At 72.1% G+C, this 57671-nt stretch carries 46 protein-coding genes and 1 riboswitch (1 of these 47 running past the window's edge); of the genes, 31 read left to right on the top strand and 15 right to left on the bottom strand.

Translation table 11 applies throughout. From position 1 onward, the window contains the following. Nucleotides 1-158, top strand: the 3' portion of a protein-coding gene (gene nrdR / locus AB0K80_RS23810; protein ID WP_365672791.1) for a transcriptional regulator NrdR. 403 nt of this gene lie to the left of the window's left edge; only the last 158 of its 561 coding nucleotides appear in the window; its start codon lies off the left edge, out of view; the stop codon is at nt 156-158. A gap of 166 nt (nt 159-324) precedes the next feature. Next, nucleotides 325-3216: a vitamin B12-dependent ribonucleotide reductase gene (locus AB0K80_RS23805; protein WP_365672789.1), complete on the top strand. Its 2892-nt coding sequence runs from the start codon at nt 325-327 to the stop codon at nt 3214-3216. Between the two features lie 115 nt (nt 3217-3331). Here AB0K80_RS23805 and AB0K80_RS23800 read toward each other — a convergent pair whose 3' ends face one another. Continuing rightward, nucleotides 3332-3862 (bottom strand): TerD family protein, encoded by a 531-nt coding sequence (locus AB0K80_RS23800; RefSeq protein ID WP_365672787.1) that lies wholly within the window; start codon nt 3860-3862, stop codon nt 3332-3334. Between the two features lie 154 nt (nt 3863-4016). On the opposite strand from AB0K80_RS23800, the gene AB0K80_RS23795 reads away from it, so the two are divergent. Together AB0K80_RS23795 and AB0K80_RS23790 are read left to right on the top strand one after the other, a co-directional pair. Beyond that, nucleotides 4017-4622 carry a YdbC family protein gene (locus AB0K80_RS23795; protein ID WP_365672785.1) on the top strand — a complete coding sequence of 202 codons (606 nt, stop codon included), beginning with the start codon at nt 4017-4019 and terminating at the stop codon, nt 4620-4622. A gap of 106 nt (nt 4623-4728) precedes the next feature. Further along, nucleotides 4729-5388 (top strand): histidine phosphatase family protein, encoded by a 660-nt coding sequence (locus AB0K80_RS23790; RefSeq protein WP_365672783.1) that lies wholly within the window; start codon nt 4729-4731, stop codon nt 5386-5388. Between the two features lie 47 nt (nt 5389-5435). On the opposite strand, the gene AB0K80_RS23785 is transcribed toward AB0K80_RS23790, so the two are convergent. Then, nucleotides 5436-5732 (bottom strand): hypothetical protein, encoded by a 297-nt coding sequence (locus AB0K80_RS23785; RefSeq protein WP_365672781.1) that lies wholly within the window; start codon nt 5730-5732, stop codon nt 5436-5438. A 158-nt stretch (nt 5733-5890) separates the two neighbouring features. Between AB0K80_RS23785 and AB0K80_RS23780 the strand changes: the two genes are divergently transcribed. Next, nucleotides 5891-6799, top strand: a complete 909-nt coding sequence (locus AB0K80_RS23780; protein WP_365672779.1) for an ADP-ribosylglycohydrolase family protein — start codon at nt 5891-5893, stop codon at nt 6797-6799. A gap of 330 nt (nt 6800-7129) precedes the next feature. Here the strand turns inward: AB0K80_RS23780 and AB0K80_RS23775 are convergent, their stop codons facing one another. Continuing rightward, the gene (locus tag AB0K80_RS23775; RefSeq protein ID WP_365672777.1) at nt 7130-8677 is read right to left on the bottom strand and encodes an MFS transporter; all 1548 of its coding nucleotides are present in this window, start codon (nt 8675-8677) and stop codon (nt 7130-7132) included. Between the two features lie 181 nt (nt 8678-8858). Here AB0K80_RS23775 and AB0K80_RS23770 point away from each other — a divergent pair, with 181 nt between their 5' ends. The 3 genes from AB0K80_RS23770 to AB0K80_RS23760 all read left to right on the top strand — a co-directional run bounded on the left by AB0K80_RS23770 (nt 8859) and on the right by AB0K80_RS23760 (nt 10967). Beyond that, the gene (locus tag AB0K80_RS23770) at nt 8859-9482 is read left to right on the top strand and encodes a TetR/AcrR family transcriptional regulator (protein WP_365672775.1); all 624 of its coding nucleotides are present in this window, start codon (nt 8859-8861) and stop codon (nt 9480-9482) included. Between the two features lie 82 nt (nt 9483-9564). Next, on the top strand, nt 9565-10266 hold the full coding sequence (locus AB0K80_RS23765) for a ribonuclease HII (protein ID WP_365672773.1): 702 nt from the start codon (nt 9565-9567) through the stop codon (nt 10264-10266). A 68-nt stretch (nt 10267-10334) separates the two neighbouring features. Then, nucleotides 10335-10967 carry a hypothetical protein gene (locus AB0K80_RS23760; RefSeq protein ID WP_365672772.1) on the top strand — a complete coding sequence of 211 codons (633 nt, stop codon included), beginning with the start codon at nt 10335-10337 and terminating at the stop codon, nt 10965-10967. A gap of 259 nt (nt 10968-11226) precedes the next feature. Here the strand turns inward: AB0K80_RS23760 and AB0K80_RS23755 are convergent, their stop codons facing one another. Beyond that, nucleotides 11227-11841, bottom strand: coding sequence for a hypothetical protein (locus AB0K80_RS23755; RefSeq protein WP_365672770.1), 615 nt, complete (start codon nt 11839-11841; stop codon nt 11227-11229). A gap of 344 nt (nt 11842-12185) precedes the next feature. Continuing rightward, nucleotides 12186-14363, bottom strand: a complete 2178-nt coding sequence (locus AB0K80_RS23750) for a RecQ family ATP-dependent DNA helicase (RefSeq protein WP_365672768.1) — start codon at nt 14361-14363, stop codon at nt 12186-12188. A gap of 141 nt (nt 14364-14504) precedes the next feature. Here AB0K80_RS23750 and AB0K80_RS23745 point away from each other — a divergent pair, with 141 nt between their 5' ends. The 6 genes from AB0K80_RS23745 to AB0K80_RS23720 all read left to right on the top strand — a co-directional run bounded on the left by AB0K80_RS23745 (nt 14505) and on the right by AB0K80_RS23720 (nt 24976). Beyond that, nucleotides 14505-16529, top strand: a complete 2025-nt coding sequence (locus AB0K80_RS23745) for a DUF4192 family protein (protein WP_365672766.1) — start codon at nt 14505-14507, stop codon at nt 16527-16529. A gap of 635 nt (nt 16530-17164) precedes the next feature. Beyond that, nucleotides 17165-19084 carry a glycogen debranching N-terminal domain-containing protein gene (locus tag AB0K80_RS23740; protein WP_365672764.1) on the top strand — a complete coding sequence of 640 codons (1920 nt, stop codon included), beginning with the start codon at nt 17165-17167 and terminating at the stop codon, nt 19082-19084. Nucleotides 19085-19226: 142 nt separating this feature from the next. Further along, nucleotides 19227-19985: an NUDIX hydrolase gene (locus tag AB0K80_RS23735; RefSeq protein WP_365672762.1), complete on the top strand. Its 759-nt coding sequence runs from the start codon at nt 19227-19229 to the stop codon at nt 19983-19985. Between the two features lie 91 nt (nt 19986-20076). Beyond that, on the top strand, nt 20077-21963 hold the full coding sequence (locus AB0K80_RS23730) for an ATP-binding cassette domain-containing protein (protein WP_365672760.1): 1887 nt from the start codon (nt 20077-20079) through the stop codon (nt 21961-21963). A 162-nt stretch (nt 21964-22125) separates the two neighbouring features. Next, nucleotides 22126-23013 carry a FadR/GntR family transcriptional regulator gene (locus tag AB0K80_RS23725; RefSeq protein WP_365672758.1) on the top strand — a complete coding sequence of 296 codons (888 nt, stop codon included), beginning with the start codon at nt 22126-22128 and terminating at the stop codon, nt 23011-23013. 427 nt (nt 23014-23440) lie between these two features. Next, the gene (locus AB0K80_RS23720; RefSeq protein WP_365672756.1) at nt 23441-24976 is read left to right on the top strand and encodes an RNA polymerase sigma factor; all 1536 of its coding nucleotides are present in this window, start codon (nt 23441-23443) and stop codon (nt 24974-24976) included. Between the two features lie 66 nt (nt 24977-25042). On the opposite strand, the gene AB0K80_RS23715 is transcribed toward AB0K80_RS23720, so the two are convergent. Then, nucleotides 25043-25237, bottom strand: coding sequence for a hypothetical protein (locus AB0K80_RS23715; protein ID WP_365672754.1), 195 nt, complete (start codon nt 25235-25237; stop codon nt 25043-25045). Between the two features lie 180 nt (nt 25238-25417). On the opposite strand from AB0K80_RS23715, the gene AB0K80_RS23710 reads away from it, so the two are divergent. Continuing rightward, entirely contained in the window at nt 25418-26323 is a 906-nt protein-coding gene (locus tag AB0K80_RS23710; protein WP_365672752.1) for a serine protease, read from the top strand. A 126-nt stretch (nt 26324-26449) separates the two neighbouring features. On the opposite strand, the gene AB0K80_RS23705 is transcribed toward AB0K80_RS23710, so the two are convergent. After that, nucleotides 26450-26680, bottom strand: a complete 231-nt coding sequence (locus tag AB0K80_RS23705) for a hypothetical protein (protein WP_365672750.1) — start codon at nt 26678-26680, stop codon at nt 26450-26452. Between the two features lie 442 nt (nt 26681-27122). Here AB0K80_RS23705 and AB0K80_RS23700 point away from each other — a divergent pair, with 442 nt between their 5' ends. The 3 genes from AB0K80_RS23700 (at nt 27123) to AB0K80_RS23690 (ending at nt 31482) form a co-directional block, all read left to right on the top strand. After that, nucleotides 27123-29246, top strand: coding sequence for a DNA topoisomerase IV subunit B (locus tag AB0K80_RS23700; RefSeq protein WP_365672748.1), 2124 nt, complete (start codon nt 27123-27125; stop codon nt 29244-29246). 101 nt (nt 29247-29347) lie between these two features. Continuing rightward, complete coding sequence (locus AB0K80_RS23695) at nt 29348-29893, top strand: DUF485 domain-containing protein (protein WP_365672746.1); 546 nt, start codon at nt 29348-29350, stop codon at nt 29891-29893. After that, on the top strand, nt 29890-31482 hold the full coding sequence (locus AB0K80_RS23690; RefSeq protein WP_365672744.1) for a cation acetate symporter: 1593 nt from the start codon (nt 29890-29892) through the stop codon (nt 31480-31482). Before AB0K80_RS23695 ends, AB0K80_RS23690 begins: the two co-directional genes overlap by 4 nt. 298 nt (nt 31483-31780) lie before the next feature. Here AB0K80_RS23690 and AB0K80_RS23685 read toward each other — a convergent pair whose 3' ends face one another. Continuing rightward, nucleotides 31781-32476, bottom strand: a complete 696-nt coding sequence (locus tag AB0K80_RS23685; protein ID WP_365672742.1) for a response regulator — start codon at nt 32474-32476, stop codon at nt 31781-31783. Nucleotides 32477-32636: 160 nt separating this feature from the next. On the opposite strand from AB0K80_RS23685, the gene AB0K80_RS23680 reads away from it, so the two are divergent. The 3 genes from AB0K80_RS23680 to AB0K80_RS23670 are packed head-to-tail and all read left to right on the top strand — an operon-like array spanning nt 32637 to nt 35428. Then, nucleotides 32637-33452, top strand: a complete 816-nt coding sequence (locus AB0K80_RS23680) for an ABC transporter ATP-binding protein (protein WP_365672740.1) — start codon at nt 32637-32639, stop codon at nt 33450-33452. Beyond that, nucleotides 33442-34311 (top strand): ABC transporter permease, encoded by an 870-nt coding sequence (locus AB0K80_RS23675; protein ID WP_365672737.1) that lies wholly within the window; start codon nt 33442-33444, stop codon nt 34309-34311. The genes AB0K80_RS23680 and AB0K80_RS23675 overlap by 11 nt, the downstream gene beginning before the upstream one ends. Before the next feature lie 58 nt (nt 34312-34369). Next, complete coding sequence (locus tag AB0K80_RS23670) at nt 34370-35428, top strand: ABC transporter substrate-binding protein (protein ID WP_365672736.1); 1059 nt, start codon at nt 34370-34372, stop codon at nt 35426-35428. A gap of 16 nt (nt 35429-35444) precedes the next feature. On the opposite strand, the gene AB0K80_RS23665 is transcribed toward AB0K80_RS23670, so the two are convergent. From AB0K80_RS23665 to AB0K80_RS23655, 3 genes are all read right to left on the bottom strand, one after another. Further along, nucleotides 35445-36125, bottom strand: coding sequence for a response regulator (locus tag AB0K80_RS23665; protein WP_365672888.1), 681 nt, complete (start codon nt 36123-36125; stop codon nt 35445-35447). Then, nucleotides 36125-37795: a sensor histidine kinase gene (locus AB0K80_RS23660; RefSeq protein ID WP_365672734.1), complete on the bottom strand. Its 1671-nt coding sequence runs from the start codon at nt 37793-37795 to the stop codon at nt 36125-36127. The genes AB0K80_RS23665 and AB0K80_RS23660 overlap by 1 nt, the downstream gene beginning before the upstream one ends. 111 nt (nt 37796-37906) lie before the next feature. Next, a complete protein-coding gene (locus tag AB0K80_RS23655) occupies nt 37907-38848 on the bottom strand; it encodes a sucrase ferredoxin (protein ID WP_365672732.1) in 942 nt (313 codons plus the stop codon). Between the two features lie 295 nt (nt 38849-39143). Between AB0K80_RS23655 and AB0K80_RS23650 the strand changes: the two genes are divergently transcribed. Beyond that, nucleotides 39144-40232, top strand: a complete 1089-nt coding sequence (locus tag AB0K80_RS23650; RefSeq protein WP_365672886.1) for a GTP-binding protein — start codon at nt 39144-39146, stop codon at nt 40230-40232. 72 nt (nt 40233-40304) lie between these two features. Here AB0K80_RS23650 and AB0K80_RS23645 read toward each other — a convergent pair whose 3' ends face one another. Continuing rightward, nucleotides 40305-42761: a DNA topoisomerase IV subunit A gene (locus AB0K80_RS23645; protein WP_365672730.1), complete on the bottom strand. Its 2457-nt coding sequence runs from the start codon at nt 42759-42761 to the stop codon at nt 40305-40307. Between the two features lie 268 nt (nt 42762-43029). On the opposite strand from AB0K80_RS23645, the gene AB0K80_RS23640 reads away from it, so the two are divergent. The 4 genes from AB0K80_RS23640 (at nt 43030) to AB0K80_RS23625 (ending at nt 47841) form a co-directional block, all read left to right on the top strand. Continuing rightward, entirely contained in the window at nt 43030-44424 is a 1395-nt protein-coding gene (locus AB0K80_RS23640) for a pitrilysin family protein (protein WP_365672885.1), read from the top strand. Further along, nucleotides 44421-45809, top strand: coding sequence for a pitrilysin family protein (locus AB0K80_RS23635; RefSeq protein WP_365672729.1), 1389 nt, complete (start codon nt 44421-44423; stop codon nt 45807-45809). The genes AB0K80_RS23640 and AB0K80_RS23635 overlap by 4 nt, the downstream gene beginning before the upstream one ends. Nucleotides 45810-46000: 191 nt before the next feature. Then, nucleotides 46001-46164: riboswitch (cyclic di-AMP (ydaO/yuaA leader) on the top strand. Nucleotides 46165-46177: 13 nt separating this feature from the next. Then, nucleotides 46178-46954 carry a M23 family metallopeptidase gene (locus AB0K80_RS23630; protein WP_365672728.1) on the top strand — a complete coding sequence of 259 codons (777 nt, stop codon included), beginning with the start codon at nt 46178-46180 and terminating at the stop codon, nt 46952-46954. A gap of 200 nt (nt 46955-47154) precedes the next feature. Beyond that, on the top strand, nt 47155-47841 hold the full coding sequence (locus tag AB0K80_RS23625) for a GntR family transcriptional regulator (protein ID WP_365672726.1): 687 nt from the start codon (nt 47155-47157) through the stop codon (nt 47839-47841). 206 nt (nt 47842-48047) lie between these two features. Here the strand turns inward: AB0K80_RS23625 and AB0K80_RS23620 are convergent, their stop codons facing one another. Beyond that, the gene (locus AB0K80_RS23620; protein ID WP_030235221.1) at nt 48048-48329 is read right to left on the bottom strand and encodes an HPr family phosphocarrier protein; all 282 of its coding nucleotides are present in this window, start codon (nt 48327-48329) and stop codon (nt 48048-48050) included. 177 nt (nt 48330-48506) lie between these two features. Between AB0K80_RS23620 and AB0K80_RS23615 the strand changes: the two genes are divergently transcribed. The 4 genes from AB0K80_RS23615 (at nt 48507) to AB0K80_RS23600 (ending at nt 53866) form a co-directional block, all read left to right on the top strand. After that, nucleotides 48507-51323 carry a GNAT family N-acetyltransferase gene (locus tag AB0K80_RS23615; protein ID WP_365672723.1) on the top strand — a complete coding sequence of 939 codons (2817 nt, stop codon included), beginning with the start codon at nt 48507-48509 and terminating at the stop codon, nt 51321-51323. A 62-nt stretch (nt 51324-51385) separates the two neighbouring features. After that, entirely contained in the window at nt 51386-51982 is a 597-nt protein-coding gene (locus AB0K80_RS23610; protein ID WP_365672883.1) for a DUF5998 family protein, read from the top strand. Beyond that, nucleotides 51982-53175 (top strand): nucleotide pyrophosphatase/phosphodiesterase family protein, encoded by a 1194-nt coding sequence (locus tag AB0K80_RS23605; RefSeq protein WP_365672721.1) that lies wholly within the window; start codon nt 51982-51984, stop codon nt 53173-53175. The genes AB0K80_RS23610 and AB0K80_RS23605 overlap by 1 nt, the downstream gene beginning before the upstream one ends. 43 nt (nt 53176-53218) lie before the next feature. Further along, complete coding sequence (locus tag AB0K80_RS23600) at nt 53219-53866, top strand: thymidine kinase (protein ID WP_365672719.1); 648 nt, start codon at nt 53219-53221, stop codon at nt 53864-53866. Nucleotides 53867-54374: 508 nt separating this feature from the next. On the opposite strand, the gene AB0K80_RS23595 is transcribed toward AB0K80_RS23600, so the two are convergent. Next, the gene (locus tag AB0K80_RS23595) at nt 54375-55886 is read right to left on the bottom strand and encodes an MFS transporter (RefSeq protein WP_365672717.1); all 1512 of its coding nucleotides are present in this window, start codon (nt 55884-55886) and stop codon (nt 54375-54377) included. A gap of 73 nt (nt 55887-55959) precedes the next feature. After that, nucleotides 55960-56364: a DUF3291 domain-containing protein gene (locus tag AB0K80_RS23590; RefSeq protein WP_365672881.1), complete on the bottom strand. Its 405-nt coding sequence runs from the start codon at nt 56362-56364 to the stop codon at nt 55960-55962. Between the two features lie 159 nt (nt 56365-56523). On the opposite strand from AB0K80_RS23590, the gene AB0K80_RS23585 reads away from it, so the two are divergent. Further along, nucleotides 56524-57144, top strand: a complete 621-nt coding sequence (locus AB0K80_RS23585; RefSeq protein WP_365672715.1) for a MerR family transcriptional regulator — start codon at nt 56524-56526, stop codon at nt 57142-57144. Nucleotides 57145-57671: the final 527 nt, after the last annotated feature.

The raw sequence follows: 57671 nt of genomic DNA, 5'->3' as shown, positions 1-57671 counted from the left end.
AGGACTTCGAGGCGGCCATCGCGGAGCTGAGGGAACAGACGGGACGCGCCGACGCGGACGAAGGCGACCGCGAGGACGCGGGTGCGGGGAGCCAGGAAGACGATCGCGGGTCCCAGGGGGCGGCTCAGGTCCCCGAGCCCGCAGGCGCCGCCGACTGACAGGCGGGCCGGACCCGGACGGCGATGCCCGGGACCGGCCGGTCGGCGGCGATGAGGAAGGACCTGTTGCGGGCGATGCGTGTGGGTGCCCGCAACACCAGACAGAACGCGTGCCACGGGAACAACGGGGCACTTCAGGGCGTTTTCGCCCGTACAGGGAGGCGGCATGACAGAGACGGCGAGCGGTCCGGCACGCAGTAGCCGAGCCAAGAGCACGAAGGCCGGCAAGGGACTGCGCATCGAGCGCATCCACACCACCCCTGGGGTCCACCCCTACGACGAGGTGGCCTGGGAGCGCCGTGACGTCGTCATGACCAACTGGCGCGACGGCTCGGTCAACTTCGAGCAGCGCGGCGTGGAGTTCCCCGACTTCTGGTCGGTGAACGCGGTCAACATCGTCACCAGCAAGTACTTCCGCGGTGCCGTCGGCACCCCGCAGCGCGAGACCAGCCTCAAGCAGCTGATCGACCGCATCGTGAAGACGTACCGGAAGGCCGGTGAGGACCACAAGTACTTCGCCTCGCCCGCCGACGCCGAGATCTTCGAGCACGAGCTGGCGTACGCCCTCCTGCACCAGATCTTCAGCTTCAACAGCCCCGTCTGGTTCAACGTCGGCACGGCCCAGCCGCAGCAGGTCTCCGCCTGCTTCATCCTGTCCGTCGACGACTCCATGGAGTCGATCCTCGACTGGTACAAGGAAGAGGGCATGATCTTCAAGGGCGGCTCCGGCGCCGGCCTGAACCTCTCCCGCATCCGCTCCTCCAAGGAGCTGCTGTCCTCCGGCGGCAACGCCTCCGGTCCGGTCTCCTTCATGCGCGGCGCCGACGCCTCCGCCGGAACGATCAAGTCCGGCGGTGCCACCCGCCGGGCCGCCAAGATGGTCGTCCTCGACGTGGACCACCCGGACATCGAGGACTTCATCGAGACCAAGGTCAAGGAAGAGGAGAAGATCCGCGTCCTGCGCGACGCGGGCTTCGACATGGACCTGGGCGGCGAGGACATCACCTCCGTCCAGTACCAGAACGCCAACAACTCGGTCCGCGTGAACGACGAGTTCATGAAGGCCGTGGAGAACGGCGGCAAGTTCGGCCTGCGCGCCCGGATGACCGGCGAGGTCATCGAGGAGGTCGACGCCAAGGGCCTGTTCCGCAAGATCGCCGAGGCCGCCTGGGCCTGCGCCGACCCGGGTATCCAGTACGACGACACCATCAACAACTGGCACACCTGCCCCGAGTCCGGCCGGATCACCGCGTCGAACCCGTGCAGCGAGTACATGCACCTGGACAACACGTCCTGCAACCTGGCCTCGCTGAACCTGATGAAGTTCCTGAAGGACGACGGCAAGGGCAACCAGTCCTTCGAGACCGAGCGCTTCCAGAAGGTCGTCGAGCTGGTCATCACCGCGATGGACATCTCGATCTGCTTCGCGGACTTCCCGACCCAGAAGATCGGCGAGAACACCCGCGCGTTCCGCCAGCTCGGCATCGGCTACGCCAACCTCGGCGCCCTGCTGATGGCCACCGGCCACGCCTACGACTCCGACGGCGGCCGCGCGCTGGCCGGCGCCATCACCTCCCTGATGACGGGTACGGCCTACCGCCGCTCGGCGGAGCTCGCCGCGGTCGTCGGCCCGTACGACGGCTACGCCCGCAACGCGGACGCCCACAAGCGCGTCATGAAGCAGCACGCCGACGCCAACACCACGGCCGTGCGCATGGACGACCTGGACACCCCGGTGTGGGCCGCGGCCACCGAGGCCTGGCAGGACGTGCTGCGTCTCGGCGAGAAGAACGGTTTCCGTAACTCCCAGGCCTCCGTGCTCGCCCCGACCGGCACCATCGGCCTCGCCATGGGCTGCGACACCACCGGTGTCGAGCCGGACCTGGCGCTGGTGAAGTTCAAGAAGCTGGTCGGCGGCGGCTCGATGCAGATCGTCAACGGCACCGTCCCGCAGGCCCTGCGCCGCCTGGGCTACCAGGAGGAGCAGATCGAGGCGATCGTCGCCCACATCGCCGAGCACGGCAACGTGATCGACGCGCCCGGCCTCAAGCCCGAGCACTACGAGGTCTTCGACTGCGCCATGGGCGAGCGGGCCATCTCCCCGATGGGCCACGTGCGCATGATGGCGGCGATCCAGCCGTGGATCTCCGGCGCCATCTCCAAGACGGTCAACATGCCGGAGACGGCGACCGTCGAGGAGGTCGAGGAAATCTACTTCGAGGCCTGGAAGATGGGCGTCAAGGCGCTCGCCATCTACCGCGACAACTGCAAGGTCGGCCAGCCGCTCTCCGCCAAGAAGAAGGACTCCGCGGACGAGAAGAAGGCCGAGGAGCCCGCGGCGGCCGAGCCCAAGGTCGAGAAGGTCGTCGAGTACCGCCCGGTCCGCAAGCGCCTCCCGAAGGGACGCCCCGGCATCACCACGTCCTTCACCGTCGGCGGCGCCGAGGGCTACATGACCGCCAACTCCTACCCGGACGACGGTCTCGGCGAGGTCTTCCTGAAGATGTCCAAGCAGGGTTCGACCCTCGCGGGCATGATGGACGCCTTCTCCATCGCGGTCTCCGTGGGCCTGCAGTACGGCGTGCCCCTGGAGACGTACGTCTCGAAGTTCACCAACATGCGCTTCGAGCCGGCCGGTATGACGGACGACCCGGACGTGCGGATGGCGCAGTCGATCGTCGACTACATCTTCCGCCGCCTGGCGCTGGACTTCCTGCCCTTCGAGACGCGCTCCGCGCTCGGCATCCACTCCGCCGAGGAGCGTCAGCGTCACCTGGAGACCGGTTCGTACGAGCCGGCTGAGGACGAGGTCGACGTCGAGGGCCTGGCCCAGTCGGCGCCGCGCGCCCAGGAACTGAAGGCCGTCGGCACGCCGAAGGCCGAGTCCGAGGCCGTCAAGCCGGCCCCGAAGACGGCCCACACCAGCGCCGAGCTGGTGGAGATGCAGTTGGGCATCCAGGCCGACGCCCCGCTGTGCTTCTCCTGCGGTACGAAGATGCAGCGCGCCGGCTCCTGCTACATCTGCGAGGGCTGCGGCTCGACCAGCGGGTGCAGCTGAGGCTGAGCGCCTGAGCGCATGAGACAGGGGCACCGGCCTTGGGCCGGTGCCCCTCGTCGTCTGTCGCCGAGGACGCACCCCGAGTCAGGCGGAGGCAGACCTCACGCGGCGTCGGTCACCGGCGTGCCGCGCCCATGGTCCTCGCGAAGCTCGCCGGGTCCCCGTCGAAGCCGTGGACGCCCGGCCGGAACTCCCACGGACCGGACCCGTCCCGGACGAACTCCGCCACCGTCGCCGCCGTGGCGCCGAGGACGCCGCCGAAGTCGTCCTCGGCCAGGACCGTGTATCCCTCACGGATGCGCAGCCCGGGGTTGGTCACGCTGACGAAGGTGCGTGTCGCGGGACGCTGCTGGATGGCGACACCGACGACCACGCGCGCGTAGCGGGGGTCGAGACGGTCCAGTTCGAGCGTCATGACCTCGTCGTAGCCGAACCCCTGGCCGTCCTTGCTGTCCCGGTTCAGCGTGATCGTGCCGTCGGGGGAGCGGCTATCGAAGTGCACCAGGTAGGCCGGTTCGCCGTACGGATCGGTCGCGACGTAGGTGGCGGCGACGAGGTCGAGGTCCGTGGGTGGCTGTCCTGCCGGACTCGGGTCCCACCGCACCGCGACCTCCACCTTGCGCATCCCCTTGTTGAGGCCGTTCACCAGACTTCCCCTTCCCCGTACAGTCCCGCCGGTCATCCAACTGCCAGGCAGTCATGGCTGGTTGTCCATCCTGCCATGCGGGCACGCGCGCGTGCGGGACGGTTGTCCGTGCGAGGGTGACCGGCGCCACGCTCCGTGGCCTTACCATGGCGCGGTGCTGGTCAAGTGGATTCGCTGCACCGTGGTGGACCGCCGGGGTTTCGAGCGGGGGCAGCGAAAGTGGGCGGGGCTTCTGGGGGAGCCGGGTTTTCGGGGACAGGGCGGTGGCTGGAGCCGGAGCCGGCCGGACGTCGCGCACATCTTCGCCTTCTGGGAGAGCCGGGCCTTCTACGACTCCTTCATGGCGCGTTCCCACGACCGGCTGGCCTCCGCCCAGTCGGGCACCTTCAAGGACGCCCAGGTCCGGCTCTTCGACTACCGCTTCGACGTGAAAACCGGCTTCGAACCGCGTTTCACGGACGCCGACCTGCTGCGTGTGGCGCTGTGTCGTGTTCACGAGGAGCGGGCCGAGCACTTCGTCCTGATGCAGGAGAAGGTCTGGAACCCGGCGATGGCCGGCTCGCCCGGCATGATCCGCGGGCTGTTCGGGGAGGCGCCCGGCCACGAGTTCCTGGTCCTGTCGATGTGGCGGTCGGCCGCCGAGCACGGCAAGTACCGCACCGAGCGGGTGGAGCGGCTCGCTCTGCGCGCGCAGACGGAGGCCGACATCGCGGCTCTCACGGGCGACATCGTGGACCTGGAGCCGGGCTGGACGGTGTGATCGTCCCCGCGTCCCGGTGCGGTCCGCGACGCGGGTGTGTGTGACCTGTGCCGTATGGTGCCCGCCCGAGTGCTCGCCGGGGCGTCGTTCGATCTAGGGTTCTGGCATGGCACGACCACGGCGCATCGTCCTTGTCCGGCACGGCGAGTCAACGGGCAATGTTGATGACTCCGTGTACGAGCGCGAGCCCGACCACGCGCTCGCCCTGACCGAGCGGGGCCGGCGGCAGGCCGAGGAGACGGGGAAGAAGCTCCGCGAGCTGTTCGGCCGCGAGCGCGTCAGCGTGTACGTCTCCCCGTACCGCCGCACGCACGAGACACTGCGCGCCTTCCGCCTCGACCCCGAGCTCATACGGGTGCGCGAGGAGCCGCGGCTGCGCGAGCAGGACTGGGGCAACTGGCAGGACCGGGACGACGTGCGCCTGCAGAAGGCCTACCGGGACGCCTACGGCCACTTCTTCTACCGCTTCGCCCAGGGCGAGTCCGGCGCCGACGTCTACGACCGGGTCGGCAACTTCCTGGAGAGCCTGTTCCGCAGTTTCGAGGCACCCGACCACCCCCCGAACGTCCTCCTGGTCACCCATGGCCTGGCCATGCGGCTGTTCTGCATGCGCTGGTTCCACTGGACGGTGGCGGAGTTCGAGTCGCTGTCGAACCCCGGGAACGCGGAGATGCGGATGCTCGTTCTGGGGGAGGACGGCAAGTACACGCTCGACCGGCCCTTCGACCGGTGGCGGGAGCCCGAACCGTACGGCATCACCGGATAGACGCCAGACGCCTCATGGCCTGACACCGGGAGGGGAGCTGTGATGTCTCATTGATCCCCCCGGGGCGCATCCTGCCTCTTCCGGCAGCCGCCGGACCTCTGCCGGCGCGGGGCCTCGTCGTCGGGCACGTCCAGGGAGGGGAAGTGGAAGGGCACCCTGAGGTGGTCGGCCAGGGCCCGGCCCGCCTCGGCGACCGTGCCCGGCGGGGCCGCGCCGTGGCGGTGACGGACGGTCGCCAGATGGCCTTCCCCGGCTGGGTCGTCCAGGACGGCGACCAGCACGACGAACCGCCGGTCGCGCAGGACGTCGGCGTCCCTCCTCGCGGGTCCTTCCCTCCAGGGCATCCCACCAGCCGCTCATGGGCCCGTCGGGCGAGGGTGCGTGTCGTGCGTCATTGCACGAACGTACGTGAGCGGTGAGGGGACCAGGAGCCCGCGCCGGGCGAAGAGCAACGACCGCACCGGTGCTGGATGCCCGGGCTACGACTTAGAGTGGCAGGGCGATGACCGCTGATTCCTCTCCTGACGGGCGCCTGAGCCGCGCCCTGGCCAGCCTGCGCGGACTGGCCGTCGGGGACGCCCTGGGTTCCCAGTTCTTCGTTCCCGTGCACTACCCGCTGCTCAAGCGCCGCGAGCTGCCGCCGGGGTGCTGGCAGTGGACCGACGACACGGAGATGGCCTGTTCGGTCGTCGCCGTCCTGGCCGCCCACCACCGCATCGACCAGGACGCCCTGGCACAGTCCTTCGCGCAGCACCACGATTTCGACCGGGGCTACGGCCCGGCGGTGAACCGTCTGCTGCGGCAGGTGCGGGAGGGCGGCGACTGGCGGGAACTCGCCGCCGCGCTGTTCAACGGGCAGGGCTCCTGGGGCAACGGTGCGGCGATGCGGGTAGCGCCGCTCGGCGCCTGGTACGCGGACGACCCCGAGCAGGCGACCCACCAGGCGGAGATCTCCGCCTACCCCACGCACCAGCACCGCGAGGCGGTGGTCGGCGCCATGGCGGTCGCGGCCGCTGCCGCCTTCGCCGCCGCCCCGGGCGGCCCGCCCGGGGCAGAGGCCCTGCTGGACGGGGTGATCGCGCTGGTTCCCGCCAGGAGCGCGGTCGGCGCGGGACTGCGCCGGGCCCGCGACATGCTCGACTACGCGGACGCGGCGACCGTCGCGGCCGTACTGGGCTGCGGACGGCGTACGTCGGCGCACGACACGGTTCCTTTCGCGCTCTGGTCGGCCGCTCGCGCCCTCGAGGACTATGAGCAGGCGTTCTGGACGACCGCCCAGGTCGGTGGGGACGTGGACACCACCTGCGCCATCGTGGGCGGGGTGGTCGCCTCCGGGAAGGCGGGGGCTCCTCCTGCCGAGTGGGTGGAGCGGACGGAAGCGTTGCCGGACTGGGTACCGACGCCGGCCTAGCGTCAGGACTCTCCGTGCGCGCCGGGAACTCTCCGTGACCGCCGCCCGTTGTCGTGACAACCGCTGTGTGAGCCATGAGGGCGCACACGTACCGAGTATCCGCGGGCACGACAGGGGGCGATCATGGGAGTTCTGCTCGGTGTCCTGCTCGTCCTGTGCTGCCTGGCGGCGCGTCCGGGGCGGGCGGGTAGAGCAGGATCACTGTCCGCGCTGTCGTCCCTCCGGTGGGCGAGGTGTGCGCGGGCGGTGGGGGGCCGCCTCGGCAGCCACCGACCGACCTGTGTCGCGCCTGTCGATGAGCCGCCGTGGCCCGCCCGCGAGGTGCTGTCCTCAGCCCATCCCGGGGCCGGCCGAGCCGGAGAGTGCCTCCAGGTCGCTCTTGCGGACCCGGATCACCAGCCACGCGGTGGCCAGGGCCAGGACCGCCATCGCGGCGGCCGGTACGAAGGCCGTGGAGATGCCCTGGGCGAGCACCTCGTGCCCCCAGGGGGCGGGCAGCTGGTGTGTCCTGGCGAACTCCGCCTTCTGTTCCGCGGAGCCGTCGGCCATGAACCTCGGCAGTTGCTTATCGGCCTCGTCCCTGCTGGCCGTGCCGAACACCGTCGTCAGGATGGACAGGCCGAGCGCACCGCCCACCTGCTGCGTGGTGTTGAGGAGCCCGGACGCCGCACCCGCCTCGTGCTGGGCGACACCGGAGACGGCCGTGAGGGTCAGCGTCACGAAGTTCAGGCCCATGCCGAAGCCGAAGAGCAGCATCGGACCGAGCACTCCGCCGGCGTACGAGCTGTCGGAGCTGAGCAGCGTCTGCCAGGCCAGCCCGATCACGACGAGCGTCGAGCCGGCGAGCATGAACGGCTTGGGTCCCAGCACCGGCAGGAACCGCTGGGACAGACCCGCGCCGAGGGCGATCACCACCGTCACCGGCAGGAAGGCGAGTCCGGCCTCGATGGGGCTGTACCCGAGCACGTTCTGCACGAAGAGCACGACGTAGAAGAACATGCCGAACATCGCCGCCGCGAGGCTCAGCATGATCACGTACGTGCCCGAGCGGTTGCGGTCGGCGAACATCCGCAGCGGGGTGATCGGCTCCTTGGCCCGGGACTCGATGAGCGCGAAGGCCAGCAACAGGACCACGGCGGCACCGAACGACCCGATGGTGAGACTGTCCCGCCAGCCCTCGTCCGCCGCGCGGATGAAGCCGTAGACGAGGGAGGCCATGCCCGCGGTCGAGGTCACCGCGCCCAGGATGTCGAAGCGTCCGGTGTGTCGTTCGGATTCGCTGATGTACAGCGGTGTGAGGAAGGCGATCAGCACACCGATCGGCACGTTGACGAAGAGCACCCAGCGCCAGTCGAGCCACTCGGTGAGCATGCCCCCCGCGAGCAGACCGATGGCGCCGCCGCCCGCCGAGACGGCGGCGAAGACGCCGAAGGCCCTGTTGCGCTCCGGCCCTTCGGGGAAGGTGGTGGTGATCAGCGCCAGCGACGTGGGCGAGGCGATCGCGCCGCCCATGCCCTGCAGGACCCGTGCGGCCAGCAACTGCCAGGGCTCCTGTGCGAGGCCGCCGAGCAGCGAGGCGAGGGTGAACAGCAGGATGCCGGTCATGAAGACCCGACGCCGGCCGAGGATGTCACCGGCCCGGCCGCCGAGCAGCAGCAGGCCGCCGAAGGTGAGTGTGTAGGAGCTGACCACCCAGGTCAGATCGGTGGTGCTGAACTGGAGCGCTTGTTGAATGTGCGGGAGCGCGATGTTCACAATCGTCGCGTCGAGCACCACCATGAGTTGGCAGGCCGCGATGACGGTGAGCGCGATGCCGGGATGCCCCTCGCGGCGCGCGCCCCCTGGTTCTTGGTTCTGGATCAGCTGAGAGGTTGTCACTATGGGTCCCCCACAGAAGAGTTAGTGAACGCTGGCGTTCACTGTCGCGTCAACGGTAGTGAGGCCCCAGTAGTGAACGCAAGCGTTCACTTAAAACGTCGCAGCAGGGCGCGTCCCCCTTTGCCGCCCTGTGACAAGAACCCGTCCCCGGAATCCCCGCTTCCCTGTACTGGAGACGCTGATGGTTACCTCGCGCTGGACGGCCGCCACCGCTCGGCCGGCCTCCTTGCGCCGGCGTGGCCCCGTGCTCGAACGCGCGATCCTGGATGCCGCGCTGGAGCAGTTGAGCACGGTCGGCTGGAACGGCCTGACGATGGAGGGCGTCGCCGCCGGCGCCCAGACCGGCAAGGCCGCGGTCTACCGGCGCTGGCCGTCCAAGGAGGACCTCGTCGCCGACGCCCTCCAGGCCGGTCTGCCGTCCTTCGAAGGGGCTCCCGACCTCGGCAGTGTGCGCGAGGACCTGGTCGCCCTGTGCCGGCGGGCGCGCGACGCGATGTACTCCCGGCCGGGCGTCGCCCTTCGCGCGGTGATTCACGAATGCGACCCGACGCAAGCGGAACGCTTCCACGGCGTGATCTTCGAAGGGGTGGTCGAGCCCCTCCTCAAGCTGCTCCGCGAGGTCATCGCCCGCGGAATCGAGCGGGGCGAAGTCAGGTCGGACGCGGACAACCGATACGTCGCCGATGTCATCCCGGCGATGATGATGTACCGCTCCAAGATGCACGGAAGCGAATGGAGCGATGAGGAGATCGAGGAGATGGTCAGCCGGCTCATGCTTCCGCTGTTGCGCCCCGGCGCTGCCTGACCCGCGGGCGGGACGGGTGCCGAGACGCCGGTGGAAACCAGGGTGTCGCGGCCGGTTCCGGGCGGCGTAGTCTAAGGGCGCCATGCCGTACGAACCGCCTACTCACACCGTCGAGCGCTCACTCCGCGCCACGACCGGAGCGAAGATCATTGCCGGTGTCGACGAGGTGGGGCGCGGCGCGTGGGCCGGTCCCGTCACCGTCTGCGCGGCGATCACCGGTCTGCGCCGGCCCCCCGCGGGCCTCACCGACTCCAAACTGCTCTCCGTCAAGCGGCGTGCCGCGCTCGCCGAGGAGCTGCGGACCTGGGTGACGTCGTACGCCCTGGGGCATGCCTCCCCAGAGGAGATAGACGACCTGGGGATGACGGCCGCGCTGCGACTCGCGGCGGTGCGGGCCCTGGAGGGTCTTCCGGTGCGTCCGGACGCGGTGATTCTCGACGGGAAGCACGACTACCTCGGGGCGCCGTGGAAGGTCCGCACGGTCATCAAGGGCGACCAGTCGTGCGTGGCGGTCGCGGCGGCATCGGTGATCGCCAAGGTTCAGCGCGACAAAATGATGGCCGAACTGGGTATCGACCATGCAGACTTCGGTTTTGCGGACAACGCCGGGTATCCGTCACCCGTGCACAAGGCCGCACTGGAGGAGCGGGGCCCCACCCCGCACCACCGGTTGTCGTGGGCGTATCTTGATGCGCTGCCCCGGTGGCGGCACCTCAAGAAGGTCCGCACCTGTGTGGACGGAAGCGTTCCGGAAATCGTGGGTCAGCTCGGCTTCGATTTCTGACGGTTCCGTGCGCACACAGGTGACACCCGCCGACGCGAGCCGTACCAATGTTTGATAAACATCAACCCATGCCTCTCATTCCCGAGGAGCCTCAGATTCACGAGAGTGCCCAGGGTCCCCGCGCCACCCCGGCCAGCGGCCGTACCGCGCCGACCCCCCGTCCCGTACCCGGCCCCCGCCCCGCGGCTCCGTCGCGCCCCGGTCGTCCCGGCCCGCTCCGGCCCACGCCTCCGGTGCAACGCACGCCGCGTGACGTGGCGGCCGCCAAGCCCGGGCCGTCGAGCCCGGCCGCTGCCCCCGCCGCTTCGGCAGCCCCCCAGATCCAGCTGATTCCGGCCTCGGCCCAGGGCGCCCTGGACGCCGCCGAGGAAGCCGTGGACCTGCTGCTCGACTCGGGGCGCGCCCCTGGCGACGTGCTGGTCATCACCACCGGCGAGCCGCACCCGTGGGCCGCTCACGAGCTGTCCTTCGGCGAGGCCTCCTACTGGGCGCAGCACGACGCCCGCGATGACGTCTTCTACGCGGACGCCGCCGTCGCGGACCGTGCCGCCTCGCGTCCCGTCGTCGTGGTGGCCGTCAACGGTGGTTCGCAGGCCGCGGCGGCCAGTGCGCTGACCCTGGCCCACTCCCGGGCCGGTGCGCTGCTGATCGTCTGCGGTGATCCGCAGCAGATCAACTCGGTGCTGGGCGCGGGCGTCTGAGCCGACGCCCGTCGCTGCGGGCGTCTCGGCGGGATGCCGGTGGCGTGGTGTGCCGAGCTGCGCGCGTGGCCGACCGGCCTGGTTTGCCTCATGCGCGGTCGGCCGAAGTGCCCGTTTCTGTGGGATACGAGGGCCTGCTGGCGGCAACGGCCCCGACCTGACCGCCGTACCCGTACGCGGTGCGACGCGGGCGTACGGTGTGCGCGGGTGTCGGTGGTGCGGAGCAGGCGGGTGACCCGGCAGGGGGTCGGTGGTTCCCTCAGCGAGCCGCCGCGCGGCGCAGGACGTCCGAGGCGACACCGCCCGTGCGGGGCAGCGGGGGAGGCGCCTCGGAGGTGGCGAACGGTTCCGGGGGCGAGTCCGCGTTCGGGCGACGCCCGCCACGTCCCTCGCCGAGCACCTGCCAGCCGTCACGCGTCAGCGTGATGTAGGCCCCGCAGCGCAGTCCGTGCAGCGTGCAGGCGTCCCGCAGGCCCCACATCCACGCGCCGTCCTCCTCGGTCCACCGCGCGTCGCCCTCCCGGCAGTAGAGCAGCACGGCCGTACGCACCGGGGTGCGGCGCCGCAGGTCGTGCGGGATGACCCGGCGCAGCTGGGCCAGCAGCACGTTGCGGAACATCCAGCCGTCGGCCGGCGCCGGGCGGCGGGTGAACGAGGCACTCGCCCGCAGCCGCTCGTCCGGGTCCAGGACGGCCACGACGGCGGTCGCCGGCGTGGGACGGTGCCGGGCGTGCAGCCCGCTGACGACCTCCCGGGGGTTGCGCAGCAGCGGGATCCCGGCGGCGGCCCACTCCGCCGGTTCGAGCAAGCGGCTGGCGGAGGCGGCGGACGTCGACAACGATGCCGCCGAGGACGGAGCGAATCCGAAGGTCACGGTCCTCCCTTCGGCTACGCGCCCACACTGCGGGCGGGGTCGGATTCGGGAGCGCGCACCGCAGTGAAGCCCTGCCGGAGCATCCGACGAGCTGTGCGGGAGCGGACCTCAATTCTTCCTGTCGAACTTGGATGCGGCAACGAGCAATTGGGGCAGCGGACCGGTATCGGATGATGCGCGGCTTATATCCCCACCCCGTCCCCGCCGGAAGCGTCGCCGGGTGACCCATGGTGCGTTCGAGCGCGACACGTTCGTACGTCAGGGAGGCGCCCGGTGTCCAGGGGTGTGCGCGCGGCAGGTGCCGTCGTCGCCTGTTTTCCGGCAGGCGGGCAGCACCGCTCGCCTCAGGTCTGTACCGCCAGCACCAGTGGCAACACACCTGGTGCGCCGGCGCGTCTGAGCATGCGGGCCGCGACCGCGAGGGTCCACCCGGTGTCCGTGTAGTCGTCCACGAGCAGCACCGGGCCCGGTGACTCGGCGAGAGCGGACGCGAGCGCCGGCGGCACGGTCAGCGCCCCCACGAGGGCCTTCAGGCGCTGGGCGCTGTTGCTCCGGTGGGCAGGTGCGGAGTCGCCCGCGTACTCGACGGCGCCGAGCAGCGGCAGCCGGCCGACCTCCGCGATGTGCGCCCCGAGCGAGTGGACCAGCCGGGGCCTGCTGCGCGAGGCGACGGTGACCACACCCACCGGACGGGGCGGTGCGTCCTCGGCCCCGGAAGCCCAGCCCCCTGGGCCCTTCGCCCAGTCGGCGAGTACGCCGACCACGGCCTTCGCCACGTCGTCCGGGACAGGCCCGTCCGGAGCCTGGGGCGCGAGCATCGGCCGCAGCCGGTTTCCCCAGCCGATGTCCGACAGGCGCCCCAACGCCCGCCCCGGCGCGGCCTGTTCTCCGGCCGGAATCCGTCCCTTGAGCTCGACGCCGATCGCGGGAAGCCCGGTGGGCCACATCCGGCGGGGATCCACCTCGACGCCCGCCCGGCCCAGGTCCACGCGTGCGGCGGCGACGGCGTCCGCGGAGGCCGCGGCGGTGAAACGCGGGCCGGCGCAGTTGTCGCAGCGGCCACAGGGTTTGGCACCCTCGTCGTCCAGTTGCCGTCGCAGGAACTCCATCCGGCAGTCCGTCGTCGCCACGTAGGCGCGCATCGCCTGCTGCTCGGCTTCTCGCTGCCGCGCCACCCAGGCGTACCGGTCCGCGTCGTACGTCCACGGCTGCCCGGTCGCGATCCAGCCGCCCTTGACCCGCTTGACCGCGCCGTCCACGTCGAGGACCTTGAGCATGGTCTCCAGACGGGAGCGGCGCAGCTCCACCAGGGGCTCCAGAGCGGGCAGCGACATCGGCCTGCCGGCCCGCGTGAGGACGTCGAGGGTGCGGCGCACCAGGTCCTCCGACGGGAAGGCCAGCGACGCGAAGTACTCCCAGATCGCCTCGTCCTCCTTCCCCGGCAGCAGCAGCACCTCGGCGTGTTCCACGCCCCGCCCGGCACGGCCGACCTGCTGGTAGTAGGCGATGGGGGAGGACGGCGAGCCCAGGTGCACCACGAAACCCAGGTCGGGCTTGTCGAAGCCCATGCCGAGCGCGGAGGTGGCGATCAGGGCCTTGACCTTGTTGGCGAGCAGGTCCTCCTCGGCCTGCTGCCGGTCGGCGTTCTCCGTCCTGCCGGTGTACGAGGCCACGGTGTGCCCGCGCTGCCGCAGGAACGCCGTGACCTCCTCGGCCGCGGCCACGGTCAGCGTGTAGATGATCCCCGAGCCCGGCAGGTCGTCTAGGTGGTCGGCGAGCCAGGCCATCCGGTGTGCCGCGTCCGGCAGGCGCAGCACACTCAGGCTCAGGCTCTCCCGGTCCAGCGGGCCACGCAGCACCAGGGCGTCCGAACTGCCGCCGGTGCCGAGCTGCTCCGCGACGTCGGCGGTCACCCGCGCGTTGGCGGTGGCGGTCGTCGCCAGGACCGGCACACCGGCCGGGAGATCCCCGAGCATGGTGCGCAGCCGCCGGTAGTCGGGGCGGAAGTCGTGGCCCCAGTCGGAGATGCAGTGGGCCTCGTCGACCACGAGCAGCCCGGTGGCGGCGGCCAGCCTGGGCAGTACCTGGTCGCGGAAGTCGGGGTTGTTGAGCCGCTCGGGGCTCACCAGCAGAACGTCGACCTTCCCGGTCGCGATCTCCTCCTGGACGGCTTCCCACTCCTCGGTGTTCGAGGAGTTGATTGTCCGGGCGTGGATGCCGGCCCGGGCGGCGGCCTCGACCTGGTTGCGCATCAGCGCGAGCAGGGGGGAGACGATCACGGTGGGGCCGCTGCCCCGCTCCCGGAGCAGGGCGGTCGCCACGAAGTACACCGCGGACTTGCCCCAGCCCGTGCGCTGGACGACCAGCGCCCGGCGCCGTTCGGCCACCAGCGCCTCGATCGCCCGCCACTGGTCCTCGCGCAGCCGGGCCGTGCCGGAGGTGTCCCCGACGAGGCGGGCGAGGACGGCGTCGGCGGCCGACCGGAGTTCCGACCGGAGTTCCGCGTTGCTCGTGTGCTCCATGCGTCCCATACAACAGGACGGCACTGACAGCCGCAGTGGGGCGGGGGCTTCCGCGGGCGCCGTTGGCAGGGGTGACGTGTCCCTGCTCGGAGTTATCCACAGGGGCAAGCGGAGGCTGGCAATCCGCGAGATCGTCTCCGCATGACGAATCACAGCGAAATGACTGGATCCCCCGAAAACGGCGACATCAACGGCCGTAAAGCCGACGGCGAGCGTGGCGTGAACGCCGGGCGAGAAGCGAACGCCGGACAGGAAACGCACTGCGGACAGGAAACGCACTGCGGACAGGAAGGCAGCGGCGAACGCGAACGGAGCGGTGGACTGGACCCGAGCGGTGGACTGGACCCGAGCGGTGGACTCGACGCGAGCCGCGGACTGGCAGCGGAAGGTAGGCCCGGCAGCCGGTACCTGCGTGCACCGGACGTGGCCTGCACCGCGTACGAGAGGCACGGCAGCGAGCAGCAGGTCACCCTGCGCTCTCCGGCGGAGCTGGCCGACGCCCTGCCCTACCTGCTCGGCTACCGCCCCGAGGACAGCATCGTCCTGGTGGCCCTCAACGACCAGGACGGCCGCGGCCGGTTCGGCGGCCGGGCCCGCCTCGGTATCCCCGCCAACCCCGACGACTGGCCGTCCGCCGCCCGGCAACTCGCCCACGGCCTGGTCACGGGCAGCGAGCGGCGCGGAGCCAAGCCCGACCAGATGGTCGCCTTCCTGTGCCAGGAACCGGGCAAGGGCGAGTCGGGCCGGCAGGTCAAGGAGCGGCTGATGCCACTGGCCCAGAAACTGCGCCTCGAGTGCGGCGCCATGGACGTGCCGGTGGTGGAGGCCCTGTGCATCTCGGACGGTCGCTACTGGTCCTACTGTTGCGCGAACGAGGTGTGCTGTCCGCCGGAGGGAACCCCGATGGGCCTGCCCGGCACCTCGGTGCTCGCCGCTGCCGCGACCTACGCCGGGATCCAGGTGCGCGGCACGCTGCGCGAGCTACGGGCCAGGCTGCTGCCCTGGGAGAGCACCGCGGCGCTCGAGCAGCAGATCGCCCTCGACACCGCCAACATGGCCCTGATCCCCAGGATTCTCGACGAGACCGGCCGGGAGGAGGTGGCCGAGGAGACGCTGCGGCTGGCCGAGCGGATCATGGGACGCCTGAGCGAGGCTCCGCCCGTCACCGGACCTGTGCAGGCGGATCAGCGCGACGATGAGCTGGTCACCCACGACGAAGCCGCAACGCTGATCCTCGGCCTGCAGGACCGTACGACACGCGACCGAGCGGCCGCGTGGATGGAGGGAGAGGAGGCGGCCCCCGCTCTGCGCCTGTGGCGGACGCTGGCCCGCCGCTGCGTCGGACCGTACGGCGAGCACGCCGCGGCAGCCCTCACCCTCGCCGGATGGGTCGCCTGGTCCACGGGTGACGAACTGGAGGCCCGGGAGGCCCTCGCCATGGCCCTGGCCGCCGACCCCGACTACCTCTTCGCGCGTCTTCTGCACCAGGCCTGCAACGAGGGACTCGACCCGGAGTCGATCCGCCGCTGCCTGCGTTCCGAGCGCAAGGACAGGGCGCGTGGGCGCGGCGAGTCCCCGGCAGAGGCATCCGGGATTGCTGCGAAGGCCCCCGTGCCCGCTCCCGAGGCGGCGCTCTCCCGCCGTCGACGCCGCACCCGCTCCGCCGGCGTGACCGGCACCACCTCCCACACCGCCTCGGTCGCGGGGGCCACCCCGCACACCGCCTCGGCCGCGGAAGGCGCCTCGCATACCGCCTCGGCCGCGGGGGCTGTCCCGGATACCGCCTCGGCCGCCGGGGCTACCCCGCATACCGCCTCGGCCTCGGAGGCCACCCCGCACACCGCCTCGGCCGCCGGCGCCGCGCCGGCCTCGCGTCTTCCCCACCCGCGGACACCCGCGGCCAAGACGTCCAGGACGCGTACCGGCAACGAGGCAGCGGGCCGTCCCGGCAAGGGGACAGCCGGCCGGCCCGGCAAGGGGACAGCGCGCCGTCCCGGCGGTAGGGCAGCGAGCCGTCCCGGCAGCGCCGCGGCGGGCACGCATCCCGGCGGTACGGGGGCGATCGGGGCGCTGCCCTCCGCGTCGGGGAAGGCAGACCCCCGCCCGCGCCGTGCCGGCCAGGGAGGCGTCCAGCCGGGCGCCCACGCGGCCGAGGGGGAAGGGTGAGCCCTCCTGTGCACCTGCGTGAGCGCACGCGTTGGCGGCTCCGCGACCGTTGCCGCGCGACGTGGCAGCGGGTGACAGCGGCGGTCGCCGCCCGGCGGCGTCCCCGCACGCAGGGGCTGCCCGAGGGCGGTGTGCTGCCGTGCCGTACGGACGCTGTGCGCATCCACGGCCTCGTCATCCGGGGTACCGACCGCGAGCGGGCACCGAGCCACCGGCCAGCCACTCCGTACGGTCACGCGCGGCTGGCCCGCTGCGCCGGCCACGGGCGTGACCCGGAGGACATCGGCGCCGTTCACCTGAGTGGCGGAACGTCCGGACGGGCCGTGACGCCGTACAGCCCCTGCCCCGACGGAGCCCTCCACCACCGGCGCCCAACCCGCCCGCGGCGCACAGAGCGCAGAGGAAGCCCACCCATGCATCAGCCGACTCCGCCCTCCACCGCCGACCGCCCGGTGATGGGCCGCCCTTCCCTGGTGCCGCAGCCCGGCTCGTCTCGGCCACCGTCACCCGGGCGCAACCACTTCTCCGCGCCACCACCAGGACAGGCCCGACGGCCGGCCTCCACCCCAGCACCCGCGGGCACCACGCCCGCGCCGCCTCGGCGGCCTGTCGATCTGCCCCCCGTTCACACCGCGATGATCTGCGTCGCCCTGCCGGGTCTCGCCATCTCGACGGAGCAGGGTCAGCTGACCGGCCATGGCCTGGAGGGTTTCTACCGCGCGGGCCGACGGTTGCTCTCCAGGTGCCAGGTGCGCGTGGCCGGACGGGAACCGCTCGCGGTGCAGGCCCGGATGGCCACCGCCGACCGAGCCCGCTTCGTGGGAACGCTCCGCGCCTCCCCGCAGGCGGGCCCGGACCCGGACGTGGTCGTGGAACGCGACCGTTACGCGGACGGCACGGAACGGATCACGCTGCGCAGTGCGGCACCGGGCCCCCTGCGGCTGCCGGTGGAAGTGGCCCTCGGCACGGACCTCGCCGACCTGGGGACCATCGCGGCCGGCACCGCGGGCCCCGAACTGACCGCCAGCGTCCACGACTCGGGGCTGCGCTGGTCCTGCGCCACCGGCAGCGCGTCGGTCACGGCCGAACCGCCGCCCGCCGACGCGCTGGCCTCGGCAGGACTGCTCCGCTGGGAGTTCGACCTGCCTCCGGGCGGCAGCACCAGCCTGGAACTCAGGGTGCGGCCGGACGGCGCGGGACCCCTGCGCGCCGTGGGCCGGGCCGCGACCAGCCCTCTTGCCTCCGCGCGGGCGGCCGGCGACGACCCCGCGGTCCCCGCCCTTCTGCAAACCAGCCTCGGCGATCTCCAGGCCCTCCTGCTGCGGGACCCCGCAAGGCCCGCCGACGTCCACCTCGCCGCCGGGGTGCCCTGGCGCTGTGGTCTCGCCCCCGCCGACGCGCTGGCCGCCGCCAGGATGACACTGGCCCTCGGCACCGGTCTGGCCGCGGGAACCCTGCGCACCCTCGCCCGCACCCAACTTCCCGGTCCGGGGCCGCAGGCCGGCATGATTCCCGGGCCGAGAAGGGACGCAGGCCCCCATCTGCCGCCGCAGTGCACGGGTACGGAAGCCACCCTCCTCTTCCCCGTCCTGGTGGCGGAGGCCCGGCGCTGGGGCCTTCCCGAGCAGGAGACGGAGGAACTGCTGCCGGCCGCCGAGCGCTGTCTGACCTGGCTGCGGAACGCCGTGGGCGACGGCACCTACCTGCACGACCCACACCCCGGCGGCCCCGTCCGCTGCGAGACCCAGGCGCATGCCCACCGCGCCGCCCTCCTCGGCGCCGATATGCTCGACGCGTGCGGCAGACCGGGCGGCGCCGAGCTGCGCCAGTGGGCACAGGCGGTGCGCACGGCCTTCCGGGAGGACTTCTGGATCGACGACCTGGGAGGCGGCCGCCCGGCGGCGGCCCGAGCCCCGGACGGCCGCCCCGTCGCGCACCTGGGCGCCGCAGCCGTCCACCTCCTCGACACCGGGCTGCTGGGCGGCGGTGCCCAGGCCCCCGGCCTGCTCGACAAGGTGCGGACCGACCACCTCGCCCGGCTCCTCGGCTCCCCGGCCATGGACTCCGGCTGGGGCCTGCGCGGGCTGGGCACGAAGGAGCCCGGATACAACCCGCTCGGCCACCGCGCCGGCGCCGTCCGGGTCCACGAGACGGCGCTGGCCGTCGCGGGCCTGGCCGCCGCCGGATACGACAAGGAGGCGAGTTCACTGCTGCGGGGCGTACTGGCGGCAGCCGAGACCTTCGGCCACCGGCTGCCGGAGATGTACGGGGGCGACCAGCGCACCGGCGGCCGCGCTCCCGTCCCCCACCCGGCCGCCTGCCGTCCCGCGGCCACAGCCGCTGCCGCCGTGGTCCTGCTGCTGACCGCACTCGCGGGCATCCGCCCCGACGCCCCGGCCCGAACCGTCACACTGCGCCCCCTGCGCAGCGCCCCCCTGGGCGAGATCGGCCTCACGGGCCTGCGGGTCGCGGGTGCCCCCTTCTCCGTACGGGTCAGCCGCCTCGGCCTCGCGATGGTCGAGGAGGCGGCTGACGGACTTCGACTGGGAGTGTGAGACGCGAGTGACGTGGCACCGTGGTGCCGACCGGGAGCCCCCGGTGAGACCGCTGAGGCCCCTGCCGGGCCGCACTGGATCAGCCACCGGTGCGGCCGGGCAAGGACGTGTTTATCGTCAGGCAGACGACTATGATCGCCGCATGCCCTACGACCCGTCAGCCTTTCCGCCCTTTGCCGTCACCGTGGACCTGGTCGTGCTGACCGTGCGGCGCCATTCCCTGTGCGCGCTCGCGGTACGCAGGGGCGAACCGCCCTTCCAGGGGCGCTGGGCCCTGCCCGGCGGCTTCGTACGGGCCGACGAGGACCTGGCGCAGGCCGCGGCGCGGGAGCTGGCGGAGGAGACGGGGCTGCGAGTTCATGATCCATCCGTTCCCTCGCACGACAACGGCGCGCATCTGGAGCAGCTGGCCACATACGGCGACCCCAAGCGCGACCCGCGGATGCGCGTGGTCAGCGTGGCCCACCTCGTCCTCGCGCCCGACCTGCCCGCGCCCCGGGCAGGCGGCGACGCCAGCAACGCGCGCTGGGCACCGGTCGAGGAGCTGCTGCAGCAAGGCGGCTACGGCCGGGACGGCGAGTCGGTGGCACCGCTCGCCTTCGACCACGCCCAGATCCTGGCGGACGGCGTGGAGCGGGCGCGCTCCAAGATCGAGTACTCGTCGCTGGCCACCGCCTTCTGCCCGCCCGAGTTCACCGTCGGCGAGCTGCGCCGTGTCTACGAGGCGGTCTGGGGCGTGGCGCTCGACCCGCGCAACTTCCACCGCAAGGTGACGGGCACCCCCGGCTTCCTGGTGCCGACCGGGGGGACCACCACGCGCCAGGGCGGCCGCCCGGCCCAGCTCTTCCGCGCCGGAGGCGCCACCCTGCTCAACCCCCCGATGCTGAGACCGGAGGTGTGACACCCGGGACAGCGCGCACGGGACCGGACCCCCGTACGAGCTCACCGCACGGTGCCCGGAAAAACGGACATAGCGCGCTATCTTGCTGCGGGTGATCCAGGCCTTCGGACTGACCAGCGCCCCTCGCAAGCAGCTTCCGCCCGCCGTCGACGACGTCTCTTTCGAGGCGCCCGCCGGTCAGCTCACGGCGCTCCTGGGAACACCGGGCGCGGGCAAGACGACGGCGCTCAGGCTCATGCTCGAACTCCAACCGGGTCGTGGCATCACCTACTTCAGAGGCCGTCCCCTGCACCGTATCGCCCACCCTTCGCGCGAAGTCGGTGTCCTGCTGGGCGACGTCCCCGGTCATCCGGGGCGCACGGTCCGCGGCCACCTGCGCATGCTGTGCGCCGCCGCCGGTGTCCCGGTCCGGCGCGCCGACGAAGTCCTCGAAACCACCGGGCTCGTGAGCCTGAGCGGCGAACGCCTGGCCCTGCTCTCCCGGGGCATGGACCGCCGCCTCGGCCTGGCCTGCGCGCTGCTGGGCGACCCGCACACCCTCGTCCTCGACGACCCCGCCGCGGGCCTCTCGGTCCACGAGAGCCGCTGGCTGTTCGCCGTGCTGCGGGCCCACGCCGCCCAGGGCGGCACGGTCCTGTTCACCACGGCCGACCCCAAGCAGGCCGCACGCACCGCGGACCGCGTGGTCACTCTGGACCGGGGCAGACTCGTGGCGGACCAGGAGGCAGCGGAGTTCTCGCGCACCCGGCTGCGTCCCCGCGTCGCCGTCCGCAGCCCCCACACCGCCCGCCTGGCGGCCCTCCTCACCCAGGAGGCCCGGACCTCCCGGCGGTCCGTCGAGGTCGTACGCGAGGGCGGCAACCGCCTGTCCGTGTACGGCAGTACCTGCGCCCAGATCGGCGAGACGGCGTTCCGGCACGGCATCGTCGTACACCAACTCGCCGACGAGATCGGCGACATGGGGCCGGGAGCAGGAGTGATGCCCGCGGCGGAGGCGCAACCCGGTCCTGAACCGGGACGGGCAGCCGGCATGCACTCAGGCGGGCCCGTGACCGCTGCTCGTCAGGACGCGCCCTCGACGGACGGTCCGGAGCCCGGAGTCGAAGAGCCGCCGTGCCCTGTCGGTGATCAACTCCAGCCGCCGGCCGAGCAGGACCGCCCGCTCGACGCCCTGCCCGCCCTGCCGCCCCCCATCTCCGTCCGCCCCGCCCCCAGCCCGCTGCGCCCGCTGCGCTACGAGCTCCGCCGAGCCGCCGGAGTGAGCACCGGGTTCCTCACCGCCGCCGCCGTACTCGTCGTCTCCGCCGTCACCGCCGTCCTGCTGGCCCGCATCGGTCACACCCCGCAGCCCCGCCTGCTCGCCGCGTGGCCGCGGGAGCTGCCCCTGCCGCCCGCGGCGCTCGGCGCCGGACTGCTCGGCGCGCTCGCCTTCGGCGACGAGTTCCGCCACCCCGCCCTGGCGGCGGACCGCGGCACCGTGCCCCGCCGGATCGGGCTGCTGGCCGCCAAGCTCCTCGTCGCTTCGGCGACCGCGGTGGTGCTGGCCGTCCTCACCGTGGGCTGCGACGCCGAAGTGCTCTATCTCGTCTACGGACGGGAGCTCGTGCAGGTTCCCGCGGACTGGTTGCCCCTCTGCGCGAGTTGGACCGGGCTCGTGGTCGGGTGCGCCTGGGCCGGTGTGCTGGCCGCGGGCGTCTTCCGGTCAACCACGGCCGGGCTCGCCGCGGTGGTCGCCGTTCCCCTCCTGGTCGTGCCCCTCGTGCACAAGGTGCTGGCGGGGCCCGCCGTGCGGACCGGCACCGGACTCACCGCACGGCTGCGTGAGACGTTCCTGCCGCGCTGGCCCTTCGGGGGAGAGCGCTACCTGGAGGGCGCGCTGCGTCTGGTCAGCCAACCCGAGGGCGGCGCGCTGGCGTTGTCGCTGGCCACCCTGCTCTGCGCGTACCTGCTCACCACCCTGCGCAGCCGGTTCCGGTGACTACCGTCCGCAGTCAGGTGGTCCGGCGCTGTGCGCAACTCCCCGTGCGACGCCCATTTCTTTCCGATAAGGCGTCAATTGCGACGGGGTGAGCGATCACCCTTTCGTGTGCTTTTCACCAAAGACCTCAAGGGAGTTGGAAACGGCGCCGACAAAGGATGCGTGAGTACCCTTGCGCACACCATGATGACCGCCGCCCGCTCCGCCGACTCCGGCCTCGCGAACCCGGGCGAACTCGACCGCTACCCCTACGCCGAGGCGCCCGCCGTCGACCGCGTCGGAGCCCCTGTCTGGGACGGCGCGGACTCGGAGCTGGGCCGTGTGGGCCGGCGCGCCGCGGGCAACCGCGGGCGCGGACTGCACGGCCAACTCGTCCAGCAGCTGGGTCAGATGATCGTTTCCGGCGATCTGGGAGCCGACCGCCCGCTGGTGCCCGAGGAGATCGGCCAGCGCTTCGAGGTCTCCCGCACCGTCGTGCGCGAGTCGCTCCGCGTCCTCGAGGCCAAGGGACTGGTCAGTGCCCGCCCGAACGTCGGCACGCGCGTGCGTCCCGTCAGCGACTGGAACCTCCTCGACCCGGACATCATCGAGTGGCGGGCCTTCGGGCCGCAGCGCGACGACCAGCGCCGCGAGCTGAGCGAGCTGCGCTGGACGATCGAGCCGCTCGCCGCCCGCCTCGCCGCCGGGCACGGGCGCGAGGACGTCCAGCAGCGCCTGACCGACATGGTCGAGATCATGGGGCACGCCATGAGCCATGGTGACGCGCTCACGTTCTCCCGCGCCGACTCGGAGTTCCACGCCCTGCTCATCCAGGTCGCCGGCAACCGCATGCTCGAGCACCTGTCCGGGATCGTGTCGGCGGCGCTCCAGGTCTCCGGCGGCCCGGTCACCGGCTGCGAGCGGCCGAACGAGACGTCCCTGGCGCAGCACGGCCGGATCACCGACGCCCTCGCCGTCGGCGACGGCGAGGCGGCCGAGGCGGCCATGCGCCAGCTGCTCACGGTCCACCCCGAGGTGGAACGCGTGGTGCCCGCCCCGCGCGAGCACTGACCGCGTTCCGCAAGCGGTACGGCCGGACGTGCCATCCCCCTCCTGTGGCGTCGCCCGGCCGCTGAACCGCCTCCCGTCGGACCCCGCGGGATCCTCCCGATCCCGCGGGGTCCGACGGCGCGAAGAGGCGACCGATCCGCCGGAGCGGTCCTGTCCGAGCCGAGAGTGAACGGTTCCGTCCGCGTCTGACAGGTTTTGAATGCTTACGGGGTGTGACTCGGGCCACGCAGATTGGGCGTAACACTCGTGAGGAGAACGCGATGACCTAAGAGGTGACAGACGCGGAGGGAATACGGACGCCGGTCACGGCGCTGTGCATCTCCCGGGTCCCCGCCCGCGCCGTCGGCCCATCCCCAAGCCGGCGGTCGGCTCCAGTCCACTGTGGACGGGGCCGGAAGCCGTTTTCCAACGTTCCGAGAGGTTGTTCGTGTCGGCCAGCACATCCCGTACGCTCCCGCCGGAGATCGCCGAGTCCGTCTCTGTCATGGCGCTCATTGAGCGGGGAAAGGCTGAGGGGCAGATCGCCGGCGATGACGTGCGTCGGGCCTTCGAAGCTGACCAGATTCCGGCCACTCAGTGGAAGAACGTACTGCGCAGCCTCAACCAGATCCTCGAGGAAGAGGGTGTGACGCTGATGGTCAGTGCCGCAGAGCCCAAGCGCACCCGCAAGAGCGTCGCAGCGAAGAGCCCCGCCAAGCGCACCGCCACCAAGACGGTCGCGGCGAAGACGGTGACCACCAGGAAGGCCACCGCCACGGCCACCCCGGCGGCGCCCGCCGCCGACCCGGCCGCCGAGGAAGAGGCCCCCGCGAAGAAGGCCGCAGCCAAGAAGACGACCGCCAAGAAGGCAGCGGCGAAGAAGACCACCGCCGCCAAGAAGACGGCCGCGAAGAAGACCACCGCCGCCAAGAAGGACGACGTCGAGCTGCTCGACGACGAGGTCCTCGAGGACACCAAGGTCACCGACGAGCCCGAGGGCGCCGAGAGCGCCGGCTTCGTCCTCTCCGACGAGGACGAGGACGACGCGCCCGCCCAGCAGGTCGCCGCCGCCGGCGCCACCGCGGACCCGGTCAAGGACTACCTCAAGCAGATCGGCAAGGTCCCCCTGCTCAACGCCGAGCAGGAGGTCGAGCTGGCCAAGCGCATCGAGGCGGGCCTGTTCGCCGAGGACAAGCTGGCCAACTCCGACAAGCTGGCGCCCAAGCTCAAGCGCGAGCTGGAGATCATCGCCGAGGACGGCCGCCGCGCCAAGAACCACCTCCTGGAGGCCAACCTCCGTCTGGTGGTCTCCCTGGCCAAGCGCTACACCGGCCGCGGCATGCTCTTCCTGGACCTCATCCAGGAGGGCAACCTCGGTCTGATCCGCGCGGTCGAGAAGTTCGACTACACCAAGGGCTACAAGTTCTCCACGTACGCCACCTGGTGGATCCGTCAGGCGATCACCCGCGCGATGGCCGACCAGGCCCGCACCATCCGTATCCCGGTGCACATGGTCGAGGTCATCAACAAGCTCGCGCGCGTGCAGCGCCAGATGCTCCAGGACCTGGGCCGCGAGCCCACCCCGGAGGAGCTGGCCAAGGAGCTCGACATGACCCCGGAGAAGGTCATCGAGGTCCAGAAGTACGGCCGCGAGCCCATCTCGCTGCACACCCCGCTCGGTGAGGACGGCGACAGCGAGTTCGGCGACCTCATCGAGGACTCCGAGGCCGTCGTGCCGGCCGACGCGGTCAGCTTCACGCTGCTGCAGGAGCAGCTGCACTCGGTGCTCGACACCCTGTCCGAGCGCGAGGCGGGCGTCGTCTCCATGCGCTTCGGTCTCACCGACGGTCAGCCGAAGACCCTCGACGAGATCGGCAAGGTGTACGGCGTCACGCGTGAGCGCATCCGCCAGATCGAGTCCAAGACCATGTCGAAGCTGCGCCACCCGTCGCGGTCCCAGGTGCTGCGCGACTACCTGGACTGAGCCGACCGCCTGAAGCGCCCCTGCCCGGCACACACCGGGCAGGGGCGTTTCGCGTGTGTCGGCGTGTTACTCCCGCAGGTAGGGCCAATGCCATTCGCGGTTCTCCTCGACGACCTTGGTCCACTCGGCCAGCAGATGCTCGCGCCGGTCCTCGGGCACCTCGTCCAGCGCGGGGCGGAGCCGTTCGAGGATCTTCGCCGACTGCCGCGGATCACGCCGGACGGGGAGGCCGAGGTGGTGGGCGATGGAGCGGAGGGTCATGGCGGGTCATCTCGATCCGGTGTCTCGCGACGGTGCTCCCCGACCGTCTGCCTGTCTCTCGGTCGAGCACAGCGGTCACCCCTCCATACTGCGCGCCCACATCGCTGTCCTGCGGGTGCGGGGCACGGCCGGCTGCATCACTCTGGGTGTTCCGTGACCACCTCGGAGTGAGGAGAGCGCATGCGTCGTCGCTTCGTCCGCGTCCTTGCTGGGTCGCTGACCCTGGCAGCCGCGGCATCCGCCGTTCCGCCGGCATCCGCCGGCAGCGTCGTCGGGGGCTTTCCCGTCGATGTGTCACAGACTCCGTGGACGGTGGCGCTGGCCAGCCGTGACCAGTTCGGGGGTACGCGGGCGGGCCAGTTCTGCGGCGGCGTGGCCGTCGGCCCCACCACCGTGCTCACCGCTGCCCACTGCGTGGACGAGGAGGTCCTGGGGGCCCCGCCGCACCGGGTGCCCGACTTCAAGGTCATCACGGGGCGTACGGACCTGTTGTCGGGCCAGGGCCGGGAGATCACCGTACGGTCCACCTGGGTGAACCCGCAGTACAACCCCGTCAGCAACGACGGGGACTTCGCGGTGCTCACCCTGGCCGAGCCTCTCCCGGGCGGGTCGGTGATCACCATGGCCGCCGCCGGCGATTCCGCGTACGCGATAGGCAACACCGCGACGGTCTACGGCTGGGGCGACATCACGGGAGCCGGGAACTTCACGACCGGATTGCGGGCGGCGCGGATGCGTGTGCTGTCCGACGCCCTGTGTGAGCAGGCGTATCCCGGCAGTTCCGACGGCACCTACCGCTCTGAGACCATGGTGTGCGCCGGAGAGCCGGCGGGCGGGCCCGACGCCTGCCAGGGGGACAGCGGGGGCCCACTGGTCGCCCAGGGGCGGCTGATCGGGCTGGTGTCCTGGGGCACCGGATGTGGGCAGGCGGGGAACCCCGGGGTCTACACGCGCGTGTCCTACGTCCTGCGCACGCTCGGTTGGGACACGGGCGGGAAAGGGGCGCTGAGGGGCGCCCAGGAGCCCCAGCGGGACCGTGAGGGCACGGGCCGGGCGGGCTCGAGAGACGGCCTCGGAGGCTGGTGAGGGCATCGCCTCGGCAGAGTCCCGAGGCCTGAGCGAAGGGACGACGAAGGGCGGCTGCCTCTGTGGAGCAGAGGCAGCCGCCCGTACCGGCCTGTGCCGGGCTGGCTCGTCGTCCGACGCTAGGGGTCAGCGCTCATCTTCGGTAGCACTCGCGGGAACGGAGGTGAGCCGCTCCGTCTCGTCCTGTATCTCAGCGGCGATCTTCTTGAGTTCCGGCTCGAACTTGCGGCCGTGGTGGGCGCAGAAGAGCAGTTCTCCGCCGCTCAGCAGGACGACGCGCAGGTATGCCTGGGCGCCGCAGCGGTCGCAGCGATCAGCGGCCGTCAGCGGGCTTGCGGAAGTCAGAACAGTAGTCACGTCGCCTCTTCTCTAGCTCGACGAGCTGTCGTACCAGGGTCAACATCCAACCAGCCCCAAAACGTTCCCGCTCGCGGCTTTTCCTCGAAAAATCTTTCCCGAGGCGGCTGGCTGCTGCCGGTTGGCGGCGAATGTGCCGTATGCGTGTCGCTGTGTCGTACGGGTTCGCGCTGTCGGTCAGTCGGTCGGTCCTCCCGGCTGGGTTGCCGGTTGTTCATGAGGACGTGCCCGGAGCCTAAATGGTTCATGCCTCGAAGGGAACGTGATGTGTGCTTCACTCCATCGAGGGATCGAACACTCATGCGACGGTGGACTACCCTGAACTGCCGGCGAGGGTGGCGTTACAACGGCTCTACCAGGGCTCTGTACCCTCTGACCGGTGACCGAAGCCGCGCCCTTACCCACCAGGGCCCCATCTGAAATTCAGCGAGGAGCGAACCGCGTGACCGCCGAGACGTCCGTGCCGTCCACAGCGCTGCTGGCAGGAGCAGACCGGGACGGTTCCAACTACACCGCGCGGCACCTGCTCGTCCTCGAGGGGCTCGAGGCCGTGCGCAAGCGCCCCGGTATGTACATCGGCTCGACCGACAGCCGCGGTCTGATGCACTGCCTGTGGGAGATCATCGACAACTCCGTCGACGAGGCCCTCGGCGGCTACTGCGACCACATCGAGGTGATCCTCCACGACGACGGCTCGGTCGAGGTCCGCGACAACGGCCGAGGCATCCCGGTCGACGTGGAGCCCAAGACCGGCCTGTCGGGCGTCGAGGTCGTCATGACCAAGCTGCACGCCGGCGGCAAGTTCGGCGGTGGCTCCTACGCCGCCTCCGGTGGTCTGCACGGCGTCGGCGCCTCCGTCGTCAACGCCCTGTCCGCGCGGCTGGACGTCGAGGTGGACCGCGGCGGCCACACCAACGCCATCAGCTTCCGGCGCGGTGTCCCGGGCGTCTTCGCCGGAAACGGCCCCGACGCGACGTTCGAGGCCAAGAGCGGGCTGCGCAAGACCAAGAAGATCCCGAAGAACCGCACCGGCACGCGCGTGCGGTACTGGGCCGACCGCCAGATCTTCCTCAAGGACGCCAAGCTCTCCCTGGACAACCTGCACCAGCGCGCCCGCCAGACCGCGTTCCTGGTGCCCGGCCTGACCATCGTCGTCCGCGACGAGTTCGGACTCGGTGAGGGCGGCAGCAAGGGCGAGGAGTCCTTCCGCTTCGACGGCGGGATCAGCGAGTTCTGCGAGTTCCTGGCCACCGACAAGGCCATCTGCGACGTCCTGCGCTTCACCGGCCAGGGGACCTTCAAGGAGACGGTCCCCGTCCTGGACGACCGCGGCCAGATGACGCCCACCGAGGTCACCCGTGAGCTCGGCGTCGACGTCGCGCTGCGCTGGGGGACCGGCTACGACACCACGGTCAGGTCGTTCGTCAACATCATCGCCACCCCCAAGGGCGGCACCCATGTCGCGGGCTTCGAGCAGGCCGTCACCAAGACGATGAACGAGGTGCTGCGCGCCAAGAAGCTGCTGCGCGTCGCCGAGGACGACATCGTCAAGGACGACGCCCTGGAGGGCCTCACGGCGGTCGTCACGGTCCGCCTCGCCGAGCCGCAGTTCGAGGGCCAGACCAAGGAGGTCCTCGGCACGTCGGCGGCCCGCCGCATCGTGAACACCGTGGTCTCCAAGGAGCTCAAGGCGTTCCTGACCTCCACCAAGCGGGACGCGGCCCAGCAGGCCCGGGTCGTGATGGAGAAGGCCGTCGCGGCGGCCCGCACGCGCATCGCCGCCCGCCAGCACAAGGACGCCCAGCGCCGCAAGACGGCCCTGGAGTCCTCCTCGCTGCCCGCCAAGCTCGCCGACTGCCGCAGCGACGACGTCGACCGCAGCGAGCTGTTCATCGTCGAGGGCGACTCCGCACTCGGCACGGCCAAGCTCGCCCGCAACTCCGAGTTCCAGGCGCTGCTGCCGATCCGCGGCAAGATCCTCAACGTCCAGAAGTCGTCCGTGACGGACATGCTGAAGAACGCCGAGTGCGGTGCGATCATCCAGGTCATAGGGGCCGGTTCGGGCCGGACCTTCGACATCGACGCGGCTCGTTACGGCAAGATCATCATGATGACCGACGCCGACGTCGACGGCTCCCACATCCGCACGCTGCTGCTGACGCTGTTCCACCGCTACATGCGGCCCATGGTCGAGGCGGGCCGGGTCTTCGCGGCGGTGCCGCCGCTGCACCGCATCGAGCTCGTCCAGCCGAAGAAGGGGCAGGACAAGTACGTCTACACGTACTCGGACCGTGAGCTGCGCGACAAGCTGATGGAGTTCCAGAGCAAGGGCATCCGGTACAAGGACTCCATCCAGCGGTACAAGGGCCTCGGTGAGATGGACGCCGACCAACTGGCCGAGACGACCATGGACCCGCGCCGCCGCACCCTGCGCCGGATCAACCTCACGGACCTGGAGGCCGCCGAACAGGTCTTCGACCTCCTGATGGGCAACGACGTCGCGCCGCGCAAGGAGTTCATCTCCAACTCGGCGGCGACGCTCGACCGGTCCCGCATCGACGCCTAGGCGCGCCGCCCCCGGGCTCACCAGTGGTTTCCGTCACCTGATGGGGTGAAGAGCGGGAGGAAGAAGAGTCAGAGATCTTTCCGCTCTGTCCATCCTTGGGCATGCAGTCAAGCAACGGCCGTCCCCGCGCGGGCGGTGGCGGTCACGAAAGTCCTGCCGGACGCCCCGGCAGCCCTGACCCGGCCCTCGCCGAGGCGTCCGGAACGGTGCGGTACGACGACCCCTGGTACGACGCCCTGGCCTCCGGCTGGGGCGAGCCGGCCGGCCCGGGGGTGCCCGCTCCGGCGGCGCCTTCACGTACTCGCGACTCAGCCGCGGCCGACGTCTACCTCGAGGTGCAGCGCAGCGCGGCCTTCCAGGAGGTGCGCGGCCGGTACCGGAGGTTCGTGGTTCCGGCCGTCGTCGTCTTCTTCTCCTGGTACGTGGTCTACGTCGTGGCGGCGACCAGCGCACCGGAACTGATGGCCCGGCCCGTGGCCGGGGCGGTGAACGTGGCGATGCTCGCGGGGCTCGCGCAGTTCCTGACCACCTTCCTGCTCACCTGGGCGTACGCCCGGCACGCACGGGTGCGGCGGGACCGGGCGGCGCTGGAACTGCGCTGGGACACCCAGGAGATGGCGCGCGGTGCGGGAGGCGGTGCGGCATGACCCGAGACCATCAGACGCTGGCGCTGCTGCTGTTCAGCGCGTTCGTCGCCGTGACGCTGGGCATCACCACATGGGTGAGCCGCAGACGGCAGGGCTCGGCCGAGGAGTTCTACACGGGCGGCCGGCTCTTCTCCCCGATGGAGAATGGTTTTGCCATCGCGGGCGACTACATGTCGGCCGCCTCCTTCCTCGGCATCTCCGGGCTGATCGCCCTGTACGGCTACGACGGCATGCTGTACTCGGTGGGCTTCCTCGTGGCCTGGCTCGTGGTGTTGTTCCTGGTCGCCGAACTGGTGCGCAACTGCGGGCGGTTCACCCTGGCCGACGTGGTGGCGGCGCGGATGCGGGAGCGGCCGGTGCGGATCGCGGCGGGAACCTCCTCGGTCACGGTGTCCGTTCTCTACCTGGTGGCGCAGATGGTGGGGGCGGGCAGCCTGGTCGCGCTGCTGCTCGGGCGCACGGGCGAGGCGGCACAGGCCTGGACCGTGATCGGCGTCGGCGCGCTCATGGTCGTCTACGTGTCGCTGGGAGGGATGCGCGCCACCACCTGGATCCAGATCGTGAAGGCGGTCCTGCTGCTCGGCGGCACGATCGCCCTGACGGTGCTGGTCCTGCTGCGGTTCCACGGTGACGTCGACCGCCTGCTGCTCACGGCGGCCGAGCGCAGCGGCCACGGGGAGGCTTTCCTGGCGCCCGGGCTTAAGTACGGCGGGGACTGGACGGCCCGGTTCGACTTCATCAGTCTCGGGCTCGCCCTCGTCCTGGGTACGGCCGGGCTGCCGCACATCCTGTCCCGCTTCTACACCGTGCCCACCGCGCGGGCCGCACGGCGCTCGGTGGTCTGGTCGATCGGGCTGATCGGCGGCTTCTACCTGATGACGATCGTCCTCGGCTTCGGCGCGGCCGCCCTCGTCGGGCCCAAGGCCGTGCGCGGCTCCAACGCGGCCGGGAACACGGCGGTCCCGCTGCTGGCCCTCGACCTGGGCGGCGGCACGGGCACCACGGGCGGCACGGTGCTGTTCGCCGTCGTGGCCGCCATCGCCTTCGCCACCATCCTCGCCGTCGTCGCCGGGATCACGCTCGCCTCCTCGGCGTCCGTGGCCCACGACCTGTACGCGTCCCTGCGCAGCAGGCGCCGCAAGCCGCGCAGCGAGGTGACCGTGGCCCGGGTCGCCGCGGTGGGGACCGGCATGGTCGCGATCGCCCTGGGCCTGCTGGCCCGCGATCTCAACGTCGCCTTCCTGGTGGGCCTCGCCTTCGCCGTCGCCGCCTCCGCCAATCTGCCGGTGCTGCTGTACTCGCTGTTCTGGCGCGGCTTCACCACCCGCGGCGCCGTCTGGGCCGTCTACGGCGGCCTGGTCCCGGCCGTGGTGCTGGTGCTGCTGTCCCCGGTGGTCTCCGGCAGCCCCGCGTCGCTGTTCCCCGGCGTCGACTTCCAGTACTTCCCGCTGGAGAACCCCGGCCTGGTCTCCATCCCGCTCGGTTTCCTCGCCGGCTGGCTCGGCACGGTCACTTCGGCGGAGCTCCCGGACGCGGCCAAACACGCCGAGACGGAGGTGCGGTCGCTGACGGGAGCCGGGGCCGTGTGAGAGCCCTGAACGGCCGCGGAGGCCCGGGAGCACCCGGCCCTCCGCGTCGGGGTGCATACCGCCAGGGGGCCTCGGCGGCCGTGTCCAGGCCCGCGCCGCGGACCACCTCCGCGGCGACCGGGGCCCACAGCACGTACCGGCCGCAGCGTGGACGGTCTCGGTGGCCAGGCCGTGCGCGGCCGGGCCGAAGCGGCACTCGGCGGCGACCTGGCAGCGCAGGCCCGCCGGTGTCGCGCCGCCACCGTCGGACACGCCAGGCGCGGTGGTCATCCCCGTACTCCGGTGCCCGCCGGGCTGACTAGGGGGCCACCCAGGCGTACCGGTGCTCCGGGCGGCCCGTGTCGCCGTACTTCAGGGAGAGGCGGAGGCGGCCGGCCTGTTCCAGGTGGCGGAGGTAGCGCTGGGCGGTGGAGCGGCTCAGGCCCGTCTCGGCCGCCACCTCGTGGGCGGACAGGGGGTGGTCCGCGTGGTGCAGCACGCGGCAGATCAGTTCCGTGGTCGGCTCCGAGTGCCCGCTCGGCAGGCCCGGTGACGACGGGGCCGGTGTGGTGCGCAGGGCGCTGAAGATCCGGTCGACCTGCTCCTGGCCGGCGATGCCCCGCCCGCCGCCGACGCGTTCGACGGTGCGGCGCAGCGCGGCGTAGGAGTCGAGGCGGGTGTGCAGCGCGGCGAAGGTGAACGGTTTGACCAGGTAGTGCAGGGCGCCCAGGCGCATCGCGGCCTGGACGGTCGCCACGTCCCCGGCCGCGGTGATCATGATGACGTCGGTGCCGTGGCCCTGTTCCCGCATGAGGTGGACGAGTTCCAGGCCGGTCCGGTCGGGCAGGTAGTGGTCGAGCAGGACCAGGTCGACACCGCCGCGCTGTACCGCGGCCAGGGCCTGGGCGGCGGTGTGCGCGCGGGCCGCCACCCGGAAACCGGGAACCTTCCCCACGTACTTGGCGTTGATCTCGGCGACACGGAAGTCGTCGTCCACGACCAGGACGTCAATCATCGGGCCTCTTTCCTCAAGGCCAGGCGGGCGTGCAGCCCGTGTTTCGGCTCCGTTGTTGTAACGCGAGCAAAACGAGCACAACAGGTGCTTGCGAGCAAAAGAACGGTATGCGCGCACAAGACTGCTGCCGCACCCCCGGCCGGACCTACCGTCCCCGGCCATGAGCGCAGACACCAGCCCCGCCATCGAACTGCGGGGCGCGAGCAAGACGTTCAGGACGCCGTCGGGCGGCCTGCACACCGCCGTCCGCGACCTGGATCTCACGGTCGGCCGGGGCGAGTTCGTCGCCGTCGTCGGCCCCACGGGCTGCGGCAAGTCGACGACGCTGACCCTGGTCAGCGGCCTGGAAGAGCCCACCGAGGGCGATGTTCTCGTCGCCGGGCAGCCGGTGCGCGGCGTCGGCGACAAGGTCGGGTTCGTCTTCCAGCAGGACGCCACCTTCCCCTGGCGCACGGTCCTGTCCAACGTCATGGCGGGCCCGCGCTTTCGCGGCGTACCGAAGGCGGAGGCGAAGCAGCGGGCACGCGCGTGGCTGGCCCGGGTGGGGCTGGCGGCGTTCGAGGACCGCTATCCGCACCAGCTCTCCGGCGGCCAGCGCAAACGCGTCGCGCTCGCCGCGACCTTCGTCAACGACCCCGAGATCCTGCTGATGGACGAGCCGTTCTCGGCCCTCGACGTGCAGACGCGGGCGCTGATGTCCGACGAACTGCTGGAGCTGTGGGAGGGCACGCGCTCCTCCGTCGTCTTCGTCACCCACGACCTGGAGGAGTCCATCGCGCTGGCCGACAAGGTCGTCGTCATGACGGCCGGGCCCGCCACCGTCAAGCACGTCTTCGACATCGACCTGCCACGGCCGCGCAAGGTCGAGGAGGTGCGCCTGGAGCCCCGGTTCCTGGAGATCTACCGCGAGATCTGGGAGTGCCTCGGCGAAGAGGTGCGCATCACGCGCGAGAGGGGTGCCGCCCATGTCGCCTGACGTGCTCAGCACCCCGGTCGCCGACCAGCCGGTCAAGACGTCCGGCCGCGCCCACACGCGAGCCCGCGCCGCCCGCAGGCGCAGGATCCTCATCGCCGTCGTCCGCGCGCTGCTCCTGGTCGCCGTGCTCGGCCTGTGGGAGGCACTCTCCCGGGCCGAGGTCATCGACCCGTTCAACTTCTCGATGCCCTCCAGGATCTGGGACCAGATCTCCACCTGGGTGACGCACGGCACCGCGCTCGGCTCCCTGGGCGAACAGATCTGGTACACGCTCCACGAGGCACTCCTGGGCTGGGTCCTCGGGGTGGCCGGCGGTGTCGTCCTCGGCATCGCGCTGGGGAGGATCGCCCTGCTCGCCGACGTCCTCGGCCCGTACATCAAGGTGCTCAACTCGATCCCCCGGATCGTCCTCGCCCCCATCTTCGTCATCTGGTTCGGGCTGGGACCGGCCTCCAAGGTGGCCTCGGCCGTCGTCCTGGTCTTCTTCCCGGTGTTCTTCAACGCCTTCCAGGGCGCCCGCGAGGTCGACCGCAACCTGGTCGCCAACGCGCGCATCCTGGGCGCGAGCGACCGCCGGGTGACCTTCCAGGTGGTCATCCCCTCCGCCACCTCCTGGATCTTCACCAGCCTGCACGTCAGCTTCGGCTTCGCGCTCATCGGCGCCATCGTCGGCGAGTACATCGGCGCCACCAAGGGCATCGGCCTGCTCGTCGCGCAGTCCCAGGGCACGTTCAACGCGGCCGGTGTGTACGCCGCGATGGTCATCCTCGCGGTCGTCGCCCTCCTCGCCGAAGGGCTGCTCACCTTCGCCGAGCGCCGCATCTTCCGCTGGAGGCCGGCCTCGGGCTCCGACAGCTGACCCGGCCCCCCACCCCTCCCAAAGCTTCCGCACCCCTCTCACAAGGACGTGAACCACCATGCCCAAGACCGCTCGGTACGCCGCCCTGGCCGCGGCCGGCCTCCTCGCCCTCTCCTCGCTCACCGCCTGCGCCGACGACGCGGCCGGTTCGGCCGCCGGCACCGGCGGCAAGGGCGACGGCAAGGGAGAGCACGTCAAGATCATGGTCGGTGGTCTGGACAAGGTCATCTACCTGCCCGCGATGCTGACCCAGCGGCTCGGCTACTTCGACGCCGAGGGGCTGGACGTGGAGCTGCTGAGCGAGCCCGCCGGCGTCCAGGCCGAGACGGCGCTCGTCTCCGGCCAGGTCCAGGGAGCCGTCGGCTTCTACGACCACACCCTCGACCTGCAGACCAAGGGCAAGCACGTCGAGTCCGTCGTGCAGTTCTCCCAGGCACCCGGCGAGGTCGAGATCGTCTCGAACAAGGCGGCGGGCGACATCACCTCGCCCAAGGACTTCAAGGGCCGGAAGCTCGGCATCACCGGCCTCGGCTCCTCGACCGACTTCCTCACCAAGTACCTCGCCGTGAAGAACGGGGTGCGGGTCGACGAGTTCACACCGGTCGCCGTCGGCGCCGGGCCGACCTTCATCTCCGCGCTCCAGAAGGGCGCCATCGACGGCGGCATGACCACCGACCCGACCGTGGCCACCCTCCTGGACAAGAAGGCAGGCAAGATCCTCCTCGACATGCGCACGCCCCAGGGGTCCCGGGAGGCGCTCGGCGGGCCGTACCCCTCGTCCAGCCTCTACATGCAGACGGACTGGGTGAACAGCCACAAGGAGACGGTCCAGAAGCTGGCCAACGCCTTCGTCAAGACACTGAAGTGGATGTCCGCCCACAGCGCCGCCGAGATCGCCGACAAGATGCCCGCGGACTACTCCCAGGGCGACAAGGCGCTCTACGCCCAGGCGATCAAGAGCACGCTGCCGATGTTCACCAAGGACGGCGTGATGCCGGCGGGCGGGCCCGAGACGGTCGAGAAGGTGCTCAAGGCGTTCAACCCGAACATCAAGAACGCCCAGGTCGATCTCTCCCAGACGTACACCACCGAGTTCGTGAAGAAGGCCACCGGCTGAGACGCCCTTTCCCCCGCTAGGCGCGGGTCGCCCACACGTAACGGTGTTCCGGGCGGCCCGCGTCGCCGTACTTGAGGGTGAGCCTGGCCCGGCCCGTGCGCTCCAGCAGCTTCAGATAGCGCTGGGCGGTCTGGCGGCTCACCCCGGTCCGTTCGGCGATCTCCTGGGCGGACAGCGGGCCCTCGGCGTTCATCAGGGACTGGCGCACCAGCTCCGCCGTGGTGGGGGAGTGCCCCTTGGGCAGGTCCGGCTCCGACGGCGCCGACAGGGCGCCGAAGATGCGGTCGACCTGGGCCTGCTCCGCCTCGCCGCCGCCGTCCAGGGTGCGGCGCAGCTCCGCGTACGCCTCCAGCTTCGCGCGCAGGCCCGCGAAGGCGAACGGCTTGACCAGGTACTGCAGCGCGCCGTGCCGCATCGCCGCCTGCACGGTGGACACGTCCCGGGCCGCCGTCACCATGATCACGTCGGTCTGGTGGCCTCGCCGGCGCATCTCCTGAACGACCGCGAGCCCGGTGTCGTCGGGCAGGTAGTGGTCCATGAGCACCAGGTCCAGGTGCGGCAGCGTCTCCATCCGGCTCAGGGCCTCCGCCGCGCTGTGGGCCTCGCCGGCGACGTGGAAGCCCGGCACCTTCTCGACGTAGGCGGCGTTGACCCGCGCGACCCTGGTGTCGTCGTCCACGACCAGGACCTCGATCATCACGATTCCTCCTCGGCGCTCTGCGGGGCTGACGGCACGCTCAGGGCGGGTTCGGGGGCCGGTTCGGCCAGCGCCTCGGGCAGCACGACGGTGAACTCCGCGCCGCCGCCGTCCGCCTCTCCCACGGTCGCGCTGCCCCCCTGCCGTTCGGCGAGCCTGCGCACCAGGGAGAGCCCGAGGCCGCGCTCGCGGTGGGCCGGCGGCTGCTTGGTGGACCACCCCTCGGTGAAGATCAACTCCCGGTGCTCCGCCGGGATTCCGGGGCCGGTGTCGCGGACGGTGAGGATCGCGGTCCGCCCTTCGGTGCGCAGTTCGACCTCCACGCGCGCGTGCGGGGTGGCCGCGACGGCGTCGAGCGCGTTGTCGACGAGGTTCCCGACGATGGTGACGAGCCCTCGGGGGTCGATCAGGCGGTCGGGCAGCCGGGTGGCGTCCGACACCCACAGGGCGACACCGCGCTCGGCGGCGACGGTCGCCTTGCCGACCAGCAGGGCGGCCAGCAGCGGGTCCTGGATCTTCTCGGTGACCTGCTCGGCGGTGGCCCGGTGGTCGCCGACCACCTCTCCGACGAACTCCACGGCGTCGTCGTACATCTCCAGCTCCAGCAGGCCCAGCAGCGTGTGCATCCGGTTGGCGTGCTCGTGGTCCTGGGCGCGCAGGGCGTCGATCAGGCCGCGGGTGGAGTCCAGTTCCCGGCCGAGCTGCTCCAGCTCGGTCCGGTCGCGCAGGGTGGCGACCGCGCCGCCGTCGTCCGTGGGCATCCGGTTGGCCACCAGCACCCGCTGACCCCGTACGGTCAGCAGGTCCGTGCCTCCCACCCGCCCGGCCAGCACGTCGGCGGTACGGCCCGTGCCGAGCGCCTCGTCGGGCGTGCGGCCCACCGCGCCGCCGTCGATGTCCAGCAGCCGCTGCGCCTCGTCGTTGAGCAGGCGGATCCGGCCGGTGCGGTCCAGGGCGACGACGCCCTCCCGGATGCTGTGCAGCATCGCCTCGCGCTCCGCCAGCAGCGCCGCGATGTCGGAGAAGGCCAGGTCCCGGGTCTGCCGCTGGACCCGCCGGGAGATCAGCCAGGCCGCCAGCGCGCCGACGGCCAGGGCGCCGCCGGCGTACGCGAACAGGCCCGGGATGGCGTGCAGCAGCCGGGCCCGGACGCTGTCGTACGCGATGCCCACGGACACCGCTCCGACGATGTCGCCGTGGCTGTCGCGCAGCGGCACCTTGCCGCGGGCGGAACGGCCCAGTGTGCCGCTGTCGATCTCCATGACCTCCTTGCCGGCCAGCGCACGGCCCGGGTCGGTGGAGACGTGCCCGCCGATCCGCCGCGGGTCGGTGTGCGACCAGCGCACCCCTCGCCGGTCCATCACCACGACGTACTCGGCGTGCGTGGCCCTGCGGATCCGCTCCGCCTCCCGCTGCACGGGCCCGTCCGGCGTCGCCGGGGTGCTCTGCAGGTCCCTGACGATCTGCGGCTGCGCGGCGGTGGTCTGCGCGATCGCCAGCGCGCGGCGCATCGCCTGGTCGTCCAGCTGGTGGCCGAGCGGCGCGAGGAACAGCCCGGTGGCGAGCACCGCGACCCCCGCGGCGATCGCCACCTGCATGAGCAGCACCTGCGAGAACACACGCCGCGGCAGGCCGAGGCGCAGACGGCGTGCGGGGGGAGTGGGGCGCATACCCCTGACGGTACGTGGCTGCCCGCACCGGGCCGTAGGGGGTGTGGTGCGGATCTCCCGGCAGGGCGGGGCTGCGACCAGCCGCCCCGTCGGGGCCACGCGCGCGTGGATTCAGCCGGCGAGCGCCGCCATCGTCAGTTCCCGTACCTCGACCACGTCCATCCGCGCGGGCGCCCCGAGGACCGACACCCCGCAGCTCTCCGGGCGGGGCGGCAGGGAGGCGCCCTGGGCCACGACGACCCGCCAGTGGCGGCCGTCGGCGTGGGCGACGGTGACCTCCCAGCGCGGGGCGGCGCCCTCCGTGCGCACGACGCGCAGAGCCTGCGCCGCGTACTCGCCCACGGCCGTGCGCACGGCCAGCTCGGCCGCCTGGCCGGGGCGCTCCCAGGCGGAGCTGCCGCGGCAGCCCTCCACGACGATCCGGCCCTCCCGGACGCCGTGCAGGACCTCCTTGACGGTGTGTGCCTCCGCCCGGCCGTACGCGTATCCGTACGGCAGGACGAGCACCGTCGGGGCGAAGCGGTGACCACCCAGGTGGGTGACCTCCCAGACGCCCTCGACCCCGGAGGTGGCGAGCTCGGCCGCGAGCGGCCGGCCGAGGAGGGCACAGCAGCGGTCGCGCTTGCCGTTGGTGCAGACGAGGGCGAGGGGCTCGCCCTCGTGGGGCCGTCCGCCGAGCACCGTGTCGAAGCGGCGGTGGTCGCCGGCGCCGAGCGCGGCGAAGTCGAGGTCGAGCAGCCGCCGGGGGTCGGTGGTCGTGGCGCTGTGCAGCCACGACCTTCCCGGCATGGTGTGGGCGGCGTACACCCGTCGGGTGGCGGGCATGTGGCAGTCCGCGTGCCGACCGGGGCGGCGGATGAGCGCGATGCGCACGCCGGTGCCCTTCGCGGCGGCCTCCAGCGCGCGGCCCAGCGCGGGGTCCAGGTTGCTCGAGGTGAGCGCCTTGACACCCCAGGGGCCCGGCTGTTCCAGCAGGAGCCAGGTCCTCGCGGTGGCCGCGGTTCCCGGAACGGGCTCGGCGTGGTCCCGGGAGGCGGTTGAGCACGTACTCACATAGGTGAGCCTAACCTGTCCTGTGAGGTGATGCCTTTCGGGGTGGCGTCGTGTCATCGCCGCGAGCGGCCGTGCGGTCCTCGGTGACGGGGGCACAGACCCGCCGGCGCGCTGTCCGCGGCTCGTATCCTGGGGCGGCATTCCATCTTCCTGCGCGCACCGGGGTGTGAGCCGGTGCGCGCGTCGGCGTGAGAGAGGTCGCACGGTGGGTCAGCCGCGGACGAGTCCGAGCCCGAGCACGACGCCGAGCCCGAGCACGACGCCGAGCCCCAGCCCGAGTCCCGGTTCCCGCCAGATCCCGGTCGTCGTCCTGGCCGGGTTCCTCGGCTCGGGGAAGACCACGCTGCTCAACCACCTCCTGCACCACAGCGGCGGCAGCCGTATCGGCGCCCTCGTCAACGACTTCGGGGCCATCGAGATCGACGCCATGGCCGTGGCGGGAGCGCTCGGCGACTCGACCGTGTCGCTGGGCAACGGGTGCCTGTGCTGTGCCGTCGACGCCGGCGAACTGGATCAGTACCTGGGGCGGCTCGCCGAACCCTCGCTGGGCATCGACGTCATCGTCATCGAGGCCAGCGGTCTGGCCGAGCCGCAGGAGCTCGTGCGGATGGTGCTCGCCAGCGAACTGCCGGGCGTCGTGTACGGCGGTCTCGTCGAGGTCGTCGACGCCGCCGAGTTCGACGACACCCGCGCCCGGCATCCCGAGCTCGACCGGCACCTCGCCCTCGCGGACCTCGTCGTCGTCAACAAGCTCGACCGGGCGGCCGACGGGGAGCGGGTGCTCGGCCTCGTCCGGTCCCTCGTCGACCGCGCCGCCGTCGTGCCGGCCTGCTACGGCCGGATCGACCCCGAGTTCCTCTTCGACTGCCGGCCGAGCGAGGAACGCGTCGGGCAGCTGTCCTTCGACGACCTGCACGAGCCCGGCGAGGGGGCGGACGAGCACGCCGGGCACCTGCACGCCGGCTACGACAGCCTCTCCTTCGTCTCCGGGGTGCCGCTCGACCCGCGGCGGCTGATGGCGTTCCTCGACAGCCGGCCCGAGGGGCTGTACCGGATCAAGGGGTACGTCGACTTCGGCCCGTACGACCCCCGCAACCGCTACGCCGTCCACGCCGTCGGCCGGTTCCTGCGTTTCTACCCCGAGCCCTGGGCGAGCGCCGACGAGCGCCTCACCCAGCTGGTCCTCATCGGCTCGGGCATCGACACACCGGCGCTCCGGAAGGAGCTGGAGGCGTGCCGCACCGGTGCCGCGCACGCCGACGAGCACGGCATGTGGGGCGTGCTGCGCTATGTCCGGGACCCCGAGGAGCCGGAGCCCCGGGAGTGGCAGCCCTACGACGACGGACCGGGCGGGCCGGAGGGCCCCGAGGAGCTCCCGGACTGAGCCGGTGCGGAGCTCACCGGCCGGCCCCGGCCGTACGGGCCGGCCCTCCCGGGCCCGGACGCCCGGGTCCGCCTACACCGGCCCCGCCACCGCCGCCACCGTCTTGGGCAGCGACACGCCCGAGCCGTCGCGGCGCGGGTCGATGTCGGGCAGCTCGGCCGGGGTGCCGTTCTTCTGGGCGGCGCGGGCCGGGGCGGGGCCCGCCCAGGCCAGGGACAGGCAGTCCTCGCCCTTCAGGAACCGCTGGCAGCGCACCCCGCCGGTGGCCCGGCCCTTGCGCGGGAACTGGTCGAACGGGGTCAGCTTGGCCGTGGTCTGGACGGAGTCGTCGAGCGTGCCGCGCGAACCGGCGGCGGTGAAGACCACCGCGTCCGAAGCCGGGTCGACCGCCGTGAAGCAGATGACCTTCGCGCCCTCGGAGAGCTTGATGCCCGCCACCCCGCCGGCGGGGCGGCCCTGCGGGCGCACCTGGGAGGCCTGGAAGCGCAGCAGCTGGGCGTCGTCGGTGATGAAGACGAGGTCCTCGTCGCCCGTGCGCAGCTCCACCGCCCCGACGATCCGGTCGCCCTCCTTGAGGGTGATCACCTCCAGCTCGTCCTTGTTCGCCGGGTAGTCGGGCACCACGCGCTTGACCACGCCCTGCTCCGTGCCGAGCGCCAGGCCCGGCGAGGACTCGTCGAGCGTGGTCAGGCAGATGACGTCCTCGTCGTCCTGCAGGGAGACGAACTCCGCCAGCGGGGCGCCGCCCGACAGGTTCGGCGAGGCCATGTCCTCGGGGAGCTGCGGCAGGTCGACCACGTTCAGCCGGAGCAGCCGGCCGGCCGAGGTGACCACGCCCACCTCACCACGGGCCGTGGCCGGCACCGCCGAGACGATCACGTCGTGCTTGACGCGCCTGGCCTTGCCGTCCTCCGGGAACGGCTCGCCGTTGGCCGTGCGCGCCAGCAGACCCGTCGAGGACAGCAGCACCCGGCACGGGTCGTCGGCCACCTGCAGCGGCACCGGAGCGGCGGGGGCGTCCGCCGACTCCAGCAGGACCGTACGGCGGTCCGTGCCGAACTTCTTGGCCACCGCGGCCAGTTCGCTGGAGACCAGCTTGCGCAGCTCCGCGTCCGACTCGAGGATCCGGGTCAGTTCCTCGATCTCCGCGTTCAGCCGCTCCTTCTCCGCCTCCAGCTCGATGCGGTCGTACTTGGTCAGGCGGCGCAGCGGCGTGTCCAGGATGTACTGGGTCTGCACCTCGCTGAGCGAGAAGTGCCCCATCAGGCGCTCCTTGGCCTGCGCGGAGTTCTCGCTGGAGCGGATCAGGCGGATGACCTCGTCGATGTCCAGCAGCGCGGTGAGCAGACCCTCGACCAGGTGCAGCCGGTCGCGCTTCTTGCCGCGGCGGAACTCCGATCGGCGCCGTACGACGTCGAAGCGGTGGTCGAGGTAGACCTCCAGCAGCTCCTTCAGGCCCAGCGTGAGCGGCTGACCGTCCACCAGGGCCACGTTGTTGATGCCGAAGGACTCCTCCATCGGGGTCAGCTTGTACAGCTGCTCCAGGACCGCCTCCGGCACGAAGCCGTTCTTGATCTCGATGACCAGGCGCAGGCCGTGCTGGCGGTCGGTGAGGTCCTTGACGTCGGCGATGCCCTGGAGCTTCTTCGACCCGACCAGGTCCTTGATCTTGGCGATGACCTTCTCCGGGCCGACCGTGAAGGGCAGCTCGGTGACGACGAGACCCTTGCGGCGGGCCGTGACGTTCTCCACGGTGACCGTCGCGCGCATCTTGAACGTGCCGCGGCCCGTCTCGTACGCGTCCCGGATGCCGGACAGGCCGACGATCCGGCCGCCGGTGGGCAGGTCGGGGCCGGGGACGTGCTTCATCAGGGCGTCGAGATCGGCGTTCGGGTACCGGATCAGGTGGCGGGCGGCCGCGATCACCTCGCGCAGGTTGTGCGGCGGCATGTTCGTCGCCATGCCGACCGCGATGCCCGAGGCGCCGTTGACCAGCAGGTTCGGAAAGGCGGCGGGCAGCGCCACCGGCTCGCGCTCCTGGCCGTCGTAGTTGGGCTGGAAGTCGACGGTGTCCTCGTCGATCGACTCCGTCATCAATCCCGTGGCCTCGGCCATCCGGCACTCGGTGTACCGCATGGCCGCCGGCGGGTCGTCGTTGCCCAGCGAGCCGAAGTTGCCGTGCCCGTCGACCAGGGGGACGCGCATGGAGAAGGGCTGGGCCATGCGCACCAGGGCGTCGTAGATCGACGCGTCACCGTGCGGGTGGAGCTTGCCCATGACCTCGCCGACGACCCGGGCGCACTTGACGTAGCCGCGGTCGGGGCGCAGGCCCATCTCGTTCATCTGGTAGACGATCCGGCGGTGCACCGGCTTCAGTCCGTCGCGGGCGTCCGGCAGGGCGCGGGAGTAGATGACCGAGTACGCGTACTCGAGGAAGGAGCCCTGCATCTCGTCGACGACGTCGATGTCGAGGATCTTCTCCTCGTACGCGTCGTCGGGCGGCGGGGTCTTCGTGCTGCGGCGGGCCATCGCTGCCGGCTCCTTGCTGAAGCGGTTGACGGGGATCTGACGCGGACCATTGTGGACCGAGCCACTGACAACGCGGGCCGGGGACCCGGCGTCGCAGCACCGGCCCGGCACTGCCGAAGGCTACGCCCTCGCACGCCGTAACCCTCTTCTCGCTGTCGGCGTACGCCGCCCGGGAACTTCACCGGTGCTCCGCGCGCTTGCATACAGTGACAGGACCGGCAGGAACACGGCGGTGTCGAGGACCGCCTCCGCGATCGAAGGGACGTACATGCCCATGGGTCACACGGCCACCACCCAGGCAGGCTCCGGGGGCCTGACAGCGACCGAGCACCGCCTGGCCAACGGCCTGCGCGTGGTGCTCTCCGAGGACCACCTGACCCCGGTCGCGGCGGTGTGCCTCTGGTACGACGTCGGCTCACGCCACGAAGTCAAGGGGCGTACCGGCCTGGCTCACCTTTTCGAGCACCTGATGTTCCAGGGTTCCGCCCAGGTCAAGGGCAACGGCCACTTCGAGCTCGTCCAGGGCGCGGGCGGCTCGCTGAACGGCACCACCAGCTTCGAGCGGACCAACTACTTCGAGACCATGCCCGCCCACCAGCTGGAGCTCGCCCTCTGGCTGGAGGCCGACCGCATGGGCTCCCTGCTCGCCGCCCTGGACGACGAGTCGATGGAGAACCAGCGGGACGTCGTCAAGAACGAGCGCCGCCAGCGCTACGACAACGTGCCCTACGGCACCGCCTTCGAGAAGCTGACCGCGCTGGTCTACCCGGAGGGCCACCCCTACCACCACACCCCGATCGGGTCGATGGCGGACCTGGACGCGGCCACCCTGGAGGACGCCCGCCAGTTCTTCCGCACCTACTACGCGCCGAACAACGCGGTGCTGTCGGTCGTCGGCGACATCGACCCCGAGCAGACGCTCGCCTGGATCGAGAAGTACTTCGGCTCCATCCCCGCCCACGACGGCAAGCCCGAGCCCCGCGACGGCACGCTGCCCGACACCATCGGCGCGCAGCTGCGCGAGGTCGTCGAGGAGGAGGTCCCGGCCCGCGCCCTGATGGCCGCCTACCGCCTGCCGCACGACGGCACGCGCGCGTGCGACGCGGCCGACCTGGCGCTCACCGTGCTCGGCGGCGGCGAGTCCTCCCGCCTGTACAACCGCCTCGTGCGGCGCGACCGTACGGCGGTGGCGGCCGGGTTCGGACTGCTGCGGCTGGCCGGGGCGCCCTCCATGGGCTGGCTCGACGTGAAGACCTCCGGCGATGTCGAGGTGCCCGTGATCGAGGCCGCCATCGACGAGGAGCTCGCCCGGTTCGCCGAGGAGGGCCCCACCGCGGAGGAGATGGAGCGCGCCCAGGCCCAGCTGGAGCGCGAGTGGCTGGACCGGCTCGGCACGGTCGCCGGCCGCGCCGACGAACTGTGCCGCTACGCCGTGCTGTTCGGCGACCCGCAGCTCGCCCTCACCGCCGTCCAGCGCGTGCTGGAGGTGACGCCCGAGGAGGTCAGGGAGATCGCCCAGGCCCGGCTGCGGCCCGACAACCGCGCGGTGCTGGTCTACGAGCCGACCGCCCCCGAGCACGCCGAGGACGTGGAAGGCACCGAGGACCCGGAGTCCGCGGCGACCGTGGAAGCCACCGACGACAACGAGGAGGCGGCGAAGTGACCGAGCTCGCCACGATGGAGTTCCACCCCCGGCCCCAGGCGGGCGAGCCCAAGCCGTGGGCGTTCCCGGCGCCCGAGCGCGGTGCGCTCGGCAACGGCCTGACGGTGCTGCGCTGCCACCGCCCCGGCCAGCAGGTCGTCGCCGTCGAGGTGCTGCTGGACGCGCCCCTGGACGCCGAGCCCGCGGGCTTGGACGGCGTCGCCACGATCATGGCGCGGGCCTTCTCGGAGGGCACCGACAAGCACTCCGCCGAGGAGTTCGCCGCCGAGCTGGAGCGCTGCGGCGCCACCCTCGACACCCACGCCGACCACCCCGGCGTACGCCTCAGCCTGGAAGTGCCCGCCTCCCGCCTGGCCAAGGCGCTCGGCCTGGTCGCCGACGCCCTGCGGGCACCCGCCTTCGCCGACAGCGAGATCGAGCGGCTGGTGCGCAACCGCCTCGACGAGATCCCGCACGAGCTGGCCAACCCCTCCCGGCGGGCCGCCAAGGAGCTGTCCAAAGAGCTGTTCCCGGCGGGCTCGCGCATGTCGCGGCCGCGCCAGGGCACCGAGGAGACCGTCGCGGCCATCGACGCGGCGGCGGTGCGCGCCTTCTACGAGCGGCACGTGCGCCCCGCCACGGCCACCGCCGTGGTCGTCGGCGACCTCACCGGCATCGACCTGGACGCGCTGCTCGCCGACACGCTCGGCTCCTGGACCGGCTCGCCGGGCGAGCCGCGGCCCGTGCCGCCGGTGACCGCCGACGACACCGGCCGGGTCGTGATCGTGGACCGTCCCGGTGCCGTCCAGACGCAGCTGCTGATCGGCCGCATCGGCCCCGACCGCCACGACCGCGTGTGGCCCGCCCAGGTGCTCGGCACGTACTGCCTCGGCGGCACCCTCACCTCCCGCCTGGACCGCGTGCTGCGTGAGGAGAAGGGCTACACCTACGGGGTGCGGTCGTTCGCCCAGGTCCTGCGGTCCACCGCGGAGGGCACCGGTGCCGCGATGCTCGCCATCAGCGGCTCCGTCGACACCCCGAACACCGGCCCGGCGCTCGACGACCTGTTCAAGGTGCTGCGCACGCTTGCCAAGGACGGGCTCACCGACGCCGAGCGGGACGTGGCCGTGCAGAACCTGGTGGGCGTGGCGCCGCTGAAGTACGAGACGGCCGCGGCCGTCGCGAGCACGCTGGCCGACCAGGTCGAGCAGCACCTGCCCGACGACTACCAGGCCGCGCTGTACCGGCAGCTCGCCGCGACCGGCACCGTGGAGGCCACCGCGGCGGTCGTGAACGCCTTCCCGGTGGACCGTCTGGTGACCGTGCTGGTGGGTGACGCGGCGCAGATCAAGGAGCCTGTGGAGGCCCTCGGTATCGGCCAAGTCAGCGTGGTCGCCGCCGAGTAGCGGCACGCGCGCGTGGAGGCCCTGGTGGCGTGCCTGTCACCAGGGCCCCCTTATGCCCGAATTGGGGCGGAGGTTGCCTGTCTGCCCTGTGGGATGCGCTACAAAAGCCGCGTTCCGTTTGGGGATTGAAACGCGTCCCGTTTAGCTTCGTCCGGGCTGTCCGTCAGGCAGTGCGCCGCACCCGCGGCAGCGGACAGTCATCGCCGAGTCCCCGTACGGCGCGAGCCAGGGGAGCCGGGGACCCACCACGTCCCTGGGGTGAATCGGGCGCCCGCGCACACCGCGAGGGGGCCCGTAGGAGACCTTCCTGCTCCGAACCCGTCAGCTAACCCGGTAGGCGAGAGGGAAGGAAAGGACCAGCACACTTCATGGCGTTCACGCGCGCCGCACGCAAGCCCGCAGGCAAGCACCGTCGTCCCACCCGCATGCAGCGCGGCACCGCCCGCGCGGCGGGCGTCGCGGCCCTCGCCACCACCGGCGTCATCGGCACCGTCGCGGCCCCGGCGTTCGCCGCCGAGCCCGCCCCGCAGCAGACCGGCCTCACCCCGGTCGTCACCCTCGGCGGCTCCGTCGCCGACGAGATCGACGCCCAGGCCGCCGCCCAGCAGCAGGCCGCCGAGGAGGCCGCCGCGCGCAAGAAGGCCGAGGAGGACGCCCGCAAGCGGGCCGCCGAGGCGGCCAAGGAGGCCCGCGATGCCAAGGAGCGCGCCGCCCGCGAGGCCGAGCGCAAGCGTCTGAACACCTTCGTGCCGCCCATCTCCGGCTCGTACGTCTCCACCGGCTACCGGGCCAGCAGCGGCCTGTGGTCCTCCGGCAGCCACACCGGCGTCGACTTCCACGCCGCCACCGGCACCCCCGTCCACGCCGTCGGCGCGGGCACCGTCGTCGAGGCCGGCTGGGGCGGCGCGTACGGCAACCAGGTCGTGATCAAGATGCACGACGGCACCTACACCCAGTACGGGCACCTGTCCTCGATCGGCGTCTCGGTGGGCCAGCAGGTCACCCCCGGGCAGCAGATCGGCCTGTCCGGCGCGACCGGCAACGTCACCGGACCGCACCTGCACTTCGAGGCCCGTACGACCCCGGAGTACGGCTCGGACATCGACCCCGTGGCGTACCTGCGCTCGCACGGCGTGCACGTCTGAGGCGCGCAGGTCCGACCCGCACGGTCCGTACCGCAAGGCCCCGGCTCCCGAGCCGGGGCTTTCGCCGTTTCGCACGCCGTGCTGTCCAAAAAATATCCATGGATTCCGGCCCGCCGTCGGAAATTCCGGCTCATTGCAATAGAGTCACGGAACACACGTCCATCGTCGACGTTTCACGGGGATTAAGGCGGAGGTCGGTCATGCGTATTCCGGCGCACTCGGTGTGTACCGCGATCCGGGACGACATCGTCGCCGGTGTCTACGAGCGCGGCAGCCGGCTCACCGAGGAACTCCTCGCGCGTCGCTACGGCGTCTCCCGCGTCCCCGTCCGCGAGGCCCTGCGCACCCTGGAGGCCGAGGGCTTCGTGGTGACCCGGCGGCACGCGGGCGCGTGCGTGGCGGAGCCCACCGAGCAGGAGGCCGCCGACCTGCTGGAGATGCGCCTGCTCCTGGAACCGCTCGGCGCCTGCCGGGCCGCCCAGCGCCGCACCGAGGCCCATCTGAAGGTGCTGCGCGGCCTGGTGCGGCTGGGGCAGGAGCGCGCCCGCCGGGGCAACAGCGACGACCTGCGCTCCCTCGGCGGCTGGTTCCACGAGACGCTCGCCCAGGCCTGCGGCAGCCCCGCCCTGACGTCGCTGCTGACCCAGCTGCGCCACAAGATCACCTGGATGTACGCGGTGGAGGCGCCGGCCGACCCCGTGGAGACCTGGGCCGAGCACGGGGCGATCGTGGACGCCGTGGCGCGCGGCGACGGGGAGCGCGCGCGGGCGCTCACGGCGCTGCACACCGAGCGCGCCGGCGCCGCGCACCGGCTGCGATTCGCCTCCGGCGGCGACCGTGTGAGGAATTCGCAACGTGCCGTACACACGCCGAGCCTGCGGCATTAACGCGGGAGCCGTATACAAAGAAGGGTTATTCGGCGGGGTTCGTTTTTGCTGCCCTTTTACTGCGCTGCCCTTTTGCCGCACGTCCTTTTGTCAAGCTGTCCTTTTGCCGTGTCGGCCTGTTGCCGTGCCGGTGAATTCCGGTTGCCGGACGTGAAAGAGCCGCGCCGCCCGCAGGCGACGCGGCTCCTCTGTGCCGGCGCGGTGGCTCAGACGGTCTCGGGAAGCTCCTCGAGACCCTCCGAGACCAGCTTGGCCAGCCGGTCCAGGGCGGCGTCCGCGCCCTCGGCGTCGGAGGCGAGGACGATCTCCTCGCCGCCCTGGGCGCCCAGGCCCAGGACGGCCAGCATGGAGGCCGCGTTGACAGGGGTACCGCCTGCCTTGGCGATCGTCACCGGGACGCCTGCGGCCGTGGCGGCTCGGACGAAGATGGAGGCGGGGCGGGCGTGGAGGCCCTCGGCCCAGCCGACGTTGACGCGGCGCTCAGCCATGTGTTGCTGCCCTTCGAGTGTTCAGGGTTGTCTAGACCATTTTTCCACACGTGAAGCACCCCGGCCAGATCCGTGTCCTGACCGGAAGGTGGCGTCCGGGCCGCGGCCTCGGCCCGGAACTGCGCCCTCACAGAGTGCCCCGCGCCGTTGCCGGACGCGAGCCGTACGCTGGGGCCCATGCAGACCTCGTCGGACCGGCACGAGTACCCCGCCCACTGGGAAGCCGACGTGGTGCTGCGCGACGGCGGCACCGCACGCATCCGCCCCATCACCGTTGATGACGCGGACCGTCTGGTCAGCTTCTACGAGCAGGTGTCGGACGAGTCGAAGTACTACCGCTTCTTCGCGCCCTACCCGCGCCTGTCCGCGAAGGACGTCCACCGCTTCACGCACCACGACTTTGTGGACCGGGTGGGACTCGCGGCCACGGTCGGCGGCGAGTTCATCGCCACCGTACGCTACGACCGGATCGGCTCCGACGGAATGCCCGCCTCCGCACCCGCCGACGAGGCCGAGGTCGCCTTCCTCGTCCAGGACGCCCACCAGGGCCGGGGCGTCGCCTCCGCCCTCCTGGAACACATCGCCGCCGTCGCCCGGGAGCGCGGCATCCGCCGCTTCGCCGCCGAGGTGCTGCCCGCCAACACCAAGATGATCAAGGTGTTCACGGACGCCGGGTACACCCAGAAGCGCAGTTTCGAGGACGGCGTGGTCCGCCTGGAGTTCGACCTCGAACCCACCGACCGCTCCCTGGCCGTGCAGTACGCGCGCGAACAGCGCGCCGAGGCACGGTCCGTGCAGCGCCTGCTCGCCCCCGGCTCGGTCGCCGTCGTCGGCACCGGCCGCGCGCCCGGCGGCGTGGGCCGCAGCGTGCTGGACAACCTCCGGGACGCCGGGTTCACCGGCCGGCTGTACGCCGTGAACCGGGCCTTCCCCGGGGACCTCAAGGAGCTCGACGGGGTGCCCGCGCACCGCTCGGTGCGGGACATCGACGGCCCCGTCGACCTCGCGGTCGTCGCCGTCCCGGCCGAGCACGTCCCCCAGGTCGTCACCGAGTGCGGCGAACACGGCGTGCAGGGGCTCGTCGTGGTCTCCGCCGGGTACGCCGAGAGCGGGCCCGAGGGGCGCGAACGGCAGCGCGCCCTGGTGCGGCACGCGCGCGCGTACGGCATGCGGATCATCGGTCCCAACGCCTTCGGGATCATCAACACCTCCCCCCGGGTGCGGCTCAACGCCTCCCTCGCCCCCCAGCTGCCCCGGCCGGGCCGCATCGGCCTGTTCGCCCAGTCCGGCGCCATCGGCATCGCCCTGCTGTCCCGTCTGCACCGCCGCGGCGGAGGGGTAACCGGCGTCACTGGTGTGTCCACCTTCGTCTCCTCCGGCAACCGGGCCGACGTCTCCGGCAACGACCTCCTCCAGTACTGGCACGAGGACCCCGACACCGACGTGGTCCTGATGTACCTGGAGTCCATCGGCAACCCCCGCAAGTTCACCCGCCTCGCCCGGCGCACGGCCGCCGCCAAGCCCCTGGTCGTCGTCCAGGGCGCGCGGCACGGGGCGGCCCCCCAGGGCCACGCCGTACGGGCCACCCGGCTGCCGCACGCCACCGTCTCGGCGCTGCTGCGGCAGGCCGGGGTAATCCGGGTCGACACCATCACCGAGCTCGTCGACGCGGGCCTGCTGCTCGCCCGCCAGCCCCTGCCGGACGGCCCCCGGGTGGCGATCCTCGGCAACTCCGAGTCGCTGGGCCTGCTCACCTACGACGCCTGCCTCGCCGAAGGCCTGCGCCCGCACCGCCCGCTGGACCTGACCACGGCCGCCACCCCGGCCGACTTCCACGCGGCCCTCTCCCGGGCCCTGGCCGACGACACCTGCGACGCGGCGGTCGTCACGGCGATCCCGGCGGTCGGGGAGGGGACGACGGCCGGCGACGCCGCCCTCGCCGAGGCCCTGCGGTCGGCCGCCGCCGCGGTCCCCGCCAAACCGGTCCTGGTGGTCCACGTGGAGCTCGGCGGCCTCGCCGAGGCCCTGTCGGCCGCGGCCAGCACCGCCCCGCAGGCCGTCGTGGCACCCCCCGACCACCCCTTCCGGCCCGGGGAGCGCATGCCCACCGCTGTGCGGCCCCCCGACGGGACCCACCCCATCCCCGCCTACCCCGCCGCCGAACGCGCCGTGCGCGCCCTCGCCCAGGCCGTGTCGTACGCCCAGTGGCGGCGCGAGGCGGCCGACCCCGGCAGGGTGCCCGAGTACGAGGACATCGACGAGAAGGGCGCCGCCGGGCTGATCGGCCGGCTGCTCTCGCGCGGCCAGGGCCTCACACTCAGCACCGAGGCGACCTGCGACCTGCTCGGCACCTACGGCATCGACGTCCACCGCGCCCTGCCCGCCCCCACCCCCGACGCCGCCGCCGAGGCCGCCCGCACCCTCGGCTACCCCGTCGCCCTGAAGGCCACCGCCCCGCACCTGCGGCACCGCGCCGACCTGGGCGGCGTCCGCCTCGACCTCGCCGACGAGGACCAACTGCGCCGGGCCTACACCGAACTGACCGGCCTGTTCGGGAAGCCGGAGGAGCTGCGCCCGGTGGTGCAGCGCATGGCACCGCGCGGCGTCGACACCGTCGTACGGGCCGTCATCGACCCCGCGGCCGGAGCGGTGCTCTCCTTCGGGCTCGCCGGAGCCGCCTCCCAGCTGCTCGGGGACATGGCGCACCGGCTGATCCCGGTCACCGACCGGGAGGCGGCCTCCCTGATCCGCTCCATCCGCACGGCTCCGCTGCTGTTCGGCTGGCGCGGCTCGGCGCCGGTCGACACGCCCGCCCTGGAGGAGCTGCTGCTGCGCGTGTCCCGGCTGGTCGACGACCACCCCGAGGTCGTCGCCGTCACCCTGGAGCCGGTCGTCGTCGCCCCGCGCGGCCTGAGCGTGCTCGGCGCCTCAGTGCGCCTGGCACCCCCGCCCGCCCGCGACGACCTCGGCCCGCGCACACTCCCGGCGTACTGACCCGGGGCCGGGGAAACGCGGACGGTGTGAGCGGTCCCTCGCAGTCAGTGCTCCCCCGTAGGATGGGCGTCATGGCCAAGACCAGTACGACGACCCAGGGGCTGCGTGCGGCGATCGAGCGCAGCGGCTACTACCCGGCTCTCGTGGCCGAGGCGGTGGAGGCCGCCGTGGGCGGCGAGCCCATCCGGTCGTACCTGGTCCACCAGGAGACCACGTTCGACCAGAACGAGGTGCGACGGCACGTGACCGTGCTCGTCCTGACCGACAACCGCTTCATCGTCAGCCACACCGACGAGCAGGCCGCCGACGACACCTCCCCGACGCCGTACGCCACGACGTCCACGGAGTCCGTGAAGCTCAGCCGGATCTCGTCGATCGTGGTCAGCCGTGTGGTCGCCAACCCCGAGCAGTACAAGCCGGGCACGCTGCCGCGCGAGGTGGTGCTCACCATCGGCTGGGGTGCCGTCTCCCGCATCGACCTGGAGCCCGCCGCCTGCGGCGACCCCAACTGCGAGGCCGACCACGGCTACACGGGCAACTCCACGGCGGACGACCTCAGCCTGCGCGTCAGCGAGGCCGGGGACGGCCCGGAGACCGTGCGCCAGGCGCTCGCCTTCGCCCAGGCCCTCTCCGAGGCGACCGCGGACCCCGCCCGCTGATGGCGCACCTCACCGCCTGGGACCACCACCCGGAGCCGCTCGCCGTCGACTCCGCCCCGGTGCCGGAGTACGGCTCCGGCTCGCTCGCCGACCTCCTGCCCACGCTGGCGGCCGGCATGGGCGTACCCGGCATGACGGCCACCATCCCGGAGCTCGTCCCCGCCGACCGGAACTGCGTGTTCCTGATCGACGGCCTCGGCTGGGAGCAGCTGCGCGCGCACCCCGAGGACGCCCCCTTCATGACCTCGCTGCTCGCCAGTTCGCGCGGCGGCACCGGGCGTCCGCTGACCGCCGGGTACCCGGCGACCACCGCGGTCTCCCTGGCCTCCATCGGCACCGGCCTGCCGCCCGGCGCGCACGGCCTGCCCGGCTACACCGTGCGCAACCCCGCAACCGGCGAGCTGATGAACCAGCTGCGCTGGCAGCCGTGGACCGAGCCGGGCGTCTGGCAGCCGTACCCGACGGTCTTCCAGCGGGCCCACGAGGCGGGCGTGCACACCTCCCAGGTCACCTCGCCCTCCTTCGAGAGCACCCCGCTGACCAAGGTCGCGCTCAGCGGCGGCAGCTTCCACGGGCGGCTGACCGGAGAGGAGCGCGTGGACCTTGCCGCCGAGCAACTCGCCGCGGCCGACCGGTCCCTGGTCTACACGTACTACGCCGAGGTCGACGGCGCCGGACACCGCTACGGCGTCGACTCCGACACCTGGCGCGGCCAGCTCATGTACGTCGACCGCCTGGTCCAGCGGCTGGCCGAACAGCTCCCGCCGCGCAGCGCGCTGTACGTCACCGCCGACCACGGCATGCTCGACGTCCCCTTCGACGAGCAGCACCGCATCGACTTCGACGAGGACTGGGAGCTGCGCGCCGGGGTCGCCCTGCTCGGCGGCGAGGGCCGGGCCCGGCACGTCTACGCGCTGCCGGGCGCCGAGAACGACGTGCTGACCTGCTGGCGCGAGGTGCTCGGCGAGCAGTTCTGGGTGGCCTCGCGGGACGAGGCGATCGCGGCGGGCTGGTTCGGCCCGCGCATCGACGAGCGGGTGTACGGCCGGATCGGCGACGTGGTCGCCGCCGCGCGGGACGACGTGCTGATCATCGCCTCCGAGCGGGAGCCGAAGGAGTCGGCGATGGTCGGCAACCACGGTTCGATGACCCCTGCCGAGCAGCTCGTTCCCCTGCTCGAAGTACGCTCCTGAAGTCCCGCAGACCACGTCCTCGCCGAAAGGTGCTCACATTCCCATGCCCGAGCTGGTGTTCTTCTCCGGAACGATGGACTGCGGGAAGTCGACGCTGGCTCTCCAGATCGAGCACAACCGGTCCTCGAGGGGCCTGCAGGGTTTGATCTTCGCCCGGGACGACCGCGCGGGGGAGGGGAAGCTCTCCTCGCGCCTGGGCCTGGTGACGGACGCGGTGGAGGCGGCGCCCGGCCTGGACCTGTACGCCTACGTCGTGCGCGAGCTGTCGCAGGGCGGCAAGGTGGACTACCTGATCGTGGACGAGGCGCAGTTCCTGGCGCCGGAACAGATAGACCAGCTGGCGCGGGTGGTGGACGACCTGGAGCTCGACGTCTTCGCCTTCGGCATCACCACCGACTTCCGCACCAAGCTCTTCCCCGGTTCCCAGCGGCTGATCGAGCTGGCCGACCGGATCGAGACCCTCCAGGTGGAGGCGATGTGCTGGTGCGGCGCGCGGGCCACGCACAACGCCCGTACGGTGAACGGCCGGATGGTGGTGGAAGGCGAGCAGGTGGTGGTCGGAGACGTCAACAGCCCCGCGGCGGAGGTCGGCTACGAGGTGCTGTGCCGACGCCACCACCGGCGCCGGATGACGAGCGGCACGGTGCTGCCGGGCGCGCTCTCGCCGGATGTTCTGCCGGTGGGGGAGTGACGGGGTGAGGGGATTCAGCCGCGCGTAGGTCCGCCGGCCAGGTCGGCGGCACCCGTGCTCGGTGGTCTCGGCCGTGGTGCGGTCCGCTCACTCGCGTCTCGGCCGTGGTGCGGTCGGCGTTGCCCGTGTCCGGTGGTCTCAGCCGTGGCGCGGTGGCGTCGCCCGGGCCCGGTGGTGCCGTTGGCGCTGTGGGTGGGCATGGTCGCCGACGGCCGGAGTCCCGTGCGAGGGGGTGTCGCGAGGCGGGCGGGCTGTCGCACATGGCCTGGGTGATGGGGCAGGGGACGGTCGGCGTTATCCGGTGCCGGTGGTCGGCGCCCGGGCCGTGGCGCGGTCCGCGTGGCCCGCGTCTCGGCCGTGGTGCGGTCGGGGGCACCCGTGCTCGGTGGTGCCGCTTGGCGCTGTGGGTGGGCATGGTTGCCGGCGGCCGGAGCCGCGTGCGAGGGGGTGTCGCGAGGCGGGCGGGGCTGTCGCGACACCCCTGGGTACGGGACAGGCGCGGGGCGCGTCAGTTGCGGCCGGTGGCCGCGGCCTTGGTGCCGTTGGTGGGTGCGGTCGCTCGGGTCGGTGTGTCCGCCGCGGGCGAGTCGGATGACGTGCCCTGCCGTGCGGGGTGCGGGATGCCGAGCGCGCAAACGGCTCCGGCGAGGACGACCGCGACGCCGGCCCAGATCGCCGGGTGCAGTCCGTCGACGAACTGCTGCGGCGTGGCCGTGCCGCCGTGCGCCACGAACACCGTGCTGAGTACGGCGATGCCGAGGGCGCCGCCGACCTCACGGACGGTGGTGTTGGCGCCGGAGGCCTTCCCGGCGTGGTCCCGGCTCACCGAGGAGAGCACCACCGCCGCCGTCGGGGCGAAGACGAAGCCCATGCCGATGCCGGCGACGACCATCGGGGCCACGAGGTGGGAGTACGGGGTGTCCGTGCCGGCCACCAGGTTGATCCAGGCCAGGCCCACGCCCTGGAGGAGCAGGCCGAGGGCCATCAGCCGGCCGCCGCCGACCCGGTCGGTGAGGGCACCGGCCACGGGGGCGACGAACATCGGCATCAGGGTCCAGGCCAGGGTCCGCACGCCCGCCTCGAGCGGAGTGCGCGGCGGCGCGATCTGCAGGTACTGGGAGAGCAGGAAGATCGATCCGAAGACCCCGAAGTACATGGCCGCGGAGACGACGTTGGTGAGGGTGAAGGAGCGCACCCGGTAGAAGTCGATCGGCAGCATCGGGTCGCGGACCCGGCGCTCCCACGCGACGAAGACGGCGAGCAGCACGGCCCCCGCGGCGAACGCGGTCAGCACCCCGGTGGAGGTCCAGCCGTCCGGCTCGCCGTGCACGATGCCCCACACCACGGCGAACAGGCCCGCCGCCGCCAGCACCATGCCCACGAGGTCGATGCCGACGCCCTCCAGGGAGCTCTCGCGCAGGGCGACCAGGACCAGCGGGATGGCGACGATACCCACCGGGATGTTGATCCAGAAGATCCACTGCCAGTCCATGCCCTCCAGGACGGCGCCGCCGACCACCGGGCCCAGGGCCACGGCCGCTCCGCTCACCGCGGACCACAGGCCGAGCGCCAGCCCGCGCAGCCGGTCCGGCACGGCGTGGGAGAGCAGGGTCAGGGACAGCGGCATCACGGCGGCGGCGCCGACGCCCTGGACCGCGCGGGCGGCGATCAGTTCCCCGCTGGTCGTGGCGAGCCCGCAGCCGACCGAGGCCAGGGTGAACAGGGCGATCCCCAGGACGAACACGCGGCGGCGGCCGAACCGGTCGCCGACCGCCGCGCCGGTCATCAGCAGGCAGGAGAAGCTCAGCACGTAGGCGTTCACGAACCACTGCAGGTCCTCGGTGGACGCCTTCAGGTCGACCGCGAGGGTGTGCAGGGCGGTCGAGACGACGAGGTTGTCGAGCGCCACCATGAACATGGGGACGCTGCACGCGACGATGGCGACCCACAGGGGTACGCGCCGGCCCGCCCGGCCCTCGTCGGCTGCCGGGGCGTCCGGGCGCTGTTCGGACAGTGTCATGACGGTGGACTCCTTGGACATGGACATGGAGTACGTGCGGGAGTGGGCCCGGGGTGGCTGCGGGATGCCGGACTCAGGCGGCTGACGGGCCGCCCCCGCCCGGGGCCGTGCCGCCGGGTTCCGCAGCGTCGGCCCCGGCCGCCCGGGTGCGCTGCTCCTCGGCGAGGCGGCGCCGGGCGTCGGCCCAGTCGATGGGCAGGTCACCGGCCGGCACCTGCCAGAAGGTGAAGACCGACTCGCGCATGGTGGGCCGCAGGCTCGTCATGATCGACCGGTGCGGCTCGGTCCGCGCGTAGGCGTACAGGGCGTCCCGGTCCGACCAGGCCGACAGGGTCCAGAACGTGCGCTTCAGCGGCTCGGCGATCAGTGACGCCCCGAAGCCGCCCGGTGCGCTGCGCACCTGCCGCCACGCGGCCAGGGAGCGCAGGAAGAAGCGCGGGACGTCACGCAGGGAGCGCACCTCGAAGCGGGAGGCCATGACGACGGCCCGCGCGCCGGGCGGGGGCTGGGTGATGGTGGTCCAGGGGAGTGTGGGCACGGCTGCGTCCTTCTCGGATCGACTGGTTGGGTAGCGCCGCTATCCATGATAGACAGTGGAACTATCCAATGGCTAGGGGTGACGGAAGGAGCCGATCCGATGCGTCTGGCGGAACTCAGCCGGCACAGCGGCGTGTCCGTGGCCAGCATCAAGTACTACATCCGGGAAGGGCTCCTGCCGCCCGGCCGGCTGGTCACCGCCACCCAGGCCGAGTACGACGAACACCACCTGCGCCGGCTGCGCCTGATCCGTGCGCTGATCGGCGCGCGGGGCCTGTCGGTCAGCACGACGCGGGAGCTGCTGGCCGCCCTGTCCGAGGACCCGGAGGACATCCACCGGGTCCTCGGCCTCGCCCTCGGCGCGATCCGCCTGGCGGACGAGCCGCAGGAGGACAGCGCCGAACTCGCCGGCGTCGACGCCCTGGTGGAGGAGATGGGCTGGCAGGTGCACGGGGCGGCTCCGGCCCGGGCCGACCTCGCCGAGACCCTCGCCACGCTGCGCAGGCTCGGCGCGGTCGAGGACTGGCGCGCGCTCCTGCCGTACGCGGAGCTCGCCGAGCGGACCGCCGCGCTCGATCTCGATCAGCTCGGCGGGGTGGAGGATCCGCTGGAGCTCGCCGAGCGGGCCGTACTGCTCACCGTCCTGCTGGAACCCGCCCTGCTGGCCCTGCGCCGCATGGCCCAGGAACACGAGTCCGCCCGCCGCTACAGCGACGGCTGACCGGCGCCGGGTTCGCACGGGCCCCCGACTCCGTCCGGGGAGGCCCGGACCGCCGCTCCGGACCGGCGGTCCGTACACGCAGTTCGCGCTGCGGGCCCGTGCGGGCGGGTCCGCGCCGGTGGCCCGGACCGGGCCGGTGGTCCATAACTCCGACCTGAACCAGCAGCCCGTGCCGGTGGCCCGGACCGTTGGTCGGTGCGGCCGACCCGGACCTGCAGCCCGTATCGCCTGTCCGTACGGGCAGCCCGTACGACCGGCCCGTGCGGGCGGTTCGCGCCGGTGGCGCCGGCCGGTAGGCGGTGCGGTCGGCACGTAGCGGTGGTCCGGACAGGGTGCTCGTGCGGCGGGCCCGTGCGGGCGGGTCCGCGCCGGTGGCCCGGACCGGGCCGGTGGTCCATAACTCCCGCCTGAACCAGCAGCCCCTGCCGGTGGCCCGGACCTGCAGCCCGTATCGCCTGTCCGTACGGGCAGCCCGTACGACCGGCCCGTGCGGGCGGTTCGCGCCGGTGGCGCCGGCCGGTAGGCGG

Source organism: Streptomyces sp. NPDC052682 (assembly GCF_040678435.1).
GTDB lineage: Bacteria > Actinomycetota > Actinomycetes > Streptomycetales > Streptomycetaceae > Streptomyces.
This window is presented reverse-complemented; position numbering and strand designations above follow the sequence as displayed.

Bases quoted from the DNA above. Each gene is read 5' to 3' on its own strand.
- AB0K80_RS23805 (WP_365672789.1), top strand. From the start codon at position 325: ATGACAGAGACGGCGAGCGGTCCGGCACGCAGTAGCCGAGCCAAGAGC.
- AB0K80_RS23790 (WP_365672783.1), top strand. From the start codon at position 4,729: ATGGCACGACCACGGCGCATCGTCCTTGTCCGGCACGGCGAGTCAACG.
- AB0K80_RS23785 (WP_365672781.1), bottom strand. From the start codon at position 5,732: ATGCCCTGGAGGGAAGGACCCGCGAGGAGGGACGCCGACGTCCTGCGC.
- AB0K80_RS23780 (WP_365672779.1), top strand. From the start codon at position 5,891: ATGACCGCTGATTCCTCTCCTGACGGGCGCCTGAGCCGCGCCCTGGCC.
- AB0K80_RS23770 (WP_365672775.1), top strand. From the start codon at position 8,859: ATGGTTACCTCGCGCTGGACGGCCGCCACCGCTCGGCCGGCCTCCTTG.
- AB0K80_RS23765 (WP_365672773.1), top strand. From the start codon at position 9,565: ATGCCGTACGAACCGCCTACTCACACCGTCGAGCGCTCACTCCGCGCC.
- AB0K80_RS23760 (WP_365672772.1), top strand. From the start codon at position 10,335: ATGCCTCTCATTCCCGAGGAGCCTCAGATTCACGAGAGTGCCCAGGGT.
- AB0K80_RS23750 (WP_365672768.1), bottom strand. From the start codon at position 14,363: ATGGAGCACACGAGCAACGCGGAACTCCGGTCGGAACTCCGGTCGGCC.
- AB0K80_RS23745 (WP_365672766.1), top strand. From the start codon at position 14,505: ATGACGAATCACAGCGAAATGACTGGATCCCCCGAAAACGGCGACATC.
- AB0K80_RS23740 (WP_365672764.1), top strand. From the start codon at position 17,165: ATGATCTGCGTCGCCCTGCCGGGTCTCGCCATCTCGACGGAGCAGGGT.
- AB0K80_RS23735 (WP_365672762.1), top strand. From the start codon at position 19,227: ATGCCCTACGACCCGTCAGCCTTTCCGCCCTTTGCCGTCACCGTGGAC.
- AB0K80_RS23715 (WP_365672754.1), bottom strand. From the start codon at position 25,237: ATGACCCTCCGCTCCATCGCCCACCACCTCGGCCTCCCCGTCCGGCGT.
- AB0K80_RS23710 (WP_365672752.1), top strand. From the start codon at position 25,418: ATGCGTCGTCGCTTCGTCCGCGTCCTTGCTGGGTCGCTGACCCTGGCA.
- AB0K80_RS23695 (WP_365672746.1), top strand. From the start codon at position 29,348: ATGCAGTCAAGCAACGGCCGTCCCCGCGCGGGCGGTGGCGGTCACGAA.
- AB0K80_RS23690 (WP_365672744.1), top strand. From the start codon at position 29,890: ATGACCCGAGACCATCAGACGCTGGCGCTGCTGCTGTTCAGCGCGTTC.
- AB0K80_RS23685 (WP_365672742.1), bottom strand. From the start codon at position 32,476: ATGATTGACGTCCTGGTCGTGGACGACGACTTCCGTGTCGCCGAGATC.
- AB0K80_RS23680 (WP_365672740.1), top strand. From the start codon at position 32,637: ATGAGCGCAGACACCAGCCCCGCCATCGAACTGCGGGGCGCGAGCAAG.
- AB0K80_RS23675 (WP_365672737.1), top strand. From the start codon at position 33,442: ATGTCGCCTGACGTGCTCAGCACCCCGGTCGCCGACCAGCCGGTCAAG.
- AB0K80_RS23670 (WP_365672736.1), top strand. From the start codon at position 34,370: ATGCCCAAGACCGCTCGGTACGCCGCCCTGGCCGCGGCCGGCCTCCTC.
- AB0K80_RS23665 (WP_365672888.1), bottom strand. From the start codon at position 36,125: ATGATCGAGGTCCTGGTCGTGGACGACGACACCAGGGTCGCGCGGGTC.
- AB0K80_RS23660 (WP_365672734.1), bottom strand. From the start codon at position 37,795: ATGCGCCCCACTCCCCCCGCACGCCGTCTGCGCCTCGGCCTGCCGCGG.
- AB0K80_RS23645 (WP_365672730.1), bottom strand. From the start codon at position 42,761: ATGGCCCGCCGCAGCACGAAGACCCCGCCGCCCGACGACGCGTACGAG.
- AB0K80_RS23640 (WP_365672885.1), top strand. From the start codon at position 43,030: ATGCCCATGGGTCACACGGCCACCACCCAGGCAGGCTCCGGGGGCCTG.
- AB0K80_RS23630 (WP_365672728.1), top strand. From the start codon at position 46,178: ATGGCGTTCACGCGCGCCGCACGCAAGCCCGCAGGCAAGCACCGTCGT.
- AB0K80_RS23625 (WP_365672726.1), top strand. From the start codon at position 47,155: ATGCGTATTCCGGCGCACTCGGTGTGTACCGCGATCCGGGACGACATC.
- AB0K80_RS23620 (WP_030235221.1), bottom strand. From the start codon at position 48,329: ATGGCTGAGCGCCGCGTCAACGTCGGCTGGGCCGAGGGCCTCCACGCC.
- AB0K80_RS23615 (WP_365672723.1), top strand. From the start codon at position 48,507: ATGCAGACCTCGTCGGACCGGCACGAGTACCCCGCCCACTGGGAAGCC.
- AB0K80_RS23610 (WP_365672883.1), top strand. From the start codon at position 51,386: ATGGGCGTCATGGCCAAGACCAGTACGACGACCCAGGGGCTGCGTGCG.
- AB0K80_RS23605 (WP_365672721.1), top strand. From the start codon at position 51,982: ATGGCGCACCTCACCGCCTGGGACCACCACCCGGAGCCGCTCGCCGTC.
- AB0K80_RS23600 (WP_365672719.1), top strand. From the start codon at position 53,219: ATGCCCGAGCTGGTGTTCTTCTCCGGAACGATGGACTGCGGGAAGTCG.
- AB0K80_RS23595 (WP_365672717.1), bottom strand. From the start codon at position 55,886: ATGACACTGTCCGAACAGCGCCCGGACGCCCCGGCAGCCGACGAGGGC.
- AB0K80_RS23590 (WP_365672881.1), bottom strand. From the start codon at position 56,364: ATGGCCTCCCGCTTCGAGGTGCGCTCCCTGCGTGACGTCCCGCGCTTC.
- AB0K80_RS23585 (WP_365672715.1), top strand. From the start codon at position 56,524: ATGCGTCTGGCGGAACTCAGCCGGCACAGCGGCGTGTCCGTGGCCAGC.